The organism is Streptomyces sp. NPDC004658, from assembly GCF_040609555.1.
Taxonomy (GTDB): domain Bacteria; phylum Actinomycetota; class Actinomycetes; order Streptomycetales; family Streptomycetaceae; genus Streptomyces.
In genome coordinates this window covers 1-54,767 of sequence record NZ_JBEXKG010000041.1, presented here as the reverse complement: position 1 = coordinate 54,767, position 54,767 = coordinate 1, and the positions used below count along the sequence as shown (strand labels likewise).

Below are 54,767 nucleotides of genomic sequence, written 5' to 3'. Positions count from 1 at the left end.
ACAGCAGCAGACTCACGGCCGACGCCCCGTCACCGCATCAAAAATGGTGCACTTTCATCCGTACGAGGTGGTGCACGTTCGCTTGTACGCCGACAACCAGACCGCTGCCGTCTTCGAGGGTGACGAAGATGATCCTCTTGCCCGACGCGATGGGAGGGGTCTGCGTGGAAGCGCGCACCCCGGCGACGAGGACGCGCTGCCCGGGGCGCATCGTTTTGAGGTGCGCGGCGTCGGTTGCGCCGATCTCGCGCAGGAGGCGGTGGTGGTCCTGCATCAGGTGCCGGGAGACGTCGATCTTCAGAACGCCGAGCTCGGCCTCCAGCCGCTCGCGGGCGGACATCTCCCGCAGTCCGGAGGGGCCCGCGGTCACCAGGGTGGCATCGAGCGGGAGCTGTCCGGCGCCGGGGCGGGTGCGGGTGTGGCGGTGGAGCTCGGTCGCCTGCAGCAGCAGGTCCCGCCGCGTGGCTTTCCCCTTGATCTGATCGAGTGCGCCGATGCGGATCAGGCGTTCGACGGTGGGCAGCTTGGGGTGGGCCCGGGCGAAGAAGTCCTGCAGCGAGGTGTAGGGCTGGGCTGCGGCGATCCGTGCGACCTCGTCTTCGCTGATGCCCTTCACGGAGGAGAGCGAGATGCGCACGCCCCATCCGGCGTCGGTCTGCTCGACGGTGAACTGGGGGCGAGAGGTGTTGATGTCGACGGGGAGGACGGGCACGTTGTGGCGGCGGGCGTCGGCGACGATGACGCGCAGTGGCCACATGCCCGGGTCGTGCTCCAGCAGCCCGGCGTAGAGGGCGGCGGGGTGATGGGCCTTGAGCCAGGCGGACTGCAAGGCGGGGACGGCGAATGCCACTGCGTGCGCACGGCAGAAGCCGTAGGCGCCGAACGACGAAACAGTGTCCCAGACCTCGTCGAGCACGCTCGGGCTGTAGCCGCGGGTGCCGGCCAGCTTCCGGAACCAGGTCTCGATGCCTGGCAGGCGATCGGCGTCGCCGAGGGCGCGGCGGGCGACCTCCGCCAGTGCGCGGTCGCAGCCGGTCATGATGGCGAGGATGTCGATGATCTGCTCGTGCCAGATGGTCACGCCGTAGGTGTCGGCGAGGACGGGTTCGAGGTCAGGGTGGGGGTAGGTGGGAGCGGCGCCGTGGCGGGCGGCGATGTAGAGGGCGGGCATGCCGCCCTGCACCGGCCCGGGCCGGAACAGGGAGATGTCGGCGATGACGTCCTGGGGGTCGCGAGGCTGGAGCCGGCCGACCAGGTCCTGCTGACCGGGTGATTCCAGCTGGAACATGCCGACCGTGTCGGCGTTCTGGATCAGGGCGAAGGCAAAGCGGTCGTCGAGCGGGACGTGGTCAGGGTTGTCGAGGTCGATGTGGCGGCCGGTGGTACGACGGATCTCATTCACGGCGTGCGCCATGGCGGACTGCATCCGCACGCCGAGGACGTCGAGCTTGAGCAGGCCAAGGTCCTCGACGTCGTCCTTGTCGGCCTGGACCATCGGGTACTGGCCGCCCGGCGTGGGCTGAACCGGCAGCCGGTCCAGCAGTGTGGAGTTGGACAGGATCACTCCGCAGGGGTGCATGGCGATCCCGCGCGGCAGCCGGTCGAGCCCTTCGGCGAGCTCCCACAGCGGCCCGAACGACTCGGCCTGTGCCGCAAGCTGGCGAAGTTCGGGGAGTTCGGCGAGCGCGGGCCGAATGTCACAGGCGGGCAGGTGCGGGAACGACTTCGCGATCCGGTCCACGACGTGAGGGGCGAGCCCGAGGGCGAGCCCGGTGTCGCGCAGGGCGTGGCGGGCGCGGTAGGTCTCAGGCATGCCGGTAACCGCGACCCGCTCTCGGCCGAAGCGTTCGATGATCCGGTCGTAGACCTCCAGGCGGCGCGCGGACTCGACGTCGATGTCGATGTCGGGCAGTGACGTCCGCCGCTCGGACAGGAACCGCTCGAAGAGCAGATGGTGCTCCAAAGGGTTCGCGGTGGCGATGAAGAGGGCGTGGTTGACCATGGAGCCGGCGCCGGAGCCGCGGGCCGCGACCCGGATGCCCATGTCGCGGATGTCGGCAACGACCTGGGCGACCGCGAGGAAGTAGGGCTCGAAGCCGAGCCGGCCGATGATGCCGAGCTCGTATTCGAGCTGGTCCATCGCGCGCTGGTCGAGGTCCAGGCCCCTGGCCACCATGCCAGCCTCGCACCGCTGCCGCAGCAGCCGCATCGCCCCACCGGGCTCCGGAGCGGCGCCGACCACCGTCGGCTCGGGGAAATGCGGCACCCCAAGACCCAGGTCGCGTACGGGGTCCACGGTGCAGGCGTCCGCCGCGGCGATGGTGTCGGCGATCAGCCGCTTGGCGCGGCGCCGGTCTGCCCCGGCTGCCGCTGCGACCCTTTCGGCGATCGCGATCATGTCGGCAGGAGGCTTCAGCCAGCGCTCGCCGCAGTCCAGCCGCCGACGGTCGATAGGCCGCAGCAGCCGGGCCGCGTCCAGCACGTCTGCGATCCGGTGCTGGGCGGCATCGGCATACCTGACCGCGTTCGTCAGCACCGCGGGGATGGACAGGTGGTCCGCGAGCGCGAGGGTGTGCGCCGCCAGACGCACCGACCCCGGGCCGGTGCCAGGCAGGCCCCAGCACACGATCTCCAGCCGCAGCCCGCGGCCAGCGACCTGCCGCCACGGCGCGAGAAGGCGTTGTGCGATGTCCGCTCGGCCGCCGGCAAGGGCGCGCAGCGGCTCGGAGGCAGGCCCGAGCAGTACCAGCAGGCCGTCCGACGCGTACTTTGCGAGCGCTTCCCAGGACGCCGTCGCAGGTGCGCCGGTCGGGAATGCGTCGGAGTGAGCGGTGGACACCATCCGGCACAGCCGCCCCCATCCGGCGGCGTCTTGAGCGAGGAACGTGGCCCTGAACGGTGCCTCGACCACGTGCGCGCCGCCGCGCGCGGGCGCGCGACGGCGAACCGGAGTCTGAGAGATGTGGCTGGCAACGCCGAGATCGACGCCGAACACCGGTCGGATGCCGGCGTTGGCAGCGGCCTTGGCGAAACGAACGGTGCCGGTCACCATGTCGCGGTCGGTCAGCGCCACCACACCTGTCCCGCGCTCGGCAGCCCGGGCGACCAGGTCACGAGGGTGGGAGGCGCCATAGCGGGCCGAAAATCCACTCGCCACATGCAGGTGAGGCACTCCTCCATGCATGACACCCTCCGCTCAAACCCCCCTAAACCACCATAGATCTCTTCATCCGCTCCTCGACTATATCGAACCTGTATTCGAGTGCGCGCACCTCGGCCAGCAAGATTCGGCCTGCGCAGGCTCTGCTGGGGCTGGCCACCGGAATCGCCGGGCACACCCTGGTACGGCTCCGCCCTCGCAGAACCTGGCGCTGCCGGATCAGCAGCCCGAGGACCGGACCGTGCACCAGGCGGCCGATCAGCACAGACTGCGACGCATTCGTCGCCCGCGCTTAGATGGTCGGTTCGACTAGGGGCGGCGTGGAGTTGCCCCCGCTGATCCCGGGACCGTCAACCTCGAGCGCGACATGGTGCTGGCCCCAGCGCGGGCGTGATGGGCCGCGTGGACGACCAGTCCGGAACGAAGCGGCTGGCCGACGCCACTGCCTGACCGTGACACTTCAGGGGGTTCATGCGCAGCTTGCCCCGGGGCGCGAGCACGGCGGGGACGGCGTAGGAATGGAAAGGTGCACCTTTCACCCCCCGTCGAGCCGATGCTAGCCCGCTCCGTCATCGCGATACCCGCCTCTGTAAGGCGGCCGACGGTCTACGAGCAGAAGGCCGACGGATTCCGTTGCCTGGTCTTTGCCCGGCCGGAACCATTTCTCCAGTCCAGACGTGGTGCGAATCTGACCCAGTCGTTTCCGGAGCTCGCCCGCGTCGCCTCTGCCCTCGGTGTCGAAGCGGTCCTCGACTCGGAGCTGGTCGTGTGGGGTACGCAGGGACTCGACTTCCTCGCGCTGCAGAACCGGGCCCGCCGCCGGGGAGCCGGTGCTGAGCGTGCGGCTCGCGAGCGGCCAGCCCACCTGATCGTCTTCGATGTGCTCGAGCTGGCCGGCGACGTCCTCATGGACGAACCGCTGCGCCACCGCAGGGCCGCGCTCGAGAGGCTCTTCGCCGCGCGGCGCCTGGCCGCACCGTGGGCCCTGTGCCCGCAGACCACCGATCTCGCAACTGCCCAAGCGTGGATGGACCCGGTCTGGGGCGCGGCCGGGATCGAAGGCGTGATGATCAAGGATGCGGATTCCCGGTACCGGCCGGGCGAGCGCGGGTGGCTGAAGCTGAGGACGCGTACGACGGACGAAGGGATCATCGGAGCGGTCACCGGTACCGCGCACGCGCCGACGAGTCTCCTGCTCGGCCGGCTCGACGTGGCGGATCGGCTGAAGTTGGTCGCCCGCACCACGCCCCTGCCCCGCAAGGCGGCTGCCGAACTCGGCGCCGTCTTGCATGCGGCAGGCCCGGAGCACCCCTGGTGGGGGTGGCGTATTTCGGCTGGGTGGGGGTCGAAGGAACCGCTGGTTTTTCAGCCCGTCATTCCCGAACTTGTCGCTGAGGTTGACACCGATACCGCGGTCGATCTGGGGCGGCACCGTCACCCCGTGCGCTATCTGCGCCTCCGGGCCGACCTTACGCCCGCTGAGATCCCGCTGTTCGGCGAGCACGCTTAGGGGAGCGCCCGCGCACCGCTACGTGGTGCCGTCCCCGCCCGAGAGAAACCACCGCCGCCGGCGGCGGCCCTGCGGCTCGCTCCCGCCCGTGGAAGGACTGCCCGGCTCTCCAGACTGGGAGCGGCCGAGCACGGCGGCCCGTACGGCCGGCCAGTCCTGCGCACACCACCAGGCGAACAGGGTCGTGGTGGCGAGCACCGGGAAGGGGATCGCGTCGACGAACCCCTTGCGCTGGTACACCTCGGCCGGGCGCTCGGCAGGATAGAGCCGATGCTGATGGTTGACGATCAAGGCGGCGCAGGTGACCGGCTGGCCGGGTCGCAGCTGCGGCCAGGTCTCCAGATGGCGTTGAAGGTAAGAGACCAGTTTCTCCCCCGCCGCGCCGGAGGCGGCCTTCACCTCGACCAGGCAGGCGGACCCGTCCAGCTCGGCGAGGAGGTCAGCCGACTGGGTGCCCAGTTCCGCGTCAAGGTCGGTGACGGTGAATCCAGCGGCGCGCAGAACGACGGCCACCGCGTCGACCAGCTCGGCGCCGCTGCCGTACAGCAGACCGGACCGCACGGGTTCGGCCTCCTGCCGAGCCTGCTCCAGATCGGCCTGAAGGCGGGTCTCTTCTTCCCGGTAGCGGCGCTCCATCTCCTCCAGGGCGCCGCGCGCTTGCTTCTCTGCGGGCGTCTCGAGGTCGGGGTCGACGCTGTGTCGGGAGCGGACGCGGCGCAGCGCGGCCGGGACGTTCTCGGGAAGGGCCCGCTGGACGAGCCAGTCGACCACCGTGTTCCAGTCGACCCCATCAGGGATCACGTACCAGATCTGCTGACCGTCGCCGGACGTCCAGCGGGCGACGACGGGCTCGCCCAGGCTGTCCACGAGGATCGGCACCAGCTCGCCTTCCGGCGTGTGCACGGTGGTGCCGCGGGGGCCCTCCATGGCGGTCGGCTGCACAGCCATCGCCCACCAGGGGGCGTTGGCCGGGCGGTTGCGCAGCCTCAGGCCCAGGTCGCGGTCGGCCGCGTCCAGATCAGGAGCCAACGACACCTCTGCCCCTGCGAGCAGGCGCTTGCCGGCGATCGAGCCGGTGAAGTGACGGAAGTCCACGCGGCCGCCAGGGCGGCCGAAGACCGACCGCACGCCGTCATTGTCATCGTCCACGTTGCCCATCGTGGCGATGATCAGCGCGGGCTCGCGGCGCGATGCCGCCCCGGACAGGAACCGGTCGAATTCGTCAGCGCCCCGACCGGAGAAGTGGCTCGGGTTGATCGCGGCGGCGCAGGTACTGGTGTCCTGGTCGAGCCAGCGCGGCTCAACACCGTGCTCGCTCCACCTGATGCCCGCGTACCTGGCCGAGGCCGCGAAGCGCTGGCGCGCGTAGTCGGCGGCCTGCGGATCGGGCTCCTCCATCTCGGAGGGGTCGTGGACAGCAATGTGAACGGGGACGAGTCCGTTCGGACCCGAGAGGTGCCCGGCCATGTCCGAACCGTAGCGGCCCCCTGTGACACCACCGCCCCCGGGCGTCGCGGCCGCCACCCGTCCAGGGCCTCGCCCTCACATAAGCATTCGCATCCGCTGGACTGACAGGGAGCAAAACCGCGCAGCATGGAGCCATGGAGAACGAAGTGCCGTTGTCCGGTGGACGCATCACCCGCGGCGTGGTCAGGGTCGGTGACACCGTTCGGCGGCCAGTTACGCCATCGTCCCGGTTTGTGGCAGAGCTGCTCGATCACCTTCAGCAGCAGGGTTATACCGGCGCGCCACGCCACCTTGGGTACGACCCGGCGGGTCGCGACATGCTCAGCTACCTGCCCGGCTGGGTGCCCGCGCGCTTCCAGCGCTGGACCGATCCTCAAGTCGCCGCCGCTGGAACCTTGCTCCGCGGCTTGCACGATGCCACCCGTGGCAGCCGCCTCGCTGGTCGGTGTCCCGTGGTCTGCCATCACGACCCGGGGCCGAACAACACAGTCTTCTCAGACGATGTGCCGGTCGCCTTCATCGACTTCGACACTGCCGCACCAGGCGACCCGCTCGAAGACCTCGGCTACATGGCGTGGACCTGGTGCGTCTCCTCCAAACCCGTGGCACCGCCCGCCGCCGCCCAGGCAGCGCAGGTGCGCATCCTTGCGGATGCCTACGGACTCCCCGCCGCCGCCCGGCCCTGCCTTGTCGAAGCCATACTCGATCGCCAGACGCGTAACGCCCAGTGGTGGCGAAGCCACCTCACCCGACCGCGTCCTCGCGTCGCTGACGACCAGCAGATCACCGAGCGCATCCGCTGGTCCGAGCGGGAACACGCCTATACCGCGGCCAACCGCGAGGCCTTCGAGGCAGCCCTGCGCTGAGGACAGCCCCGCGCACGGCTCGAACGCCAAGACGACCTGCCTAGCCAGAGCCAGAGGCCTCGCTCAAGCGACACCTCCCGCCCCTCCACAGCCCTGCAGGCGTCCTGGGCGACGCGACGGGTATGTCAGTGCTGCCTGCCAAGATCACGGTATGGCTGAATGCGTGGATGACCTGCTGGAGCACGGCAACGGCTGGGCGGAGCGGATCCGGGAAAGGCTGACCCACCTGCCGCCGGAGCTGACCGCGTTGGTGCTGCACCTCGGACAGGCCGGGACCTTCTGGGACTGGCACTACAAGGTCGACGCCGCCTGGAAGCGGCAGACAAAGGCCTTGCTGAAGGCCGACGGCGCCTGGGAGCTGGTGGCGGAGGCCATACGGGCCCTGTCGGCCGGCGGATCCCTGCACGACTGCACCGACCCCAACGTCACCTGGCAGGAACTGTGGGCCAAGTCGGACCGCACCCCCACCCGCGGCCTGGCCTGCGGCTTCGCCTTGGCCGCCGGCTACCTTGCCCTCGGCGCCTCGCCGACCGAGCTCGAGGACCTGGTCGCAGACCTGCTGACGGTGGCACGCAAGAACGCCTTCGTCCTGGACGGCTACTACAAGCGCGACGACGACCTGTCCGGCGCCGTCTTCACCGCCCTCGCCGACCTGTCGGCCATGGAAGCCCTCTGGACCCTGCACCGCGAGGTACAGCCGGGCGCCCACTCCCACCGGCACCTGGCCAAGATGGTCAAGAAGACCGCCACTCGCCTCGGCGTCCCGCCCCACCAGCTCCAGGAACGGACCGTGCCCACCCACGGCGTCGGTCCGGACGGCACCCTGCAGCTGGGCTGGATCGGCCGCGGCGCGGTCTGGCTCAACATCCCCTACGAAGCCGTCATCACCGTCTCCGACACGGGCCGGGTCACCGTGGACTGGATCGACGTCGACGAAGGCGGCGCCACCACCCGTACCTCCTCGCCGTTCCGCTCGCCCACCGGCTTCAAGACCAAGTACCTGCCCCACAACGTCGACGCGACCCGGCTTCTGGCCCGCAAGATCGAGGAGACCCTGAGCGCCGAGCGCCGCCGCCTGAACGCGCTGCTGTACGAAAACCGCGTGTGGCCGCATGCCGAATGGGCCCGCTACTACCGCGATCACCCCCTCACCGGCATCTTCGCCCGCTCCCTGATCTGGGAGTACGAGAGCGAAGAGGGCATCTGGACTGCGGGCCTTCCCCACCTGGCCGGCTGCCTCACGCTGGACGGCCGCACCCTCGACGTCGCTGGCACCGCCCGCATACGGCCTTGGCACCCCAAACAGGCAACACCCGCTCAAGTCGAAGCCGTGCGCACCTTCCTGACCGAACGCGACGTCCACCAGCCCTACGACCAGATCAAGGACGCCACCTGACACCCAACCCCTACTCGTCGCGAAATCCCAACCCCCGGGCTCCCGCCAGGCGAACGCCTGTGACCTGCATTTTTCGGAAACGCTCAGAAGCTGCCGAGAAAAATGGCTACGCTGGCCGCTCCACGCGGGCTGTGCTCCGACTGAAGGAGCCACCCGCCGTCCGCCGCTACTGAGCCCAGCGGACCGACACCACCCACCCTCACTGGTTTTCTCTCTACGACCCCTACACAGGGCCCCGTTGCCGATGGCACGGGGCCCTTTTGCATGCCCGAAACCGCTGCAACCTGGAGGCACACCGTGGCCGAGCCGCACTTCACCGACCCCGAACTGACCGCTATCTGGGCATACCTGCGCCCATCGTCGGCCGAAGGCCCGTCGCCCGCGCACCTGGCCCGTGCCACGCGCCACCGGACGCCCAACGCCCAGGCCATCGCCGCCCGAGAAGGCCTCGATCTCGGGCCCGAACTGCAGCGCGTCATCCAGCGAAGCCGCACGGCCGCCCCGCGCACCAGGTCACCCCGCCGCGATGCCGGCCCCCGGCCCGCGGAGCGCTCCCGGGTGAAACAGCTGATCGCCACGCTCGCGCCCCGGATGCGACAGCATCTCCTGCGGGAGCGAACCGCCGCCTGGGCCGCGCTCGGGCTGACGCTCCCGGAACTGGAGACCTGGATGCGGGCCCTGGGCGTGGACGGCGCCGCGACCGTACAGGCCTGTAAGGCCTGGGGCGTGGGTCTCGCTGCGCTGGACGTCGTCCTGGACGGACGGCAGGTCCGTCGCCGCCTTCGTGAGGGCACCACCGTCACATCGCTGCTGGCCCTGGCGAGCGAGCGCGGAATCGACCTTCGCCGGCGATGACCCGTGGTGAAGCGACCCGTACTCGCGTGCCGGCCAACCAGCAGGCGAATACGGGTGCTTCCCGTCCGTCCGGCACCAGATCCCGCCTGCGGTCGGGGCACGAAGGAGGGAGGTGCTGTCCGCACGGCGAACGCGCGGACAGCACCTGAAGCCACGACCAGCGGCGGTGACGACATCAGCGCGATCCGGAACCCGCGAGTCGTACGGAACGGCGTGCTGCGGCTGTCGGCACACGACCCGAAGCGCCAGCGGGACCGCGCGACGTGATCACGATCTGCTGATGGACGACATCCTCGAGGGGGGCCTGCTCGGCCGGCCCGGACTGCTCCAGCAGCTCAGCGACCGTCTCCGGCATCGTGAACCGCACCGTCGACACGTCTTCAGCCTCCGGCTGCTCAACGACGGACAGATCGGTGTACAGCATCTGCTGGAGCTCGGCGTCGATCTCTTCCGCGGTCACGGCCCACGGGTCGATGCCGCCCGCGTGCTGCCACACCTCGTACGCCACGCCTTCGGCCTCCTCCCACAGCGGCCGGGACGGATCACGGCGGGGGAGCTGCTGCGGGCCGCGCGCGAGGTAGCCGACCAGCGTCCCCAGGACCTCGGCACGAAAGCCGGCCGCGCGAGCACGCAGCGTGGAGGGAGTCTCGTCATCCAGCTGTCCGGACAGCACCGTGAGCAGGGAGCGGCGCCAGCTGCCGAAGGCCCGGGCGGCCCGGGTGGCCAGCCGCTCGACGGAGGTCAGGACGCGCCGCAGTGCGGCGAGGTAGCGGGCGAGCGAGCGCGGCTTGCCCTGCACCTTCAGACGGCGGTAATCCAGGCGGCTGGCGATGGATCCATCTGGACCGTCCAGGGCCGGGATGGTGGCGTTGACGCCGTAGATCCGGGCGAGCTCCGTGGCGACGGCGTGCTGCTGCCGGGCCCGCTTCGGGGCGCTGGCCGGGAAGTACAGGTCGGCCTGGACGCGGCCCGGGCTCAGCTGGTAGGGCCGCGGAATGTCGACGTAGCGCCGCGAGGTCATGCGGGGGATCCCTTCATCGGGGGTGGGCAGATCGGTGCGTCGGCGGGATGTGGCTTCTTCCCTCGGGTCCGTGACGGACTTCGGGGATCCTCGCGGGCGGTGGGCCCCGTGCCGCGTGGGCTGCGGTCTTGTGCTCAGGTGGCACGAGCCGCTCCGCAGGAGCGGGCCTCACCCGCGCCCTGCTCGGAGGGGGCCGGCGAGAGCAGGGCGGTGAACTGGCGGTGACGGCCGGTGCGGTGACGCAGCTTCCCCGCGACCCGGGTCTCCTCGCGGCGCCGCCGGGCCAGCTGGGTGCGGGCGGCCTTCAGGTTCTCCTCGGCGCGCAGCTTCCCGGCGGCGATCCGCAGCCCGGCCACGTCCGGCCGATCCAGGTAGTGCAGGGCCAGGGCGCGCAGGACGGCGCCGGCCCGGGTGCTTGTGGCGTCCGGCGCGCAGTGGGAGCGGGTGTCGTCGATCCGCACGCTGGCTGGCAGCCGGCTTGGCGCGGTGGGAGTGATGTCGCCGCTGCGGGGGTGGCTCCATCCGCCGGACAGCTGGACGCCGTTGACCGTGGGCTCGTCGCGGCAGGCGCGGTCGTGCCAGCCGGTGCCGGTGGGGCGGCCGTAGAAGACGTAGATGCCGCCGGGGACGGGGTCGCTGCTGTAGCGGTCGGGGCCGACGGTGAACAGGCCGTGGATCCGGGCGCCGTGGACTTCGTACACCACCCGCCCCAGGGAGGCGATCACCTCCCGCTCCAGGACCGTCACCACCCCCAGCGCGGTGCCCGCGCCGTCGACGAGCGTGAGTCGAGCTGGCGTCGTGGCCGGCGGGAGGATGGCCGGCTGGCGGCGCCTGACCAGGCCGGTGATCTGGTTGATGCGGTGGCGTGCGTGTGCCCGCTGGGCACGCACAGTGGCCAACTCGTGTACCAGGGCGCGGATATGGCGCTCCTCCCAAGCGGCCCGGTCGCCAGCTCGGTGCTGGGCGGCGGCCAGGATGAGGGCGTCGCGGTCGTGGCGCTGGTGCCAGTGCCGCACCACGGCGACGACCACGGCCTCGAGGACGGTGCGCGCGCCGTCGGGGATGCGGCGGGTCCGCCCGTCCTCGCGCACGGCCACCGCGTCACCGCACAGGAACGGCGTGTTGGCGGTGACGGTGCGAGGGTCGAGCGCGGTGGTGTGGCCGGGGACGCGGACGCCGCGTACGACCGGCTCGTCCAGGCGGGGCTGCCCGTGGGGCGCGCGGTCGTGGCCGTCGCCGAACTGGACGCGGACCTGCTCGGCCAGCACCGGGCCGTCGTAGGTGGTGTGGGGGATGACGACCAGCGTGCCGCGCACGTGGCGGCCGTGCAGGAGGTAGCGGGCGCGGCCGTGCGGTGCGGGCAGCGTGCGCACGCTCAGCCGGCCCTCGCCGGGCAGGGGAAGCTCGGCGGTATCGGCAGCCGTGAGCGAGTCGACCATGAGGGGGTTGCTCCTGGAGGGGGCCCGGCAGTCGACGCGGGTAGGAAGGGAGTTCACAGGGTGATGCGCAGGTCCTCGCCGTAGTTCGGCTCGGCCTCGTCGGCGATGGCCGTGAGGGTCTCGTCGATCTCGGTGTTGTCGAAGTCGGCGTCGAGGGTCTCGGTGCGGCCGCCGTAGTGGGCGGTCACCTCGTGCAGGAACCACGGGGTGTTCTGCGACCGGTAGGTGAAGGTCACCGCGTCCGGCGTGGGCTCGGGCCGCTGCGCGAACCAGGTGCGCAGGTGATGCCGCAGCTCCTCCCACAGCTCGGGCGGGATGGGGTAGAGGCCGGGCTCGACGTCGGAGATGGGCTTGCCTGTGCGGTCGTAGCCGCAGCCGGAGCACAACTGCGCCTCGCCCGGATTGCTCTGGGTGGAGCAGGCGGAGTTGAGGCAAGGCCACAGCAGGCCGGTCGCGTACGCGGTCTCGGTGATGACCGTCTTGCGGGAGTCGTCGAAGGCGTTGAGCAGGGCGGTGAGGACGGGGCCGACGGCGGGGGCGGTCAAGGAGGAGTCCCTTCTGCAGCGGGCGGCGGGGCGGTCAGTCGTCTTCGGCGTCGAAGTGGGCCGAGGCCAGGCGGAGTTGCTCAACCTGGGTTGTGGAGAGCACGTCGTCGGGGTCGCCGTAGGTGCCGTACAGCTCGACGGCGGTGCGGACGGCGCCGCGCAGGCCCCAGGGGCCGAGTATGTCCAGCAGGTCCTGGACGGGGTCCGGGGCGCAGGCGACACCGCACGCGTCGTGATCCTGGTCGTTGAGGAGGCCGGCGGTGCGCAGGCTCTCGTGGACGGTGGTGCAGCAGCCGCTGCCAGCGGCGGCCGAGGCGCGGATGGCCTGTACGGCGGCGACCGGGTTGGGGAGGCGGGAGTGGCTGGCCACGGTGTCCGCCAGGCCGAGGAGGAAGTGGGCCGCGCCGTCGACGGCGGCGCGGCCCAAAGCCGTCAGCGTCTGCCGCATCACGCGGCGTCCTCCGTCGCTGTCAGCGGCCGCAGCGCCGGGGGGAGCGACTTCAGCAGCGGGCCGACGAAGGTGCGGGCCACGTCGAGCGCGGGCCTGCGCCAGTACGGCGAGCGCAGCAGATGCGACCACAACCGCTCGTCGACCGCGATGGCCTCCTGGTCCTCGTATTCGGGAACGGATCCCGGCAGGTGGGCGCCGGTGATGTCGATGTGCACGCCGTTGGGATGCACGACCACGAGGTGCGCCAGCTGGCAGGCGCAGACCCCGTCGCTCAGCTCCTCGGCGCTGCACATGTCAGGGTCAGTGCCGCAGTAGTCGCTGATGAGAACGGCCATGGGCCAGCCGGTGGCGTCGGACAGGGCGCGGGCTAGGGCGTGGCACTGGCCATTGCGGAAGGCGGCGCGGGCATTGCCGTCGAGCGTGCCGGTGATGAGAGGGAAGCGCTGGCCGTCCTGGCCGAGCACGGTCACCTTCTGGTTGCTGGGCAGCCGGACCAGCTCGGTCAGCGTGCTCATGGCCTGCTCCAGCCACTGCTGCGTCTCCCGCGCGATGGCCAGCTCCTGCTCGTCGTACTCCGCCTCCCGGTCCACCGCGACGTCGCCGTCGGCGTCGAGATACGGGTCGAGGGCGGCCTTGTGCCGGTCGGCCAGGGCCCGGTAGCTGTCGAGCAGGGTGTAGATCGGTCCAGGATCGATCAGCGTGTGAGGCATGCACATCCTTGAGACGGAGGGGAGTTGCCTCGCCCGCAGGCGCGGCCGCGATGGGCCGCGCCAGGGCAGCACGGGGCGAACGGTGCTGTCGGGCGGGCGAGTGCAAGGAATCGGGGGCCGGGCTCCGCCAGGGGGCTAGCGATCGGCGGCGCGCAGCTCGTTGCCGCGCTGGGTGATGTACGCGCCGAGCGTGGTGCCGGTGCTGTCCGGCAGCAGCAGGGGGTAGCCCTCGGCCTGCCGCAGCCGGACACGGTTCATCAGGTCGCCCAGCTCCTCGAAGGTCAGGCCGGGCAGTCGCGCCTCGGTGACGAGGTCGTCGACCGGCTCGATCGGCGCTCCCTGGTCGAGGTATGCCTTAATGCGGGCCGCGAAGGCGGCGCCGGGCTCCGGCTCGACCGCACCCGCGAGATCAGCCGTGGGTGCCCTGGTCACGACCAGCGTGTGGGGGTGGTGCATCGTGGCGACGATGTCGAACTCGTACTCCAGGCCGTCGCGCCAGCTCGGTCCCAGCGGGATCACTCGCCTGCGCTGGTTGCCGTACTCGTCCGGCTCGCTGACGTAGTCGAGCCTGTCGCGGACCGTGACGAACACGTGGCCGGGGTAGCCCATGAGGGCGTCGAGCATCCTCCACTCCAGCGGCCGCACCTCGTTCCAGCCGCTGGTTGCGCCGCGCTTGCCCGCGCGGACGGCCTTCTCCCGGACACCGCCGGGGCCGTTCCAGAACTGGCTGAGGGTCGAGATGACCACGGTGTCGTAGCCCTGGTCCGCGCAGTGCGCGAGTGCGGTGATCAGCGTCTCGGGCGAGAAGTACGAAAGCGGGGGGCACATGTCGAAGGGGAAGGTGTCGGCGTAGACACTGGCCTTGCCGCGCTGGGTGTCGATCGCGGCGACCTTCTTGCCGATGGCGGTGGCCAGGGCGAGCGCGGTGTACAGGGTGCCCGAGCCGGGCGGCCCGTCCAGCGCCACACGAGCGTGGCGCTGCCTGCGCACGGCCTTGTCGAACTGGTACCTCTCGGGCCGGGTAGCCTGTGCTGCGGCAGCACCGGGGCCGGGATGCGTCGTGGTATCCGTCAAGGTTCCTCCGGGAACCACTCGGTGTTCCAGCGTGATCCCGGTACCGGCCCAGAGATGTCCAGTCGCCTGGCCGGTACCGGGACCAACGCCCGTTGACGCTTAAGAGTATACCGTAGTTTTGGTGTTTCCGCAGCTCAGAACCGCTCAGAGCAGTTCCTTTTTTTGAGTTCTTTGTTGGCGGTGGGCACCCACCAGAAGATGCGGCTCATCTCGTCCGTACCGTCAGGCTGGGGGAAGCTGCCGCGGTGCAGTGCGGTGGGGATCGCGCTGTCACTCACGCCCAGCGCCTTGGTGAGGTGGTTGATGTACACCCTCCTACGCCCGGTTGCGGGATCGATGGTCGGGTGCTTCGGCAGCCACCGCCGGCTGGTGCCTTCCTGTTCCTCCACGTACTTGCCCTTGGAGTCCAGATAGCCGAGGGCCTTGCCGAGAGCCAGGACCACCTCGACCGGGTAACGAGGCCGGCTGCCGCCGACCATCTCCGGATCGAGTTCGACGCCGATCTTCTCGGCGATCTCGTGGAGGAGCGGCACTTCCCGCAGGGGCTTCCCGCCGGCGAGCTTCTGCTTCTGCGGAAGATGCCACCGCTGGGCCGCGGTGCGGCCGAGCCGGAACGCTCTCGAGATCTCGCTCAAGCCCAGCGGCTCGGTGCGTTTCGTGAGGTCGATAGGGGTTTCCGAATCGGTCATAGCTCTGCCTTTGACTCCTAAGACTTACAGTTTCGGTGAGAATACGGCACCTGCTCGCAGGCGCCGCGATACGTGCGGGCCGGCTCATGCGGCACACCCGGGGGCGTCAGCAGCGGTCGCGGACTGCACCAAGCGGGCCACGATGGCCAGCAGCTCGCGCGCGAACGCAAGGTGCTCCGGCCGGCCGCGGGCCGCGGCGGCCGCGTACAGGTCGTGCGCGCCGGCGTCGTCGCCGTTGGCGTACGCCTCCAGGAAGCAGGCGGCCAACGCCCGCCCCGGCACCGCGTCCAGGCTCCCGGGCACGTACTCGACGAGGGTGAACTGCGCTGCGGCCGGCAACAGCCCGTGTATTCGGCACAGGGCCCGGGCGCCGGCCTCGGCGACGTCGCAGCACAGCACGAACGACGCCAGGCTCTCCGGCGCATTGCCGACCAGCTGCTCCAGCGCGCCGTCGACGTTGCCGGCGACGGCTTGGACAAGAGCGTCCCAGGCGCGGCGGGCGACCTGTAGGTGCTTCACGGATCTCCATTCCTGGATAGCGGTGTACGCCTGCCCGCGACGGCGGCCGTGCGAGCAGGCGGATCAAAGCGGATGGGACGGGGTCGAAGGATCAGCCGCCGACCGCCAGGACCAAGTCGCGGCAGCCGCAGCCGCCCGCCGGGCAGGGCAGCTGGCCGGACTCCATGCGGAGCGCATGCGCCGTGCTGTTATGCCCGCAGACGGCGCACCGCGCGTCCGGCCCCACCCCGGCCGCGCGGCGTCGCCGCTCGAGCTCGGCCAAGGCGGCTGTGCGGTCCAGGTCGGCCCGCGCCTCGCCCAGGGCGAGTTCGATCGCGGGGCCGTCCAATGGCCCCGACAGGTCGGTGGTGTCGATCGTCGCAAGAGCGCCGGCGAGGGCCGGCTCCCGCGCGACGAACATCCGCAGCAGGCTCCAGGCCTCCACCAGCTCTCCAGCGCGCTGGGCTTCCTCCTCGTGCCGCAGCGGCAGCGGGTCGGTCATGTCGGTGATCTCCGGGATTCGAGGCGAGCGGGCAGGGCGGGTGCGCAGCGGCCGCCCCGCCAGTGCCAATTGGCGCGGCCCCGCCCCCGGTTCGTTCCTCCCGGGCGTGGCGGTGCAGCTCCGCTCCGCGTCGGCGGCCGCGCGGATGTCGAGTCTGGGTGATGGCAGGTGTGGATGGGTGACGGGCACCCGGCCAGTTCCGAGTGCGCCGCCCAGAACCGTGGCGCGAAAGCGGATCGCCGAGTGAGCTTCGGGACGCGTGCCCGAGGTCTGCGGCCAGTCAGCCCCAGGCCGTACCGCAGAATGGGCAGGCTCTGAAGCGAACTTGCGGAGCAGCCGTTGCTGCCGCATGGCCAGGCGGCGCCGGTGGCGCCCGCGTGCTGGGGCCTGGTCGAACGTACGCATGCGTCCCTCCTTTCCGTCCTTGGGGACGGCACAGCCTCCCCACGGTCATGACGCTTAAGACTGTACGGGTGGTGCATGTGACTCCGCAAGTCTTAAGCGTCTCTCGGTAGGGGCTCGCCAGTCAGCAGGCGGGCCGTGGCCGCCCGTGGATTCGTCTCGATGGAAGCCGGCGCCGGCGTTACGCGCTGACCTCAAGGATGGTGACGCTTAAGGAAATACTCTCCGAGGCCTTGTGTGCAATACTTAAGCGTCATGCTGTCTCGTGGGTGCGCGGGAACGGGGCTGGCGTACACCGCAGAAGAACACGGCCCCTCTGGGTTGATCACCACCCCCACACGAGCGGCCGGCACACGACCCAGGAGGAGCGCTTGGTGACCATCACGCTGCACTTCGAGCCTCAGGACCGAGTCCAGCGGCCGACGATCCACGGAAAGCAGCACGGCACGGTCCGCACCACCTCGTGGGAGTCGACCAGCGGCATGGGCTGCTACTACATCCAGTGGGACGGGTCCTCGGTTGCCCGCCCCTACAGCGACACCGACGTAGCCGACCAGCAGATCACGTTGACCGAGACCACGGGCGACGTGTAACACCTCGAACGCAGGCCGCCGGGCGCCGCACCCGTCTTGTTTGCTGGGCATCCTCGCGCATGCGGCAGCCACGGTGACCGGAGCGCGGTACGGGCCGGGGTGTCGCCAGGCCGCGGGGGGACCGGCCGGCAACACCCCGGCGGGCCGAGGGCCCTGCGCCAAGCAGTGACGGCCTGACCAGGGCCTATGCCGGACGCGGGGTGGTCCCCTCGGCCGGACCCGGCCGGGCACGGGGGGTCGGTGCCCGGCAGGGAACTGCGGGGACACCGAAACGCTACGAGCCGTGCCCTGTGGATAAGTTCTGCCGCTGAGCCGGTCCCGGTGGAACACGAAGGTGTTGTGACCGAGACTTGTAGGTGGCACGTGGAGCGCGGTCGGTGGCGAATCTTGCTGCCTCGCCGACGGCCAACGCGCCTACCTGCGGAGACGGCGTCGAGCTGCGGGCCGGAGGAGGCATGATCTGCCAACTACTGCCCTCAAGATCTGCCAACCATCGTTCTCTGCACGCCCCTGACCTGCGCAGATACATGCGCGTATTGCCAACTACCGCCCTCGGTCACAGGTGTGCGGGAGAGTCGGTAGGAGACACGGTTGCTTGCCGCGGGAGCGCGTCGGTTGAGGTGGGCACCGGAGGCTTGGTGGCCGGCCTTCAGCGCCAGTTCGGCCCCGCGGGGTTCCTTATGGTGGCGTGCCCGGCGGCTGATTTGACGGCGTCATTGTGAGGCGGGCAGCGGACGGAGAGGATCGGGAGCGAGGGTGATGGTGATCCACGGCACGGCCTCGTCGCGGTAGGAGTGGCCGACGGGATCGGTGCCACTCGGGTCGTCGAGGCTGAAGCCGGTGACCATGATCATGTCTGAGTCGTCAGCGACAGAGACGAGGTGTGTCCCGCAGGTCGGGCAGAAGCCCCGGCGAAGGGTGGGCCAGGTGGTGTACCACGTCGGTTCGCCGCCGGGACCGGTCCACGTCAGCCCCTTCTTATCGAAGCCGACCCACAGGACTGCAGGGGCGCCAGAAATACGCGTTTCATGTGGGCAAGAGCAGAGGTGCGGGTCGATCGGTTCACCGAGGACCTGGTAGGCGATGCGGCGGCACTGGCAGTGCCCGGTCCGAGCGATCTCGGGTCGGGCGGCCTCACGATGCCGCCCAGTCTGAGGCTGGGCGGGGGGCTGCTCGGGTGTGAGGGCGGCGTTCATCAGCTTCTCGATTCGGTGGAGGCGGGGGGGGGAGTTACCAGGAGATCGGGTCGGTGAGTTCGGTGACGGGCTGGTGAGTGGCTTTGGGGATGCCGAGGAGGACGCGGGCCTGGTGCGCAGCCGTGAGCTGCTGCTCTGCCGCGGATGGTCCCCAGTCGAAGAACTCCAGGGCCTGCTCGGGGGTGGCCAGGATGCGGACGTAGGTTCGGCCGGTAGCCGGATCCACTTGGGCCGCGTCCAGGCTCATGAGGATGGCGGCGTAGCGGACCCGCGCACAGGGGCCGTCGGGGTCCGACAGGTACCCGAAGTAGCGAGCGCCGGCGAGCTCCGCTGCAGCCTCCTCGCGGGCTTCACGGACGGCGGTGGCCACGGGGTCACCGCCGTCTTCAAGTTCTGGGGTGCCACCGGGCAGGACGGCTGCACCGGTGTCGGGTTCGAGGAGGACGAGGACTCGCCCGTCCGGCGCGAAGGCCCAGACCCAGGACTGGCGGACCGGGAGGCCGGCGGGGACGGGCATGGGGTGGAAGGACAGGTGGTGGCGAGCCCGGGCAGTGCGCAGGACGCCGACTCGGTCGAGGACGGTGGGGGCGAGCGGGAGCCCGTCCTCCAGGAAGACGGGCCCGGCGCCGTTGATGCGGGCACGGAGTGCGGACAGGGCGCGGCGGGCGTCGTCGGGCGCCATCAGAGCAGGAAGGTCAGCGGGTTCGACGAACTCGATGCCGTCGATCTCGCCCGGACAGGGCCGGATCGCCGCGATCTGGTCGTCGTCCCAGACGCCGCCGTCGAAGACGTGCAGGAGTTCGCCCGGGAAGTTCATGGCCGGGGGCGTTGCCCGGCCGGTGGGAGAGACCCAGTCGACGGCCAGCCCACGGGTGACCGTCGCCGTGACGCCGAGCTCCTCTTCCAGCTCGCGGGCTGCGCCCTGGGCGGGGGACTCGCCCTTGTCGAGGGCACCGCCGGGCAGCAGCCGAGTGGGGCGGTAGGTCACACGCTGGAGCAGTACCTGCCCTCGCCGATTGGTGATCAGCACGGAGGTTCCGGCCCACAGGGAGTGCGAGGCGCGCAGTGCCCCGTAAGCCTCGTCCGTCATCGCGACGCTGGGGCGTTCGTCGGGCGCGGAAGTCGTCGTCATCTCTGCTCTCTCCTGTCACGTTGTGGGGCACGGGCTGCTGCAGGAGGACGGTCGGGGCCGTCGTTTAGCGGCCGGCCTTCGCCCCGGGCCGGCGAATCTGGCGGTTGGGCGGTCTTAGAACGCGGTGCCAACATCGCTGCGGGGGTCACCCACGGGCGTCCGTTCGTCGTAGAGTCCGGCTCGGGCCGAGCGCCGCCAGGGGCGGGCGCGGCGAACGGCCATGGCGATGTCTTCGTCCTGCGAGTCGAGGTCGATGTCCGCGATCGCCAGGGCGGGATGTCCGTTCGCGGGGCAGCGCGCCAGCCAGCGGCCGCCGGGCGCCACGATCCCGGACGGCGCCGTTGCGCTGAACTGGGCCGGGATGGCGTAGCCGATCCAGTAGTTGTAGAGCGTTCCGTACGCCTGGGCGACACGAGCCCGGGGGGCGTCGTCGACCATCACCGACAGCAGGACGCAGTCGGCGTCCATGCGTTCGTACTCGGCGAAGATCTCCGGGAAGTTGGCCTCGATGCACAGTGCGAAGCCGAACCGGATGCCGTCCACCTCGATGACGAGCGGCTGATGCCCCGGGGAGTACAGGAAGGACACCTCGGTGTGTGACAGGAAGCGCTTGTCGTGTCGGGCTACCAGCTGGCCGTGGTCGGAGACGATGTAGAGGCTGTTGTGCGGCCGGTTCGGCGGTGTGAGGGGGTGGATCGATCCGAACACCGTCCACAGGCCGAGCTTTCCCGCCAGCGCGGCGATCGACTCCGCTTCCTCACGCAGTACATCCCACGCGGCACGGCTCCAGTCAGCCGGCACCAGCTCACTGGCCGGACCGGCCGCCATCACGTGCTTGCTCGGGTAGGTGACCGATCCCTCGCAAAACTGCATCAACCGCGCACCCGCCTCGGCGGCTTCGGCCATCAGCGCGCGGATCTCCTGCCCGGCCGCCCGCAGCGCGCCTCGATCAGTGGGGTCTTCCGGCACCGTGCTCTGCGCGACCGCCAGCCGCAAGGTCTTCCTGGCCACACGGGGACGTTCATCGGGTGCAGAAGTCGTAGGCATCTCTCTCCGATCAGTGAGTTCTTACTCGTGCGCGGTGAAGCGGTGAATGCTCGGCACGCGGCCGGCGCGTCAGACGGTCAGCCGGTTCGGGGCGCCCTTCTCGGGACCGGGGGAGAGCCGGGTGAAGTGTTCGGTGTTGATCATCTGAGCGCGGTCGAATTCGGGAAGGCGGGCGAGGATGCCGGGCAGGGGCCGCTCGCGCGCGACCTCGCCGCGGTGCGCGAGGATCGCCCGCCACTTCACGTCGGCCCAGGGGGTGACGTCGACGCTGGTGGTCACGTACGAGTCCGGGACCGCGAGGACCTTCTTTCCCACCCCTTCGAGCAGCGGTCGCAGCAGGCCGACGCCGGACTCGGGGTGCGTGGCGGCGTACAGCGCGGCTGGCTGCCACGGAGGGCCCGCTTCGGGATGCAGGTGGGCAAGGCCGGCGGCTTCGACGGCCAGCAGGGCGATCTGATGGGTGCGTACATGGTCGGGGTGGCCGGTCAGCTGGCCGAGGGCGTCGTGGGTGACGACGATGTCGGGGCGGAAGTCGCGGATGTGGGCAACGAGCCGGCCGATGACCTCGTCCAAGGGGGCGTCGACGAGCCGGGGCCGGCTGGGCGCGGCCTCGGCATTGCGGGCGTCGCCGTAGCCGAGCAGGCGAGGGGCGCCGGCGCCCAGGACGGCCAGGGCGTCGGCGAGTTCGGGCGCCCGGCGGCTCTCGGGGGCCCAGGTGGCGGTGACGACCGCTGTGCGGGCGCCGGCGGCGTGGTGCTGCGCGAGCACACCACCAGCTAGAAGACTCTCATCATCAGGGTGCGCGAACACCCCCAGCAGCGAGGGCAGGGACGGGTGGTTCATGGCGGAGAGGCCTCCTCGAGGCGGTGGATGGGAGGGAGGTCAGATGATCGGCGGCCGCCCGGCCGCCGTAAGCCGGTAGACGGTGCGCCAGCTCATCGGGCGCCGCGGCTGCGTGCGCCGCGTGGTCCAGCCTTCGCGCATGCCGCGCAGAGTCTCGCCCAGCCCGCCGCCGCGCATGGCCCGGACCAGGGTGATCGCCGTCCACACGCTCAGGTAGAGGGGGAGGAGCGGGGCGGGGAGGTTGCGGTGGGCGATCCAGATGCGGTTGCGGGCGGCGAGCCGGTGGTACAGCGCGTGGCGGGCCGGGATGGTGAGCGGGTGGTGCATGCGGATCGACGCCGCGTACCAGCCGCTCCAGCCCGCCTCGTACAGCCGCCAGGCCAAATCGAACCCCTCGTGATACAGGAACATCCGGCTTTCCCACCCGCCCACCGCGTCGAAGGCGTCGCGGCGGATCAGGACGACGCCCTCGGTCATCGAGGTGACCCTCCCCGGCCGCCCCGGGGCCGAGGCGCTTAGCCGGGGGACCCAACGGCGTGGCGTGGTCGTATCGTCCGGGCCGGTCAGCCGGGGCTGCACCCAGGCGGCTTCGGGGTGCTGCTCGGCCTCGGCGACGAGCCGGGCGAGGACATCGGGGCGGGGGAAGGCCGCGTCGTTGTCGAGGAAGTACAGCCAGTCGGCCGGATCGTCCGCGTTGCGCAGCGCGTGGGAGCCGGCGTTGCGGCCGCCGGGGATGCCGATGTTCTTGGGCAGGCACACGGTGAGCGCGCCGGCCGGGACGACCTCGGGTTTGCAGCCGTTGCCGACTACCACCACCCGGATGTCGACACCTTTCTGCGCCAGGAGCGTTGCCTGCGCGGCGGCTTCTTCGTCCGGCCGGTCGTTCAAGGTCAACACGACTACGTCCACGCGTGGGTGGGGCACAGGTTCCTCCAGGCCGTCGAGAGCCGTGCGGTGGTCAGGGCGTGGGGACGGGGACGCCGGTGAGGTGCTCGACCCGGTGGGCGATGAGGGGGGCGAGACGGGGGTGGACGCCCCGGGAGCAGGCCTGGAGGAGCTGTCCGAGGGCGACGAGTTCCCCGGCCCGGCCGGCTGGTGTGTCGAGGACGTCGGCGAATTCGTGCCGCACACGCGCGGCGACCGCCGGCACGGTCAGTGAGTAGGCGTGGAGCAGGCCGGGGTCGTAGCCGACCGGCATGCGGCCCCAACCCTCCCAATCGAAGATGATCAAGGTCGGGGCGGTGAGGTTGGCCCAGTGCAGGTCCGCGTGCCCGGTGGTGCACTCGCTGATCCGTGGCGGGTCGATGCCCACGAAGCGGCGGAAGTTGCGGTCGATCCAGGATTGCCTCACGGCCTCACGGTCGGTTGGCACCGCGGCGAGCGCGCGCGATGCGGCGCGCAGGTCTCGCCACCAGGCATCCGGCAGCCCAGGATCACGGTCGAGCACTGGGCTGCCTGCGACAACTGCCGGGGTGGTGACGAGTTCGGTGAGTTCGGCCCGGTACGCGTACGAGCCGCACGTCCAGTCCGTGAGGTTGCGCAGCCGGGGGCGCGGAACCGATCGCGGCACGGCCGTGTCCGCGAGGGCGGTGCCCTCCCACAGTCGCCCACCGGCCCTCTCCGACGGAGCGGAGACGAGGCGCAGCCAGCTCGTGCCGGCGCGCCGTCCGAGCGTGCGGCCTTGCCACCCCCATACCTCCCGGGCCGACGGCGAGACCTGGAAGTCGTGGGCCGCTGTCGCGAACGCGCGGCGCATCCGCGCGACGTCCTCGGCGGCGTCCGGGGCGGTGAACACCAGCGTGGTCATGGACAGTTACCTCATCTCGCGTCAGTCTGATCAACGGCCTGGGGCAGGGGACTGTCACGGACGGCTCTACGGGCACCAGCCCTGAAGCGGTTGACCGCATCGCGTCCTTTCTGCCAGGACGCTGCTTCAGAACAGGGCACATTGCTCCACTTCCGGGGCTGCGTGCGGCCGCTGGTTGGGCTGCAATCCGGCGACCGCATCCAGTTCGAGGAGGGTGCTCCAGCGTCCGTCGGCGCATCCGTCGTCCAGCAGCCGGGCCAGCACCTGGACGGTGACCTCGGCATCCGGCATCGCGCGATGCCGTCCGGCCGGCTTGGGGATGCCGTAATAGCCGAGCAGCCCATCCAGCCCGTACGAGCCGAGCCCGGGCACCACGGCCTTGGCCAGCCGCAGGGTGTCCAGCAGCGGCGTCGCCGCGAGCACAGGACAGTGCTCGGCCTGCCGGCCGATGATCCCGGCCTCCGTGGAGGCGTGGTGGGCCACCAGCCGGTACGGCGGCGCGGTCAGACGTGCGTCGAGCCGCGCCAGCACTTCGGCGGCCGGACGCGCCGTGCAGAGCATCTGCTGGGTGATGCCCTTGAGCTGGACGTCCCGCGCGGTCACGGGCACGTCGGCGGGCGGCCGCATCAGCTCCTCGAAGCGGCCGACCTCCACCAACCTGTCTCCCACAGGGCGCAGTGCCAGCGCCGCGACCTCGATCGGCTCGGCAGGCCGTCCCGCCGGGGTGAGGCCTTCGAAATCGACCACCAAGAACGTCGTGGCGGCGAAGCGGGGATCCTTCACCAGCGCGTCCACGGTGACACCTCCTGCCGGAACGCCCCCGGCTCCGAGCAGGCGCGGCGATAGGAGACACAGATCTCTCGGGTGCGGTATTCGATGTCTGGCACCGGGTGCTTCCTTCTGGTCACGGGGGTCAGGGCCGCAGGGCGTAGCAGCGCAGGACGTCGAGGTCGGCCGTCCGTACGCGGGACCAGCCGGTCGTCAGCAGTTCGGCGTCCAGGGGTGAGACCCCGAGCTTCTGGAGGGCCGGGTTGGTGGTCGTGCGGCGGCCGGCGATCTCGGTGACGACCCAGAAGACTCCGCCGGGCGCGAGGATGCGCCGGATCCGGTCGAGGAAGGCCGGCTTGTCGTCGATCCACCGGTAGACCAGGCGGCAGGTGATGAGGGCGTAGGCGGGGTGCGCCAGGGTAGTGCGGTCGTCGGTGGTGATGTCCAGGCACTGCCAGGCCGGCCCCGAGCCGGTGCCGGGCCCGGCGTTGGTGTCGTGGGCGGCGGCGAGTGCGACCGCGCTCGGGGAGCAGTCGATGCCGGTCGTCCGGTAGCCGAGCTCGTGGTGGAGGTGGCGGGCCAGGGCGCCGTCGCCGCTGCCGATGTCGAGAGCGAGGCGGCCCCTGCCGAGGCCGAGGTGCTTGCCCATCAACTGTTTCTCGCCGGTGCACACCTCCCGGTAGCGGCGGCCGCCTGCCCAGAGCGGCTCACAGTACGCGGCGGGCAGGGAGCGGTTGTCCCGGCCCGGTGCTGCCGTGCTCACTGTGCCGCCTCCGTGGCATGCGTGACAGGACCGTCCGGCCCGGTGTCCCAGTCCCAGGCGCCGACGTAGGCCGCCACCCCGCTTCGACGGGCCTCCATGACGGCCGTCAGCCGGTCGAAGTCCCCTACCGGCATCAGCGCCCGCCACTGCTCCAGCGGCAGCGCCCGTACCTCGTCATGCTCTTCGGGAGCGAGGACGAGGTTTGCGAGCTGCTCGCCGGTGAGCCGCCCGCCGTCGAACACGAAGGTCACGGTCGACGAAGGGAACCCGGGCCCGGGCAGGCCGAACACCGCCGCCAGCAGCCGCGGCGGCCCGGACACCAGCAGCCCGGTCTCCTCGGCGGTCTCGCGGACCGCGGTCTCCCACGGCCGCTCGCCCTCCTCCGCCGTTCCACCGGGCCACTGCCAGGGGTGTTCGGGGCTGTAGACGCTGTGGAGCTGCACGGGCCGGTCGTGCTCGTCGGTGAAGAACACGCTGGCGGACACGACGGCCTTCGGCAGCGTCGCCGCGTACTCCTCGGGATCGAGCCTCTTTTCGGTCATCGCGCGCCCCCCGTCGCGGGCCTGCGGGAGCTTCGTCATCCGCATGAGGGCCGGATCGCGCGCGAAGCCGAACTCCTCGTACAGCGGCGCGGCCTCCTTGCTCGCGTGCAGTTCGTAGAGCGTGACCCCCTCGCGCTCCAACGCTTCCAGCAGCGCGGACACCGCCGCCCTGGCGAGGCCGCGCCGCCGGTGGGCGGGTTCGGTGGCCACGACGTGGATCCGGGCGGCCAGCCCCTTGGGGTACTTCGGGGCCGACAGGACGGGGTGGACCAGTGCCAGCGCGCACGCGGCCAGCCCGCCACCCGGCGCGTCGACGACGCAGGCGCGGGCATCGCCCCCGGGCTGCAGCCGGTGTGCGAGCTGGTCGCGGCAGATGACGAGCCACTCCTCGTCGAGCGGTTCGGACAGGACGAGCTGCGAGCGCAGCCGGGTGATCTCGGCCGCGTCGTCCGCAGTGGCCACTCGCGGAACGGGCCCTGTTCCCGTGCCCGGTACGTCCGAGCTGTGCGTCATCGCGGGTCACCTCCGTCGATCGTGCGGGAAGCGTGCGCAGCGGCGCCGGCGCGGCAGCGCAACAAGGTGCGGCGCCCCCGCTCGACCAGCTCCGGGTCGCCGGTCTTGCTCCCGAAGGCGATGCCGGACACCGCGTCCAGGACCGCTTCCACCAGCAGGCGCGCCCTCTCGTCCTCTGTGAGACGCCGGCCGTACCCGGCGAAGAACGCCTCGTAGAGGTCTTCCCGACCGTCGAAACAGTCGAGGAGACGGACCAGGTCCCGCACCGCGGACTGTGGTTCGCTGCGTTCGAAGTCGATGACCCGCAGGGTGCCGTCACCGGCCCGGAGCAGGTTGCGGAGCTGTAGATCGCCGTGGGTCACCACCGCTTCGACTAGCGGCAGCCGGACAGCACTGTCCACGACCCACCGCACGTACTTCTCGTCACCGGGCCTCAGATGCGGTCGCGCCCCGTCCAGGTGCCGCTCCAGCTTCGCGTGCGGGACGACCGGCGCCGTCCCGGGCGACGCCGGCGGCAGGGGGCTCGCGTGGATGCGGGCCGTGAGCTTTCCGATCGCCCGGAACACCTGCCGCTCTTCGTCCGGTGGCAGCACCATGCCGTGCAGCGGGCGGCCCTCGACGGCCGTCAGGACGACCGCCCGCAGTCCCGCGTCGGCAGCCACCAGCTGGGGACCGGCGCCCCCGAGCCCCGGCACCCATTCGCGCAGGGCCGTGACCTCCCGGCCGTGGAAGCGGTCGTTCTGGTGGATCTTGACGAACCACGTCCCGCCCGAGGCGCCCTGCGCGCGCCACACTCGGCTGGCGGTCCGGGCCCAGGACACGTCCGTCCAGGTGGTGATCCGGCCGACCGCCTGCTCGGTGAACTCCCGCACCTCCCGCCCGGGCCGCGGCTCACCCGAGCCGGGAGCGGGCATCAGGCGGAGCCGGTCGACGGCCGGGTCGTGCCCGATGATGTCGCCCGGCTCCTGGAAGTGCACCGCCATGGGAACACCGGCCCGGTAGGCGTCCAGCCCTGCGCGGCAGTAGGCGACCATCGGCTCCGGCAGGGCGTCGAACGGGAACCAGTCCATGGCGTCGCACACCTTGGGCTCCCTGACGTCCGGCGTCCCGGACCAGCGGCGGACTTCGAAGAAGAACCCGACCCGCGCGCCTCCGGCTGGTGCCCGGTGGTGGACGGTGACCGCGGCCCGCACGTCGTCCGGATCCACCACCAGGCCTGTCTCCTCGTACGCCTCGCGCACGAGCGCGGTGACGACGTCCTCGAAGGGACCGTCGACGTGGCCCGAGGGGAAGTGCCAGTGGCCCGCGGCATAGACGGTGCCGGCCCGCCGCGACAGCAGCACCTCCGGACCCTGCTCGCCCCCGCGGACAGCGATCAGATGCACGTCCACCGGCACCGTGTGCCGCTCGCTCCCACTCACCGGATGCCTCCCGGGCGACGGGCGAGCAGGACATCGAACACCGCGTTCTCGACGAGCCCGTCCTCCTTCGCCGCGTGCTCTTCCAGCAGGTCCTGAGCCTCGGCCTCGAACTGGGGATGCCGGTCACCGAAGAGGGCGGGTCGGGCGAAGCTGGTACTGCGCAGGTAGCCGATCACCTTGTCCGGGGTCCACACGCGGCGGAGCGGGAAATGGTGCTCCTCGACTTCGCTGAACGGGGACTCGGCCAAGTCGTCCTCGTACCGGCGGCCCGGCTCCGCATAGGCCCTTGTTCCGGCGCGGCGTTCGGCGCCGAGGTAGGACTGGATCAGCTCGCGCAGCGCGACGGTCCACGGCGCCGGGTGGGTCCAGAGGCTGCCGTCGCCCATGATCGCCAGGGTGGCGCCGGGAGAGGTGACACGGTCGACCACGGCCAGGACGGCCGGACGGTCCATCCAGTGGAAAGCCCGGGCGCAGGTGACCAGATCGGCCCGGTATCCCGCCTCGGGCGCGGTGAACTCCTCGGCCCGAACGGGATGGAAGGCGGCGGCCCGGCCCGTGAGAAGAGGGTGGAGGACGACACCGGCCTGGTGGAGCATGTCCCGGTCGGCATCGACCAGGTCAAGGTGGGCGAGCTGCGGCAGGACAGGCAGCAGGGCGGCCGCCACCTGGCCGGTCCCGCTGCCCAGATCGAGTAGAGCCGGGCCGCGGATGCCGCGCAGGGTGCCGGCGAGCAGGTGGACGACTTCGTCCGGGAGGCCGGGGCGGTGCCGACTGTAGGCGTCCGCCGCGGCGTGGAACAGGGTCACAGGATCTTCTCCGTGTGGTGCTCGGTCGGGCAGGGGGCGGCGGGTTGGTGGGGCACCGGCGCGAGCGGAGGCAGGACCCACTTCAGGGCGCGCAGGCCGGTGCCGGAGGCGACGTGCTGTGGCCCGCCGCCTTCCGGCACGGTCACCCGGTAGCTGTCGGGCCGTCCGGCCAGGACCCAGCGGGCGTGCACGTCCTCGAGCTCGGCCCACACATCCCTGGGCCCGTGGACGCGGACGGTGTCCTCGCCGGGGCCGGCGACGGCCCAGGAGTCCTCGTCGGGGGCGGCGATCGTCATCGTCTCGGCCTGGAAGTCGCGGACGAGCCCGGGGGCCAGATACGCGGCCGCGAGCCAGAAGCCGTACGCGTCGTCCGGCGGCGGCGCGAGCCGGGTCGGGCGCGGTACGCCGGGTTCGGCCTTGATCCGGGGCCGTATCTTCACGGCGTCGAGCCACCGGTAGCCAAGCATGGGCCGGTACCCGCGCGGCCGCCCTCGCAGCACCGCCTCGATCTGGCCTGCCCCGGTGCGGGTGGCCAGTAGCTGTCCGGGCCAGCTCGGGGTGCGGGTGGTGAGCGTCGTCAGCAGCCGCCCACCGGGCGCGAGCTGCTTCACCCACGCCGGCGGGACGCAGGGCACGCCGATGCCCGAATGGATCCGGTCGAACGTCCCTCCCGCCGGGTGCCCGTCAAGGGCATCGCCCTCCACGACCATCGCGCCCAGACCGAGCCGGTCGAGGTTGTGCTGGGCGAAGGCGGCCATGGGGCCGTCGCGTTCGACGCCGACGGCGAGGCGGGGGCCGGTGACGGCGGCGGCGAGCGCGAGGGAGACCCCCGGGCCCGGGCCGAGCTCCAGATACCGCTGCCCAGGGCCCAGTTGCAGCGTCTGCAGAGCTTCGACGGTGGCCTGGCCGTAGGTCGACATCGACGTCATGTGCCCGCCGGTCACCGGCCCGCGTACGAGCCCGTCGAGCTGCTCCCCGTCGCGCTGCAGCAGGACCGACTCACCGCTGTGGACCAGGTCGAGCCATTCCTCCCGGTCGTCCGGGTGCGCGCCGTCGAGCAGGCGCCACTCGATCGGCTCGACGCCCGGATCACTGACCCGTACGTACGCGTGGGGAAGCAGCACCTCCCGCGGCACCGACAGCAGCGCCTCGCGCAGCCGGACATCGGTCAGCACGCCGTCGGCCTCGAGGCGCTCCACCATCGCGGCGCGACGGGCACCTGCCGTGGTGGACGGGTCAGCAGACATGACGGTCCTCTTCCTGACGCGGTGGATAGCAGGGCGCTGGCGCAGCGGGCATGACGGTCAGGCGGCCGGCCAGAGACGCTTGCAGCAGGCGTCCCCGCGTGCCGCGCGAATGGGCGGCGTAGGCGGCACCGATCGCCGCGGAGCCGCTCAACGTTCCCACCCCAGCTCGCTGTAGGAGCGGCCGGCCCGGATGCCCTCGATCGCGACACGGGTGTAGGGGACGATCGGCTCCGGCAGGTCCTTCGCGTCCCACCACTGCCAGGCGAGGCACCGGTCGGGTTCGCGTACCTCGGGGGTGCCCTCCCAGTGGCGGGGGCGGAAGAAGAGCTGGATTCTCGGCCGGGCTCCGGGCCGGTCCATGGTGTGCACCGTGTGGACGAGCTCGAGGTCGGCCGGATCGATGACCAGCCCGGCCTCCTCGAACGCCTCGCGGGCAAGACCGGCGGTCGCCGCCTCCGCCTCCAGGTGTCCGGCGAGGGCGTGCCACGATCTGCCCGCGTATGCGGAGTCCGGATGCCGCAGCCCCAGGAGGACCTTGCCGTCGCGCTCCAGGTGGAGGTGGACGCCGACGACGTGCAGCGCGGTCCCGGCCGGGGCCTCGCCAGGCACTGGACGGGCAGCCTCCGGAACTTCCACGGCGGGGTGTTCGGCCGCGTGGCGGCGGATCAGGTCGGCGAGTCCGGGGCTGAGCCGGAGCCGGTCGAGCATGTCGACGGTGAACCACTTCAGCAGGACACCTTCGCGGAGCTCCACCGTGTCTGCATCACCGTTCCAGCAGCCCGCGTAGACCACGATGGGCACCGCCAGGCCGTCGACACCGGTGGCCTCCTCCACGGCGTACGGCGTCAGGCCGGCCGGTTCCAGGCCGGGCACCTCTTCGGCGAGCTCCCGGCGCAGGGTCGCTTCCAGACAGGAGTCCCCTGGTTCACGTCCACCACCGAGGAGGGCGAACGTCCACGGCTCCCAGATGCCGTCCCGGTCATCGCGCAGATGGAGCAGGTATCGGCCGGCCTTGTCGTGGATCAAGGCGCTGGCGTTGACGGGCTCCGGCTGTCCGTCGAGGCCTTCCGCCTCGGCGTCCAGGAGCTTGGCCCGCAGCGTAGGGGAGCGCACATCGGCGAACGGGAGCCACTGCGCGTCGGCGACTTCCTCATCCTGCAGGGCCAGCGCCGGGGGCTGCGCGGCCGCGAGGTAGAAGACGAAGCGGAAGTCGAAGTGCAGGTGGGCGGGCTCGTCCTTGGCCGGACTGGCGTCGATGTCGTGGACGTCCACGTCGATCGGCGCATCGAGGAACTGCGGGGTCAGGTAGAGGTCGCCGGGATGGATCCCGGCCTCTTCGCACACTTCCCGCAGGGCCGCGGCGAGGAGCGTACGGTCGCCCGCCTCCACATGGCCGCCGGGGGCGAGGAGCAGCCCGCTCGCCCGGTGGCGGATGTGCAGCACGCGACGGTCGCGGTCGATGACTACCGCGCTGCAGGTGATGTGCGCGGGCAGCGTGGCGCGGCTGGACGGCTCACCGGCGCCGTCGAGGACAGCCAGCAGCCCGTCCAGTGCCTCACGTTCCTCGGCATGACGGGCGAGATAGGTCTCGATGGTCGCGCGGATATGGGAGCGGGAAGGCGGCACGTGATCACCTCGGGAAGTGCGGGGCAGGGCGTGGGCGTGGTGTGAGGGGAGCGGCATGCGTCGAGGCGCACGGGATGGGGTCGGGGCCGTGCTCACGGACCTCCTCCCGGCGAGCGGTCGTGCCGCACATCCCCCGGCGCTGCAGGTTGGGGCACAGCCGGTTCACGCGGTGATGGCGCTGGTTGCGCGAGGGCGGCCCCGGAAGGAGGGGGCGCGGCGGGCGAGCCGGGCATCTCCCGCAGGCTGCGCAGCGGGGAGCGGTAGAGAACCACGAGGGGAGCGACGAGGAGGCAGGTACCGGCGGCCAGGGTGGGGCGCACGCCGATCCACGTGCCGAGCCCGCCTGCGAGGAGCGCGGCCACCGGTCGTGCACCGGAGGTGAGCCAGGTACTGACGGCCTGCATGCGGGCCTGCATGCCGTCGGCGGTGACGACCTGGCGAATGGTGCGCTGGGTCGTCCCCGCGGCCCCGGCACAAGCTAGCTGAAGAAAGAGGGCGGCACCGATGGCGACCTGCCAGACCAGGCCCGAGGAGGCGAGGAGCAGAGGGATCTGGGCGAGCGGGGTGATCGCGAGCGCGGCGAGCATCATCGGCCCGGGCCCGTACCGCGCCGCGAGCGAGGGGGCGGTCAGCGCCCCGGCCGCCGCGCCCAGCGCCCCGAGTCCCAGGATCACACCGAAGGCGGTCGCGCCCATGGCGAGGGACCGGAGCAGGTACAGCGCCCACAAGGTATTGAGGAGCGCCAGGGCGAACGACGTCGTCGCGTTGACGAGGGTGAGTGTGCGCAGCCGGTGGTCGCCGTTCACGTAGCGCAGGCCCTCACCGATCTCGGTGTGCAGCCGGCGGTCTTGTGCTGCCGGCCGGGAGCTTTCGGGGGACTGGATGCGGGCGGTGCACCAGGCGCTGACGAGGTAGGACAGGACGTCCCCGAGAAGGGCGCGGGCCGGGCCGAGGAGCGCGGTCAGGGCGGCGCCGAGATTGCTGCCTGCGGTGGCGGCGACGGCGAAGAGAGCGCCGATGCGGCTGTTGCTCCGCTGGAGCAGGGACCGGTCGACCAGGCTAGGCAGGAGACTGATCGCGGCGGCGTCGTGAAGCACCCCCGCCGCGCCCTGCACCGCTGCGACCACCATCAGCTGGGTCAGGGACAGCCGGTCCAGCGCGGCCGCCACGGGCACGCTGGCCAGCGCGGCGGCGCTGACCAGGTCGCCGGTGATCATCTGCTTCCGTTTGGAGTGGCGGTCGGCCAGGGCCCCGGCGTGCAACGCCAGCAGCGCGGGAGGCAGTTGGCCCAGGAACGTCAGCCAGGCGACCTCGGCGGTGGTCGCATCGAGTTCGAGCACCGCAAGTACGGGGATCACCATGCTGCTGATCGAGCTGCCGGTCACGCTGGCTGCCTGCCCGGTCAGGTAGCGGCGGAAGTCGCGGTGCCGCCACAGCGACGGCCGGGCGCCGGAAGACGCGGAGGGGTCAGTGGAGGAGGTCATGGAGCACCTCCTCGGCTTCCGACAGGCGCTCGCACAGCTCGGACATGGCCGCATGCCGGTTGCGGCCGTATGCCTCGAGTTCGGGGGTGACGGCGGCCGGGTCGTCGACGACCTCGGCCAGGGGATACACCGAGCACGCCAGGTACCCGGCGGCGATCCGAGGTACCGCGAGGAGTTCTTCGGCCGGCAGCGCCGGGTTGGCCGCCCGGTAGGCAGCAACAGCTTCGGTGAGGCCGGTGGGCCACTGCGGCTGTGCCAGAACGGTGCGCGGGTCCAGGACGATCCGCCCGAGCTCCCAGGCGGGGCTGCGGTGACCGGGCGGCCGGAAGTCGATCAATGCCGCGACCTGCTGTCCGCGCAGAAGCAGGTTGGGCGAGGCCAGGTCGCCGTGGACGACCTGCACGGTCAAGGACGCCGGCAGCTCTTTGACCATGGCGGCTACAGCGGGCAGTGCGTCGAGCCGCCGGGCGGCGGTCTCGCGTGCCCAGGCGGAAAACCCCGTAGCGGGCGGCCTCTTGGCCAAGAGGGCGAGCAGCCGGCCAAGGCGCTGCCGGGCCCGTTTCACATCGCAGACCTCCCGGGCGGGCACGCGGCGCGGAGGCCCGGCCGGGTGCCGGGCCAGGGTCCGGTGCAGGCGGCCGACCGTCTCGCCCACCGCGGCCCACCGGTCGCCGGACAGGCCGCCCTCCGCTGTCTTCGCGTTCTCGACGAACGCCGCGACCGACACCGCCATCCCGCCGGCGGCCGCGATGAGGTCACCGTCCAGGGTCTGCCGCACCACCGGCACCGGGATCCGGCCGAGCCTCGCGAACTGGCTGAGCTCCAGCGCCTGGCGCTCCGCCTCCAGATCGGTGCCCGCCGGGTAGGCCTTCACGAACCACCGTCCGCCTTCGTTGTCCCGGGCCACGTAATTGCGGGTCGCGGTCCCCGCAGGACCCTCGCCGACCGCGGTCGGGATGATCCGGTAGAACAGCGGCAGGATCCCCGCCACGACCATCACGTCCGACTCGACGCCGCTCATCGCCCCACCCCCGGCCGGCCGTCCGCGTCGGCCAGCAGCTGACGCAGTGCCCGGGCATCCGCCTGCAGCTGCTCCTCGTCCTGGCGCCCGAGATCGAGCGCCTCGAAGGGCAGTGGCCCGCCCGGAGCCGGGTCCGCTCCGTTCTCGCGGCGTGGAACGCAGTGCCAGTGGGCGTGCGGGATGCGGTTCCCCAGCAGCAAGTAGTTCATCTTCAGCGGCTCGTAGAACGCCTCCACGCCGCGGCCCAGGGCGAGGACGTCGCGCCAGAACGCGGCCGCCCCCCCTCGTCCAGCTCGGTGGGCTCGGCGACATGACGGCCGGTGTAGATCACGACGGCGTACCCGCGGACCTGCCCGCTGCGCCAGAGGTAGGAGTTGCTGACCTCTCCGCGCCGGACAAGGAGGCCCCAGCCGATGTCGTCGGCGGCGAAGTCGTTCGCGCACATCGGGCAGTTGGTGCCCCGACGGTGCCTGGTGAAGTTCTCCGGCCAGGCCCCAGAGGGCGCCAGATGGGGGCGTGCGTGGTCGGGCATCACGCCGCCTCCCCGGCCTCGGCGGTGTAGCCGGCGGCCTGGAGGGTGAACATGCCGGCGTACTCGCCACCGAGGTCCATCAGCTCCTGGTGGGTGCCGCTCTCGATGACGCGGCCGCCGTCGAAGACGTAGATGCGGTCGCAGGCGACGACGCTCGCCAGACGGTGGGAGATCAGCACCGTGATCTGGTCGGGGCGCGGGTTGTCCCGCAGGACCGCCTCGTACACGGCGTGCTCGGCGCGGGGGTCCATGCTGGCGGTCGGCTCGTCCAGCAGCAGGACGGGAGCGTTCTTGTACAGGCCGCGGGCGACGGCGACCTTCGCCCACTGGCCGGCGGACAGTTCTTGACCGCCGCGGAACCGCTTGGACAGCAGCGCCTCCCACCGGCCGGGCAGTGCGGCGATGACCTGCTCGGCGCCGGAGGCCCGTGCGGCGTCCAGGGCCCGCTGCGGGTCGGCCTCGGTGAGGGTGCCCCGGGAGACAGTCAGGTTGGCCAGCGCGCTGAACGGGAAACGGACCGGGTCCTGGAGCACGCAGCCCACCCGAGCCTGCAAGGACTCGGTGTCCATGTCGAGTACGTTCACGCCGTCCCAGCGGACCGTGCCTCCGTCCTGGGGCTCGTACAGCCCGGCGAGGAGCCGTGCGCAGGTGGACTTGCCGGAGCCGTTGACGCCGACGAACGCGACCGTCTGACCGGCGTGCAGCGTCATGGAGATGCCGTTGAGCGCCGGGGTGTCCTTACCCGGGTAGGTGAAGGACACGTCGTCCATGGTGATGGTCTTCACCGTCTCGGGGGCGGGTAGCCCGCTGCGGCGCGGCTGGAGGGTGCGGCAGCGTTCCTGGAACGCCAGGAGGTCGTTCACCCACATGGCGTGCTCGTAGACCAGGTGGGAGACGTCGACGAGCCGGGTCAGCGAGGACTGGGCGGCCTGGATGGCGAGGACCGCGCCCGCGCCGGCGGCCAGGGGCAGCCAACCAGCGATCAGCATGGCGCCGAGCGCCGTGTAGGTGATGCCGGTGCCGATCCCGCCGACGGCCCGGCCTGCCAGGGTCAGCCCGGCCGAGCTCACGCCCAGGCGGGTGTCCTCCTCGGCGATCCGTGTGGTCAGCCGTCGGTGCTCCTCCAGCAGCGCGCCCTGGGCGGTATCGGAGCGGAGCTCGGCGGCGGCGTCCCGCTCCAGCAGCAGCCAGGAGAAGACCCGCACTCTGCGCTGCAGGGTGTTCCACCGCTTGAAGCTGTGGAAGCGGGCGCGGGCGGTGCGTACGGCGGCCGCGCCGACGGGCAGCACGGACAGCAGGAGCAGGGGCAGCAGGGCGGGGTGGAGGACGCCCAAGACGCTGGCGGTGCCGACGAGCCCGAGCAGTGCGGCGGCGAGGGAGACGACCTGGCCGACGATCTGCCTCGCGTAGAACAGGCCGCGGTCGTTGGCCCGGTAGGCCTCGTCGTGCCAGTCCGCGTCGTCGACGACCTCGAGCCGCACATGGGCGGTCAGGGTGAGGAACTCCGTCTCCAGCGCGGTGCGGATCTTCGGTGTCACCCGGGCCTGGGCGACGGCGACGCCCGCCTCCAGGAGCGCCCGTGCGGCCAGGAGGCCGACCACGACGGCGAGTTGGGGGATGGCCGCGCGCACCCGGCCCGGCGTGGGCCCCTCGGCGAACAGCTCCCGCAGTACCGCCACCGAGGCCATGAGCCCGAATGCAGTCATCGCGGCCGACGCCAGCTGCAGGACCACGACCGCGAGGGTCGCGGTCCGGTCCGCGGCCCAGGCAAGCCGGCCGATCTGGCGCACGATTCGCGGAAGACGCGCGAGAATCTGCCCCACCGTGGCCTTGGACGCGGCGCCGTCGTACACGGACCAGTACGTCTCCTCCAGGCCGTCGGCGATGTCCCCGTCGTGCGGTCCGGCCGGCACGGCGGCGGGCGGCAGCGGAAGTTCGGCGCCGCGCGGGGCGGGGACCGCGCTCTGTCGGATGCCGTCTGCATCACTGATGTCGTTCATGCCCCCCACCTCGTATCCGGTCGTGCTGCGCTGCGAAGGGCGTCAACCCGGCGTCGGGTCCGCACCAGGTGCGGGACGGCAAGCTGGAGATGTTCGAATGCGGCGGGAGGATTCACGAGGACGGGCACGGGATTCACGGGGTCCTCCAGATGGGTGCGCGAGGGGTACTGGTGCTCTAACAACGGCCCCCGGATGGACCCGTAACGGGCAGGCCCGGGGCAGATCGTGGACAAAGGTTCTATTGAGGGGTAGGTGGCGCTTCAGTGCGGCTCGGCGGGTGCCGGGGGACACTCGAACGCTTCGTGTCACCCGTTCGTGGACTTGCCCTGCGGTCGTGAGGGCATGGCTGGGGAGGCAGCGGCGCCGGGCGCGGCTGCCCTTGACCGGGGCCGGGGAGTCAGCGCGCGGGGTTCTCCAGGGTCTCGTTCCAGGCGTCGATGCCGTCCGGGTCGAGGAGTGGAGCGACGGGGGCGTTGAGGTACTCGTGCTCGACGAAGTACAGGCCTGCGGTTCCGGCGCGGCCGGGGAAGAGCTGGTTCAGGCGCCGGGTGACGGCTTCCGGTGCCGCGTCGTCGGCGTCGAGGAGCCGGCGGGCGAGGATCTTGCGGTTCCACACGTCGATGCCGAAGGCGGCCGGGTCCCGGGAGGCGTGCGAGGCGATCACGGCGGCGGTGTAGGGGCCCACGCCCTTGATCTGCTGCACGGCCTCGCCAAGGTCGTCGGCCGCTTGGAGGTCTTCGGTGGTGTGCTCACGGAAGAACGCGGCGTAGTGGGGCAGGCTCTTGGCGCGGAAGCCGAGCCGGTCCTGCTCCTTGAGCGTCTCGGGGGTGACTTGGGCGATCTCGGTGGGGGTGAACCAGGCGCGCAGGGTGATTCCGTCGAAGTGGACCAGGCGGCCGTGGTGGACGAGGAGGTTGCGGGTCATCTGGGTGGTGCGGTGGATGGTGACGTTCTGCAGCAGCAGCGCGATCACGGCGATCTCGAAGTGGTCCTCGGGGCAGGACTGCCGCATGCCGGACAGATCGCGCAGGACGTCGCGCATCTGCGGTACCCCGGCGGCGAGTTCGGTGAACTCGGCGAGGTTCTCGTCCAGGCCGTAGGAGGTGATGAGCCGGCGGGTGAGGTGTTCGCGGTGGGCGGGCTTGTAGTCGCCGTCGGTGTAGACGTCGGCGATCACGGTGCGGTCCTCGGCGCGCAGCCGTACGCCGGCTACGAGGTCGTCGACGCGGAAGGTGCGCCAGCTGCGGGTTTCGGTGTGGGCTTCCAGGCCGGTGAGGTAGTGGGACGGTTTCCAGAAGGTGTGCAGGGCGTTGAACGGGCCGTCGCCGGTGACGGGCAGTTCGAGGGTGTCGGTGTGGTCGAGGGGGGTGGGGCGCACGTCATGCTCCTGGGTGGCGGCCGTGGGTGGTTCGGAGTCGGGAGTCGTCGTGGGGGAGGCCGTCCGGCGGGGCGGGGCCGGTAGGGACGGCACGGTCGTAGACGGCGAGGGTGCTGCGTAACTGGGCGATGACTGCGGTGCGCAGTTCGGCCGGTTCGATGATCTCGACGTCGGGACCGTAGCTGGTGACCAGGGGGATGAGCCATGCCCAGCGGTCGACGAACAGGACGATCGTCAGCGAGCCGTCGTCGTGTTCGTTCACTCGGGAGGTGGATTTCAGGCTCAGGCGCAGCAGTTCGTCCCGGGCCGCGGGGGCCACGCGCAGGGAGACGCGGACGTCGCCTTTGCCGTACTCCTCCATGGTCTGCTGCCACCACTCGCGGACGGAGAAGTCCTCGGGGTAGGCGAAGGTGAGGTCGGTGGGCTGGAGCCGGTCGACCAGGTTGAGCCGGAAGCGGGCCGGGGCGCCGGTGGGGTGGGCGGCGACCATGTGCCACTCGCCGGCCTTCCACACCGCTCCGTAGGGTTTGAGTAGACCGGTCTTGTGCCGGCCGTCCTTGGTGCGCCAGGTGGCCTCGAGCGCGGTCGCGGTGAGCATGGCGGTGCGCAGGACGGGCAGGTGGCCGGAGCCTTCGTCGCGCCAGTACCAGTCGGCGGTGTCGAAGTGGATGCGCTGGGCGAGCCGGCGGATGACGTCCTGGACGCTGTCGCTGACGCCTGCGGTGCGGGCGCGTTCTTCCGCGCTCGCGCTCTGGTCGGCAGTGTCGAGGAAGCCGAGGACGTACAGCCGCAGGGCGTGGTCGGAGTCGATGGTGAGGGGGTCGAGGGCGCTCTCGGGTGCGAGGCGGTAGCCGCCGACCTTGCCGGGCGTGGCCTGGATCGGGATGCCGTGAGCGGTGAGGGCGGTGATGTCGCGGTAGATGGTGCGTTCGGAGACGCCGAAGCGGCTGGCGAGGTCCCGTGCGGGCACGGTGGTGCGGCTGCGGAGCACGTGGACGATACCCAGTTGGCGGGCCCGGGCCGGGTCGACCATCAGCGCAGTGCTCCGAGCGGGTAGACCTGACCGGTGACGTAGGACCAGTGCGCGGCGGTGGCGAACTCGATGCAGGCCGCGGCGACTTCGTCCAGGGCCAGGGGCCGGCCCCAGGGCAGTTGTGCGAAGTACTCGTCGGGGTCGGTGACACCCTTGAGGGCCATGACGTGCGCGGCGAGGGGGGAGTCGATGAGCGAGGGGGCGATCAGATTGACTCGGACGCCGTGCGGGTGCTCTTCCTTGGCCAGGGTGGTGACGAGGGCTTCGAGGGCCGCCTTCGCCGCGCTGTAAGGGCCGTTGTTCGCGCGGGCGGCCTGTCCGGCGTCGGAGCCGACTGCCAAGACAGCGGTGCTGTCGCGGCGGGCGCGGTCGGCCACCGCGTGCCACGTGCTCACCAGGCTGAGGACGTTGGCCTCGTGGACCGCTGCGAACTCGCTGAGGGACGTCTCGCCGACCGGGCGCTTGCTGGAGGGCGCTCCGACGCAGGCGAACACCGCGTGCAGCCGGCCCGGCTGGGCGGCGACTGCCTCGCGCAGCGCCCCGGTGGAGGTGTCGTCGGCGGTGTCGAACCGCACCCAGGTGGTGTGCCCCGCGGGAGGGGCGGGCTCGGACGCGCGGGTGCGGTAAGTGGAGATGACGCGCCAGCCGTCACTTGTCAGGCGGCTGCGGATCGCGGTGCCTAGCGCCCCGCTGCCGCCGGTGACAACGGCCAGCGGGGCACTGGAGGACGGGTGAGACGTCACTGGGCCGCGGCCTCCGGCTGTGCGGGGGCGTCGGGGTGGTCGGTGTCGAACATCTCGGCGAAGCGCATCTGCTCGTCGGGAATGCCGAAGAGGGATCCCACGGCCTGAGCGTGGGCGATGGCCGCCGCATCGCCGCGCCGGATGGCGACCACGGTGTGCGGGAACGCGACCAGCATGCGCTCGCCGTCCAGCAGGTGCGCGTAGAACAGCCGAGGCTTCAGGACGGCGGCCAGTTCCAGCGCCAGCTCTGGCGCTCGGTCGGCCGGCACGGTGAGCTCGATGATCTCGATCGGGGTCTGCTCGTCCAGCAGATGCGCGTAGCGGCGGTCCTCCAGGCCGGAGAACGCCGCGGGGAGCGCTCCGCCGGTGAGGCTTTCGGTGATCACCACCGCGCGCAAGGTGGGCTCGGACACGTCGGATCCTCTAGTGGTAGGGGAAGGTCAGGGTCTCGAACACGGTCCGGCCGGTGCACAGCGCCAGCAGCCGTTCGATGCCCAGGCCGAAGGTGAAGACGTCCGCCGGGTCATAGTCGATGTCGGCGAAGAAGTCGACCGGCCCTTCGTCGGCCGGCACGCCGTGGAGCTGGGTACGCAACGCGATGTTGGTCTTCACCATCGGCCGGTAGTCATCGGCGGTCCGCAGCTTCACCCCGCCGTCGCAGAGCTCCACGCCGGCCGCTATCAGGGAGAACCGCTGGGCCCGCCCGCGGTCGTCGACGCGGGAGTTGTGACGCAGCTCGTAGGGAAAGCCGTACAGCACGACGGGGGTGGTGACAGCAGCCTCCACGGCATGCTTGACGAACTCCTCCATCACCGCCCACGGCGAGCCACCGGCCGGCAGGCCATGGCCCTTGAGCCAGGCCTGCGCCGCCGCAACAAGCTCGGCCCCCTCAGGGGCGCGGCCGACGCCGAGCGCCTCGGCGATCGCGTCGTCGACCGCGCGGCGGGCGATGACGGAGAAGTCGACCCCGCCCGGAGTCTGCAACGACGCGAACGCGGCCGTCACGGTGTGCTGGACCAGCTCGGTCACCAGCCTGATGCCGTCGTCCAGGCAGATGTCCCGGGCGGCGGTCTGCAACATGGTGAACTCGATCGCGTGGGTCTCATCCGCCCGCTCGGCCCGGATGGCCTTACCCAGGTCGTACACGCGGTCCACGCTCATCACCAGGCGCCTCAGGTGCTCCTCCGCCGAATGCTTGAGGTGGTACGCCTCGCCGGTGAGCGGATGGCTGGTGGAGAACTGCGGGATCGGTGCGCTCTCCCGGGCCGCGCACAGGACGGGGGCGGCCACCTCCGTGTATCCGGTCTCGTACAGCCACGCGCGCATGGCCCGCATCAGGTCCGCCTTCGTCAGCAGCAGGTCTCTCTCGGCGGGGTGCTGCTTGAGCAGGGTCCCGTACAGGCGCCGTTGGTCCGGGGCGATCGTCACCCCTCCTCACCTCCCTGCGCGGTCCACGGTGAGGTGATGGTCAGGCCATGGGCGGCATCGGAGTCCAGGAGAGCTTCCGAGCCGATGGGCAGGGTGTGCTTGAGCGGGGTGTGGCCGAAGGGCAGTCCGAAGGCGACGGGGAAGTCGTACTCGGCGCACAGGTCCATGACCATCTCGTGCGCCGACACGCCGCCGGAGGGCTCGCAGCTCACCAGCTCGCCAACGACCATGCCGGCGATCTGGTCGAGGACACCGCGGTCGCGAAAGTGCGTCAGGGCCTGGTCCAGCTGCTCGACCGGTTTGAAGGCGTCCTCCCACGCCAGCACGGCGCCGTTCCAGTCCGGCTCCCACACCGTGCCCAGCAGGCAGCGCAGGGAGGACAGGCAGCCGACGACCAGATGCCCCCGGGCGGTGCCGGTGCGCGCCCAGGTCAGCGGGGCGTCGATGCGCGCGGCCGCGGCGTCGCCGGCCAGGACCGCGGCGAAGTGGTCTCCCGTCGCGGCGGGCGGTTCCTCGGCGCCGAAGTCCCACAGCACGGCGGGGCCGTGGAAGGTGATCAGGCCGGTGCGGGCGGTGATCGCGTTCAGCAGCAGACTCGGGTCGCTCACCCCCACGATCGGTTTGGGGTGCTCGGCGATCAGCTCGTAGTCCAGGCCGCGCAGCAGCCGGTTGGCGCTCTTGCCGCCACCGGCGCACACCACCGCGTCGATGTCGGGGTCGGCGATGAAGGCGTGGAAGTCGTCCACAAGCTGCGTCTCGCTGCCGGCGCGGTAGCCGTCGCGGTTCGCGGCGTGCGATGCGATGACGGGCTCGTAGCCGCGGCTGCGCAGACGGTCCAGGCCTCGCTCGAAGATGTCGGGATGTGCGGCCGGTTCGGGAGCGGACACGGTGACGACGCCGACGCGGCCGCCCTTGGTGAGGGGCGCGGGCAGGAGACGGGCGGACAAGGTGCTCTCCTAACAGAGACGGACCACCCCAGTACCTGGGGTAGCCAGGCGGGTGCTGGGGGTGACAGTAGGGGGTGTCAGCGGGCGGGGGCCAGCCGCATGCGGGTCGCCTCCCGGGCGCGGGCGGCGGTCTCCTCACTGGTCCAAGGGGTCAGGGAGGTGTAGTAGTCGAACCTCGACCAGTCCTCCAGGGAGTCGGGCGGTTCGAAGCCCATCGCGACCGCCTTGTCCCACAGCTCTCCCACGCCCGGGTAGGGGGCGAACAGGTGCACGCGGGTCTCCGGCACGGGGTCGAGCTGGCGCAGTTCCTCGATCAGGGTGTAGGTGTCCTCCACCTCCGCGTCGGTCTCTCCCGGGAAGCCGACGATGAAGGTGTAGGAGCCGAGGATCTTGTGGGCGGCGATGTCGGCGGCGACGTCGAGGATCTTCTCCCGGGTGATCTCCTTCTTGACCACCTCCTCCAGCACGCGGTCGTTGCCCGATTCCACGCCCATCAGCAGCCGCGAGCAGCCGCTCTCGGCGATCCGCTCCAGCAGCGGCAGGCCCTTCTTGCGGGCCTTGAGGATGTCGTTCGGGTTGATGCTGGCCGCCCACCGCAGGTCCAGCCCGCGTTCGACCAGTCCGTCGCAGAAGCCCATCGCACGCTGCAGGTTCACGAAGAAGTCGGCGTCGTAGAACTTGACTCCGTTGATCCCGAAGCGCTGCTTCAGGTCGGCGATGTCGTCGAGGAGGTCACCGGCGAGCATCGCCGAGTACTTGCGCTTGTAGATCTTCTCGTAGCAGAAGTCGCACTTGTAGACGCAGCCCTGGGAGCTCACGTAGTTCAGGGTGCGGGTGGCCACCGTCGGGTCGTCTCGGATGTAGTCGGCGACATTCAGCAGCGACCACGGGTAGGCGCCGAGGATCCCGGTCCGGGGCGGGTTCGGCTTGCCTGTAAGGACCTGCTCGCCGTCGTCGATCCGCAGGCCCGGGACCAGGCGGCGGGGCAGGCGGCCCAGGAGCGACTGCACGTACTGCAGGATGGAGTTCTGCCCGGGCCCGGTCAGGACCGCGTCCACGAGCGGGTGGACGGCGGTCTGCTCGGAGAGCACGTTGACGTGCGGGCCGCCGAAGACGACCGGCGGGCACGAGGCCCGCTTCTTGGCCGCGTGAACCATGTCCAGGGCGTGGCCGATCTGCCCGCCGCCGGTCATGATGCTCACCCCGATGCACACCGCGGCGTCCAGGTGCTCGTCCAGGAACGCCTCCCACGCCTGCTTGTCGCGCTGGTTGCCGTCGAAGAGGACGACGTTCACCAGACCGCTCTCGAGCAGCGGCTTGGCGAGTGTGAGCAGCGAGAACGGCATCCAGTGGTAGACGTAGTCCTTCTCGTGGTCGATCTTCGGGTACGCGAGGATCACGGTCGGCCGGCCCGCGATCGGATCGGTCGCGGCGCCCGGCTGGGCGCCGGCAGCGGGTTGGGGAGGGACGGACAGTGCGGGCAGGCCCAGGAATGTGGTCACCGGCTCGCCCCCGTCAGCTCTGTGGGCTTCGTGTCGTCCCTGCGGAAGGCGGCCGCGGCGTACATCTCGAAGGCCGCCTCGATGTGGTTGTGGATCCCGGCGGTGTCGCCGGCGTCCAGCAGCCCGGCGAGGTCGACGGTGACGTCCTCGCGTAGCAGGCAGAACTGCAGCCGGGCGTCCGCGGTGAGCCGCAGGGCCATCAGGGCGTCGTGGCAGGGGAAGAGGGGGCAGCCTCGACACACCGCCCCGTACCAGGCGCCGGCCGAGGAGTCCTTGATGACGACCTTCGTGCCCGACGGCAACGTGAACACGGTCATGGGGTGGCCCAGCCCGCCCTGTTGCACGACTTCCTCGTCGACCGCTCGGGTCCGCAGTTCGCCTGCCAGTTTCTCCAGCGGCACGTACAGGTCGGGCAGTTGCACCTTCCGCTTGATCTCCAGCCGCCGCGTGAAGCTCTCGCTGCTCTCACCGAGGTCCTTGATGACGTCCAGCAGCTTCACGCTGTGGACTCCGGCGTCTTCGCAGAACGCGATCAGCCGCTCGATCTCCGGTGTGTTGATCCCGGACATCACGACCACGTTCACCTTCACCTGCACGCCCGTGGCCACGCAGCGCCTGATCGCGGTGAGGACCTCGGCGTGGTCGTCGACACCGCAGATCTCCTTGTGCAGGCCGGCATCCAGGGTGTCCAGCGACACGTTGAATAGCGTCGCCCCGGCCTCGGCCAGGGCCGGGGCGAGCTCACCGATCCGCGGGTGCCGGGAGATCACCTCGACCTCGCGCATGCCCGCTTCCTGCCGCAAGCGGCGCACCACCTCGACGAGCGGCTCGTACAGGGCCGGATCGCCCCCGGTCAGCTTGATCCCGTCGACGCCCTGGGCCCGCACCACGGACGCCACGGTGATGAGACGGTCCGGATCCAGGTCAGTGCCCGCCTCGGTGGCCACCGCCTCCCCCGACGGCCGACAGTAGAAGCAGCTTCTCTTGCAGCGGGAGTTCACCGTCACCCGCACCTGCGGTAAGCGCATGTCATCCATCCCTCGGACTTCGCTGACATTCACTGTGCACAGCCTCCTGGTAGCCCTCTGTCATCAGCAACGACTTCGGCGAATCGTGATGTCAGGGTTTGTCGTTGAGAGGATCGAAACCCTGACACGAGCTTTGCCCTGCAGGCATGTGGGTTCTCATCACGTACTCACCACCGGCCTGGGCAGGGCTGTGTCGGGTGCGGAGATCACCGCGGGGAGCGCGCCGCGCAGCTCGGCCCGCAGTCGCAGACGCACCACATGCTCGCCTGCGGTGCTGCGGACGGCTGGCAGGCCGTCCCATCCAAGGTCCCGCAGGGCATTCAGCAGTGTTGTGCCCTTCGTGCTGGTAACGGTGGCTGGGATCTCCCACCAGACCCACTCCAGTCCGTTTCGTGCCGCGTGGTCCGCGAGCCACAGAGTCAGCAGCCGCCCCGACTGCTCGTTGCGCCCTGGGACAGGCGGAATGAGAGACACGCAAAGCCCGCGGCCGCGGCCGTGTGCGCCCCAGTGCCTCATGTCAGAGTTCGGGTGCGCGACGAGGCAGCCGGCAAGGACACCGTCTTCGTACAGGCCGAGCACCGTTGCCTGCGATCGGATCAGGTCAACCAGTTGGCCGGTGGGATGGTTGGCGCACTGCTCCGCGAGCTGGCGGGCGGTGTCTTCCGCGAGGGCTGCGGCCTCCGCCCTCGCGGCGCCGGTGACAACGGGCAGCAATTCGTACGCCGGCCTCACGGCGGTGCTGTCGGCCGTCGGCACGCGGCTGGTGCCCTTGACGCTCATCATGCCCGTCCTGCCATCGGCGTGGCAGCTTCCCGGGGACAGGGTGTCGCGGTGGCGCCGAGGATGCCCCAGATGTGGGCCAGGCCGACCAGGTGGGTCGCGTTGCGCGCATGTGCCTTGTCGACGACGGCGTCGATTTCGGTTCGCACGTCCCTGGCGCGCACGCCGATCGTGGTGCCGATGTCCTCGTTGCCGGTGTGCTCGGCGATCGCCCGGATGACCTTCCGTTCGTGCTCGGTGAAGGCCGGAGCGGGCCCGACGCTGGCGGGCGGCGGGACTTCCCGGGCTGTGAGCAGGGCATGCAAGAGGACGGCGGGCGAGGAGCCGGGGCACCCCATCTTCTTGCGTACCGCGCTGAGGTGGCTGGCCACCCCGTCCACGGAGAGGCATACCTGGCGGGCGATCGTCGCGTTGGAGGCGCCGTAGACGAGGCGCGCGGCAATGCGACGCTGCTGCTGGGTGAGGGTCGGTCTGTTCAGGGCGGTGGTCATCAACAGGTCCTGGGTCAACGACGGGCGGGAGGCGGGAGGGCACACCCGGGGGTCGGGGTGGCTCCGTGGCGACGTGAGCGCCAGCTTCTACGGCGTGGGCTGCAGTACGACGGGCAGCGCGGTGACGTCGGTGCCGATGAAGGAGCACTGCGGCTGGAGGTCCTCGACGGCGCAGGCCAGGGTGAGATGGGGGAAGCGCTGGAACAGGGCGGGCAGCGCGACTTCGGCTTCGAGCTTGGCCAGGCGGGCGCCCAGGCAGTAGTGGATGCCGTAGCCGAAGGCCAGATGCTGCTTGTCGGCGCGGTCGATGCGGAAGGCGTCGGGGTCCTGGTGGACGCCGGGGTCACGGCCGTGGGCGCCGAAGCCGATGATGATCGCTTCGCCTCCCCGGATGACGACGCCGTCGCCCAGGTCGATGTCCGCGGTGGCGTAGCGCAGGGGCAGAAACATGATCGGCGGGTGCAGGCGGAGCGCTTCTTCGATGACGTCGCTCCAGCGTTCCGGGTCGGCCAGCACGGTGGTCAGCTGGTCGGGGTGGGCGAGGAGTTCGCGGACGGCGGCGTTGATGAGGGCGACGGCCGTCTCGCTGCCGGCGCCGATCATCAGGATCAGGGTGGAGATAAGTTCGGTGTGGCTGAGCCGGTCGCCGTCCTCCTCGTGGGTGGCCAGCAGCAGGCTGGTCATGTCCTCGCCCGGATGGCTGCGCTTGGTGTCGATGAGGGCCTGCATGGCCGCGGCGAGGGCGGCGTTGATGTCTTCGGCCTCAGAGGCGGTGACGTCGGTGGTGAGGACGGAGTCGATGACGCGCAGCATCTGGGGGCGCTGGTCGGCGGGAACTCCGAAGAGGTCGCAGATCACCCGGGTGGGGATCGGGTAGGAGAAGTGGGCGCGCATGTCGAGTGGGGCGGTGGGGTTCTGCTTCTGCAGGTCATCGAGGAGGTCGGTGACGATGGCCTGGATGGCCGGGCGCATCGATTCGATCCGGGCGGGGGTGAACGCGCGGTCTACCAGGCGGCGCAGGCGCTGGTGGTCGGCGCCGTCGGAGGTGAACATGCTCACGACGTCCACCCACGGGTACAGCCACGGTATGGAGCCGGGGGTGTGGGACGGCCAGGACGCACGGGCGTCCTTGGAGACGTGGGGGTGGGTCAGGAGCTGTTTGGCGATGTCGCCGCGGGTGACGGCCCAGGCGGTGACGTCGTCCGGCATGCGCACGCGGACAGCCGGGCCAGCGGCGCGCAGAGCGTCCACTTGGGCGAACAGGCGGCGGCCGCCGCTGCTGTCGAGGGCCACGGCCGAGGCGGGGGCGGGGTTGGTGGTCATGAGATACCTCCTGTGAGGGCAGTGGCGGGAAGACGGCTCTCCGTTTTGGGGCGGAAGGTGACGGGCATCGACTGCGGGCACTGGTGGAAGGGGCCGTGCCGCAGGAGCGGGTCGGGGCTTTCGTCGGTCAGCGTCATGTCCCAGAGCTGGTCGAGGATCGTCTCGACGGCCGTCTGCACGATCGTGGTGGCCTGGGAGATCGCGGGACAGCGGTGCGGTCCGGCCGACCAGGCGAGGTGGGCGCGGTTGTCGTAGCCGAGGCCGTGCGGCAGTGCCGGGTCGGTGTTCGCGGCGGCGTGGGAGATCAGGACCGGCACCCCGCCCGGGATGTACGCCCCGTGCAGGGTGGTGTCGTGGCGGGCGAAGTGGACGGAGAAGTTCGCCATCGGGGAGCGCTGCCACAGCGCTTTTTCCAGGGCCCGGCGCACGGTGAGGGTGCCGGCGGCGAGGCTGCCGGCGTACTCGTCGTCGCGCAGGAGCAGGTGCAGGGTCCAGGCGGTGCAGGCGGCGACGGGGATGACGCCGGCGCCGACGGCGCAGAAGAGCTGGTGGAGCGCTTCGTCATCGCTCAGCTTCGCGGCGTGGTTGATCATCCAGGAGGTGAGGTCCTGTCCGGGCCGGGTGCGGCGCAGCTGGATGAGCTCGAACAGCAGCCCGGCGAAGTCCGCTGCGCCGCGAGCGGCTTGGGGGCCGGCGCTGATGAGGTCTTGGCAGGCGTGCACCATCCGGCCGGTCATCTCGGGCGGGCAGCCCAGGAGTTCGGCGAAGACGAGCATGGGCACGACGTCAGCGAAGTCGGCCATCAGGTCGGCGTGGCCCTGGCCGATGACGCGGCCGATCAGGGTCAGCGCGCTGCGCCGGGTGATGTCCCGGAGCCGGTGGGGGTCGATCCGGGCGATGCAGTCGTCCATCGCCCAGCGCAGGCGGGCGTGGTCGTCGCCGTCGGTGTAGAGGACGGAGGGCCGCCAGGCCATCATGCCGAGCACCGGACTGTCGTGGGGGACCTGGCCGCTGGCCAGCGCGGTCCACCGGCGGGAGTCTTTCGAGTAGGTGCGGGAGTCGTTGAGGAGGGTGATCGCGGCCCGGTGCTGGGTGACGACGAGGGCGTGCACGTTGGGGGCGATCTCGGCCCATGCGGCCGGGCCCTGGGTGCGCAGTTGGTCGTAGACGGCGGCCGGGCGGGCGGCGAACGTGGCGCCGTGCAGCATGGGGCAGCCGCTGGCGGACAGCGGGGGCGGCATGGTCATGGGGCGGGCTCCAGGCGGGGGCGGGAGAGCAGGTGGGAGACGAGCGCGATCAGCGGCTTCTTCGCCGACTCCCTGCGCCGCACGTCGCACTCCACCAAGGGGGTGGACGGGGCGAGGTCCAGGGCCTGGCGCAGCTCGTTCTCGCCGTAGCGGGGGGAGTCGGCAAAGGCGTTGACGGCGACGACGTAGGGCAGGCCGGCTTCCTCCAGGCGTCCCATGGCGTCCCAGGACTCGGTGAGGCGTGAGGTGTCGACCAGCACCACGCCGCCGAGCGCGCCCTGCATCAGCTCGTCGATCATGTAGCTGAAGCGGGGCTGGCCGGGGCCGCCGAACAGGTACAGCACGATGTCGTCGGTCAGGGTGAGGCGGCCGAAGTCGAGCGCGACCGTGGTGGTGGCCTTGTCCGACAGGCCCTGCAGGGTGTCGATGGCCTCGCCGGCTTTCGTCATGCGTTCCTCGGTCGAGGCCGGGCGGATCTCAGAGACGGCTGCGACGAGGGTGGTCTTGCCGACGGCGAACGGGCCCAGGATGACGACCTTCACGGACTGCTCGACCCCGGGCGCCAGGTAGTGGCCCTCAGAGTTTGTGGAGCGCATTGAGGATCCTCTCCAGCAGCTGTTGGTCGTGCTGCTGCGCGGCGGGGACGGGGTTGCGGCTGATCAGGTGGCCGCTGTCGACGAGGGATGCGACCAGGACCTTGGTCACGGCGGCCGGGAGCTGCAGGTCAGCGCTCACCTCGGCCAGCGACAGCACGCCGGGCAAGCAGTGCTGCATCAGCCGTTGGCAGTGGGCGTCCAGTCCGGCCAGGGGCTTGTCCGGATCGGCGATCAGGAGCGTGGCCAGGTCCAGGGTGCGGCGGGTGGGTGCGGCCCGGCCCCCGGTGGGTGTGTAGGGCCGCACCATCCCAGCACGCCGCCGGCCGCGGGGAGTCACGAGGTCCTGGACGCGGTCCGCGCTCGCGCGGACAGCGTTGCACTCAGGGCCCGGATGGCCTTGATGGTTGCCGCTGTGACAACCGCGACCTCGGGCTTGGTCATGTCCTCGCCGACCGCGACCGCGAGCACGGTGTTGTGTCCGGCGCTGAAGATGAGGACGCAGCGGTCGGGCAGGTCGAGGATCATCTTCCGGGGAGTCTCGTCTTGTGGTGCCTGGGCGAACTCGGTGAGGCTGCGGCCCAGAGAGAACAGGCTCGAGACGCTGGCGCTGGTGCGGTCGGCCACGTCGCGGTCGAGTCCTTCGGACGTGGCCAGCCTTAGACCGTCCGAGGACAGGAGCACCGCGTTCAATACGCCCTTCTCCTGCGCGAGCTTGTTGAGGACCCAGGACATGTCGTGCGTGTCGGCGGTGGGCTGCTGCTCAGGCATGGGGGTGGTCTCCTTCGATGGGCTGCGTCTCGGTGTCGTGGATGGTGCGCCCCAGGTGGGCGAGGCTGGCGGAGAACGTGTCGGGGTCGTCCGCCGGCGCCGGCGCGCTGTCACGGACGGGGGCTGCCGGACGGGGGGTGCGCCGGCGCCGCTGCGGCAGTCCCGCGCCGACCGCTCCTTCGCCGGCCGGGGCGTGGCTGTCCCCGGGGCGTGCGGGCAGGCCAGCGGTGGGGGCCGGCTCGGTGGGTGCGGTCATCGCCGCGCGGCGTTCGGCTTCGATGTCCTCATCGCTGGGGCCGATGCCGAACAGATCCCGCGGGATGCGCAGCACGGCCCGTACGCCGCCGTAGGGGGAGGTGCTGGTGACATCGGCGGCGAACCCGTACTCGCCGGCGAGGCGGCCGATGACGGCGAATCCGAGCCGGCCGGTGTCCGTGACGGTGGTGACGTCCAGCACGTCGTGCTGCGCCAGCTGCTGGGCGGCCTCCTCGCGCTGGAAGGCGTTCATGCCCAGGCCGCCGTCGTCGACGACGATGCAGTACCCGGTCTGGAACGGCTGCACCTGGACGAAGACTGTGCCGTCGGAGTAGGCGGCGGCGTTGGCCAGCAGCTCCGTGAGTGCGACGGTGACCGGCTCGACGATGCGCCCTTCCAACCAGGTCTCCCCGGTGCCCGGCTCGTAGGTGTAGGTCACCCGCCGGTAGTCGCTGATCCGTCCCCGGGCCGATTCGACGACCTCCCTCACGGTGCAGTCCGCGCGCTGCAGACCGGGCCACGATCCGGTCAGGATCCGCGTGCGCTGCAGGGTGTGCAGGGCCTGGGTGACCAGATGGTCGATGTTCATCAGGCTCTCGTGGTACGCGGTGCCGTCAGGGTGGCGGTCCATCTCCTGCAGGACCATCATCTGACAGCGGGTCAGCCGGGTCTGTGCCTCGTCGATGATGTCGCGCACCGAGGACCGTGCCGCCTGCCCGATCTGCTGCCGGGTGACGGCGACGGCTTCCTTCAGCGACCGCCCTACTGCTTGGAGTGCCTGCTCGACGGGCGTGCCGGCGAGCTGCTCCTGGCTCAGGCTCGGGACGGCCACGCCGCGGTGCCCGCGGGCGAGGACGTCCACCAGGGCGGGCATCGTCGCTTCGGCGAAGTGCCCCACCTCCGCTTGAACGGCGCTGGAGTGCGCGGCCGCAGCATCGCGCTGCTCTTTCAGCGATACGGCCTGGGCGGCCAGCAACCGTTTGCCGCGCGACTGGGCTATGAGTCCGGCCGACGTGGCGACGAGGCCGGCACCGAGCAGGGCGGTGACGGTCACCTGGGGATCGAGCATGGGGCTCCTCACACGTGGGGGTCGACGGTGGACAAGGGGCGGGGGCATCGGCGCGGTCGCGGGTCGTCCGGATCCGCCGAACGGCCACGGCCCGGCGGCACGCACGGCGTTCGCCCCATCCGGCTGCCGGCACCCCGGTGGGCTAACGCGCGCGGACCGCACAGGTGGCGAGGCGTGTTCAATCGGCTGCTCACGCGGCCACCACCGGCCGGGAAGCCGCCTTCCGCAACTCCTGCAACCTGGCGGCCGAGTTCACCAGGCCCAACATGGAGAAGGCCTGCGGAAAGTTGCCCACCTGCCCCTTGCCGTGCGGGTCGTACTCCTCCGCGAGGAGACCGGTGTCGCTGCGAAGCGTGAGCAGCTTCTCGAACAGCTGCTCGGCCTCGGTGAGTCGGCCGGTGAGCGCGAGGGCGTCGACCAGCCAGAAGGAGCACAGCAGGAACGCCCCTTCGCCGCCCGGCAGGCCGTCCATGCCCACGTCCCGCCCGGCCGTCGGGTACCGGTGGACCAGCACGCCGTCTGGGGCCAGTTCCCTGCGCACGGCGTCCACCGTGCCAACCACCCGCAGGTCGTCGGCCGGCAGGAATCCGGTGTGCGGCAGCAGCAGGAGCGCCGCGTCCAGCTCCGTCGAGCCGTAGGACTGGGTGAAGGTGTTGCGGACCGGGTCGTAGGCGCGCTCGCACACCTCGGCGTGGATCTCCTCACGCAGGCGCACCAGCTCGTGAAGGTCCGCGTCGAGGACTCCTTGGTCAGTGAGGTGGACCGCGCGGTCGACGGCCACCCAGCACATGATCTTGGAGTGGGTGAAGTGACGGCGGCCGCCGCGCACTTCCCAGATCCCGTCGTCGGGCTGACGCCAGTTGATGCGGACGTAGTCGACGAGTTTCAGGATCAGGCTCTCGGTGCTCTCGCAGCGTGCGACGCCGTACTCGTGGGCCAAAGCGAGCGTCTCGATGACCTCACCGGGCACATCCAGCTGGAGCTGGTCCACCGCACCGTTGCCGACACGGACCGGGCTGGAGCTCGCGTAGCCGGGCAGCCACGGAAGCTCCCGCTCCGGAATGTCCCGGCGCCCGTCGAGCCGGTACATGATCTGCAGGTTGTGCGGATCGCCGCCGAGCGTGCGCAGCAGCCACCGACGCCACGCCACGGCCTCGTCGCGGTAGCCGGTCCGCAGCAGCGCGGACAGGGTGACCGCGGCGTCCCGCAGCCAGACGTACCGGTAGTCCCAGTTGCGCACCCCGCCCAGCTCCTCGGGCAGGGAGGTGGTGGGTGCGGCGACGATCGCGCCGGTGGTGGCGTGGGTGAGGGCCTTCAGCGTGATCAGCGACCTGACGACGGCCTCGCGATACGGGCCGTCGTAGACCAGCTGGCCCACCCACTCCTGCCAGAACGCGCTCGTGTGCGCAAGGGCCGCGTCGGCGTCGGGAACCTCGGGGGCGGGGGCGTGGGAGGGCTGCCAGCTCAGCGCGAAGGCGACGCGGGCGCCGGCCGTGAGGGTGAAGCGGTGCTGGACGGCGCCGTCCTTGTCCGCGCCGGGGGCGGGCGCATCCAGCCAGAGCGCGTCCGGCCCGGACACCGCCGCAGTACGCCCGCTCTCGTCAAAAATCCACGGCAGGCGCTGGCCGTAGCCGAAACGCGGGGAGAGCGTCGACGTCATTTCCACCGTGCCGGTGACGCCCTCGACGATCCGGATCACCTGCGGGGCGTGCCCTTCCCGGGGAGGCATGAAGTCCATGAGACGGACCGTGCCGGAGGCGGTGTCCCACTCGGACTCGACGATGAGCGTCTCCCCCCGATACCGGCGGCGCGCCGCCCGCGCGGCGGGCGCGCCCGTGGGGGCGGCGGGCGCTATCCGCCAGAAGCCGTGCTCGTCGGTGCCGAGCAGGCTGGCGAACGCGGCGGCCGAGTCGAATCGGGGCAGGCACAGCCAGTCGATGCTGCCGTCGAGGCCGACCAGGGCGGCGGTCTGCATGTCGCCGATGAGCGCGTAGTCCTCGATGCGCGGGCGCCTGCTGGTGAGCGGGGTGGTCATGTGGTGGGGTCTCCGGTCGTGGCGAGTGCGGCGTAGCCGTGGGATTGGTCGAGCCCGGCGTGCTGGCTGAGCGGCCGGTTGAAGGCGGCGCCAGGAGGCTGCCAGGTGGCGGTGGTCACGAGCCCGCAACCGCTCAGCAGGGTCCACGGAGCGAGCAAGGCCTCGATGACCGTGCCGGGGCGGGGCCGGAAGAAGATCCCGGCGTCCTGGCAGACCTCGGTCAGCCGCACCATCTGGCCTGCGGGCGTGAAGTCGCCGGTGGCGTGGGTGAGGGAGAGCACGGACCCCGCGGGGAGAAGGGCACGCAGCGCTGCCAGGACAGTGCGGGCGGTGTCGTCATCGAGCCACGGCACGACGTCGTGCAGCAGCACCCCGATCGGACGGTCATGGTCGAACTGCTGGATCGGCGCGGCCGCCAGGAGGGCGGGCACGTCCGTCAGGTCCGCGAGCAGCGAGGCGGTACCGGCGCGCTCGGCCAGGATCATCCGCGCGTGCCCCTCAACGACGCAGTCGTTGTCGACGTAGACGATGCGGCGCACCGAGTCGGGCAGCTGGCGGTGGTCATCGTGCGGCAGGCCGCAGCCCAGGTCGATGACCTGATCGATACCGAGTCCTCGCGTAAGGTAGTGCAGGACCCGGAGCCAGTGGCCGCGGTTAATGCGCACGCTGGCCGGCAGCCACGGCGCGACCGTGAGGAGCGTTCGGGCGAAGGCCCGGTCGACGGCGTAGTTGTCCGTCCCGCCGTCGAGGTGGTCCTGCACCCGTGCCAGGACCGGCTGCTGGAAGTAGTGCGGAGGGATCACGGTCGCGCCTCCCCACGCTGCCCAAGGTGCGTGGCGCACCGGACGCCGGCGCCCGCTCCGTCGGCGTGGCGTGCCCGACGGACACGGCCGTCGAAGGCCTCCTGGTCGAGGATGAGGAGCCGGGCCATGGCAGGGGCAGGGGAAGGGGAGCCGAGCAGGAAGGCGAGTAGCTGGGCGGCGGTCATGAAGCGGCCCTCCGCTCCATCTCCTCGGCGGCGTTCACGAGCAGCTCGTACGTCTCCTCGCGGCTGCACGCGGCGCCGACGGCTTCGCGCAGGCCGGCGCTCACGGCTCTGGCGGCGCCGGAGCCGGTCTCGTAGCTGGGGAAAAGGCCGAGCGTGGTCACCAGCCGGTGTCCGTGGACGGTCACCTCGGCCGGCGAGGTGACTGTGTGGACGAACAGGACCGTGTTCATCGGCAGGATGCGGACGGCCAGTCCCTGACCGGCCGCATCCTCGCTGCTGACGAGGTGGGCCAAAGACCGCAGCTGCCTTGCCATCACCGCAGGGCCCCCGACCGCCTTGATGAGCACCGTCTCGTCCAGCAGAACTGTCCGCTGCTGGCCCGCGGCCCTCGAGATGCGGTGCACCCACCGCGGCAGCCCGAGTACCGGCTCATCCGGGGTGGTGCACACGGCGGGGTCGAGCAGCGCCTGCTGGTAGGCCTGCGTGCGCAGGCCGGCCGGGACCAGCATGCAGAACTCGACGATCGCGCTCGCCCTGTGCCGCACGGCGATGTAGCGGGCCGTCGCTTCTTCGCCGGCCACGTCTCCCCAGTAGTCGTGCGGGGCGCGCCTGGCCAGCCCCTGCTCCGCGCGCTGGCTGCGGGCGTAGTACTGCGGCGGCATGCTCACCAGCAGGTAGTCGGCGTGCTTCCCCCTCACCCCGTAGTGGCGCAACAGGTTCTGCAACGCATGCTGGGAGATGGAGGACTCAGCCCGCTCCCACCGGCTGACGGCCGAGATCGAGGCTCGGGCGGCGAGGGCCGCCTCCTCAAGGGTGATATCTCGCGCCTCGCGCAGGCTGCGCAGGTAGACGCCCACCACGATCCGGGCAGGCGCCTGTGGCACCTCGGTGGGTGGCGGCGCAACGACATCAAGCATGGCAGTCCTTGGGTGCGGTGGGTGGGGCGGATTAGGGCAGGTGACGCGGCGCGGACGACGGGGCATCGGTGGGCTCAGGCCCGGACCGGCGGTTCGTTCTCGGCCCTCGAAGGACAAGTACGGCCATCGCCCCCACGACCAGAACTGTGATGATCAGCCCGGTGGTGGTCACCGCCGTCTCGGCACGGATCCGGCGTAGATGACGGTGAGCATCGCGACGACGAACACGGCGATACGCCACTGGTTGCGGCTGGGCCGCCAGGCCCGCCCGCGCCTGCCCGCCGACTCACGCCTGCGCACGGCACACCTCCCG

53 protein-coding genes are annotated in these 54,767 nt (G+C 71.1%); 5 read left to right on the top strand and 48 right to left on the bottom strand.

The window, feature by feature from the left end; all coding sequences use genetic code 11:
* Positions 1-37: 37 nt before the first annotated feature.
* Positions 38-3,184: a DNA polymerase III subunit alpha gene (gene dnaE / locus ABZV94_RS17085; protein WP_356341134.1), complete on the bottom strand. Its 3,147-nt coding sequence runs from the start codon at positions 3,182-3,184 to the stop codon at positions 38-40.
* 502 nt (positions 3,185-3,686) lie between these two features.
* Here dnaE and ABZV94_RS17080 point away from each other — a divergent pair.
* The gene (locus ABZV94_RS17080; protein WP_356341133.1) at positions 3,687-4,670 is read left to right on the top strand and encodes an ATP-dependent DNA ligase; all 984 of its coding nucleotides are present in this window, start codon (positions 3,687-3,689) and stop codon (positions 4,668-4,670) included.
* An 18-nt stretch (positions 4,671-4,688) separates the two neighbouring features.
* On the opposite strand, the gene ABZV94_RS17075 is transcribed toward ABZV94_RS17080, so the two are convergent.
* A complete protein-coding gene (locus ABZV94_RS17075; protein WP_356341131.1) occupies positions 4,689-6,137 on the bottom strand; it encodes a hypothetical protein in 1,449 nt (482 codons plus the stop codon).
* 134 nt (positions 6,138-6,271) lie between these two features.
* Between ABZV94_RS17075 and ABZV94_RS17070 the strand changes: the two genes are divergently transcribed.
* The 3 genes from ABZV94_RS17070 to ABZV94_RS17060 all read left to right on the top strand — a co-directional run bounded on the left by ABZV94_RS17070 (position 6,272) and on the right by ABZV94_RS17060 (position 9,254).
* Positions 6,272-7,003 (top strand): aminoglycoside phosphotransferase family protein, encoded by a 732-nt coding sequence (locus tag ABZV94_RS17070; RefSeq protein ID WP_356341130.1) that lies wholly within the window; start codon positions 6,272-6,274, stop codon positions 7,001-7,003.
* A gap of 151 nt (positions 7,004-7,154) precedes the next feature.
* On the top strand, positions 7,155-8,399 hold the full coding sequence (locus ABZV94_RS17065) for a DUF4132 domain-containing protein (RefSeq protein WP_356341128.1): 1,245 nt from the start codon (positions 7,155-7,157) through the stop codon (positions 8,397-8,399).
* Between the two features lie 297 nt (positions 8,400-8,696).
* The gene (locus tag ABZV94_RS17060; protein WP_024127467.1) at positions 8,697-9,254 is read left to right on the top strand and encodes a hypothetical protein; all 558 of its coding nucleotides are present in this window, start codon (positions 8,697-8,699) and stop codon (positions 9,252-9,254) included.
* A gap of 175 nt (positions 9,255-9,429) precedes the next feature.
* On the opposite strand, the gene ABZV94_RS17055 is transcribed toward ABZV94_RS17060, so the two are convergent.
* The 9 genes from ABZV94_RS17055 to ABZV94_RS17015 all read right to left on the bottom strand — a co-directional run bounded on the left by ABZV94_RS17055 (position 9,430) and on the right by ABZV94_RS17015 (position 16,588).
* Positions 9,430-10,275, bottom strand: a complete 846-nt coding sequence (locus ABZV94_RS17055; RefSeq protein ID WP_356341126.1) for a hypothetical protein — start codon at positions 10,273-10,275, stop codon at positions 9,430-9,432.
* Positions 10,276-10,409: 134 nt separating this feature from the next.
* Positions 10,410-11,714, bottom strand: coding sequence for a hypothetical protein (locus tag ABZV94_RS17050; RefSeq protein WP_024127469.1), 1,305 nt, complete (start codon positions 11,712-11,714; stop codon positions 10,410-10,412).
* A 53-nt stretch (positions 11,715-11,767) separates the two neighbouring features.
* Positions 11,768-12,259 (bottom strand): hypothetical protein, encoded by a 492-nt coding sequence (locus tag ABZV94_RS17045; protein ID WP_356341124.1) that lies wholly within the window; start codon positions 12,257-12,259, stop codon positions 11,768-11,770.
* Positions 12,260-12,293: 34 nt separating this feature from the next.
* Complete coding sequence (locus ABZV94_RS17040; protein ID WP_356341123.1) at positions 12,294-12,707, bottom strand: hypothetical protein; 414 nt, start codon at positions 12,705-12,707, stop codon at positions 12,294-12,296.
* On the bottom strand, positions 12,707-13,420 hold the full coding sequence (locus tag ABZV94_RS17035; RefSeq protein WP_356341121.1) for a hypothetical protein: 714 nt from the start codon (positions 13,418-13,420) through the stop codon (positions 12,707-12,709). Before ABZV94_RS17035 ends, ABZV94_RS17040 begins: the two co-directional genes overlap by 1 nt.
* A 135-nt stretch (positions 13,421-13,555) precedes the next feature.
* Complete coding sequence (locus ABZV94_RS17030) at positions 13,556-14,494, bottom strand: AAA family ATPase (protein WP_181412018.1); 939 nt, start codon at positions 14,492-14,494, stop codon at positions 13,556-13,558.
* A gap of 134 nt (positions 14,495-14,628) precedes the next feature.
* On the bottom strand, positions 14,629-15,183 hold the full coding sequence (locus ABZV94_RS17025; RefSeq protein ID WP_356341119.1) for a hypothetical protein: 555 nt from the start codon (positions 15,181-15,183) through the stop codon (positions 14,629-14,631).
* Between the two features lie 84 nt (positions 15,184-15,267).
* Complete coding sequence (locus ABZV94_RS17020; protein WP_356341118.1) at positions 15,268-15,702, bottom strand: hypothetical protein; 435 nt, start codon at positions 15,700-15,702, stop codon at positions 15,268-15,270.
* Positions 15,703-15,793: 91 nt separating this feature from the next.
* Positions 15,794-16,588, bottom strand: coding sequence for a hypothetical protein (locus tag ABZV94_RS17015; protein WP_356341116.1), 795 nt, complete (start codon positions 16,586-16,588; stop codon positions 15,794-15,796).
* Positions 16,589-16,959: 371 nt separating this feature from the next.
* Between ABZV94_RS17015 and ABZV94_RS17010 the strand changes: the two genes are divergently transcribed.
* Positions 16,960-17,178, top strand: coding sequence for a hypothetical protein (locus tag ABZV94_RS17010; protein ID WP_356341115.1), 219 nt, complete (start codon positions 16,960-16,962; stop codon positions 17,176-17,178).
* Positions 17,179-17,891: 713 nt separating this feature from the next.
* Here the strand turns inward: ABZV94_RS17010 and ABZV94_RS17005 are convergent.
* The 37 genes from ABZV94_RS17005 to ABZV94_RS16825 all read right to left on the bottom strand — a co-directional run bounded on the left by ABZV94_RS17005 (position 17,892) and on the right by ABZV94_RS16825 (position 54,454).
* The gene (locus tag ABZV94_RS17005; RefSeq protein ID WP_356341113.1) at positions 17,892-18,374 is read right to left on the bottom strand and encodes a GFA family protein; all 483 of its coding nucleotides are present in this window, start codon (positions 18,372-18,374) and stop codon (positions 17,892-17,894) included.
* 34 nt (positions 18,375-18,408) lie between these two features.
* Positions 18,409-19,506 (bottom strand): NUDIX hydrolase, encoded by a 1,098-nt coding sequence (locus ABZV94_RS17000; protein WP_356341112.1) that lies wholly within the window; start codon positions 19,504-19,506, stop codon positions 18,409-18,411.
* Positions 19,507-19,620: 114 nt separating this feature from the next.
* Entirely contained in the window at positions 19,621-20,517 is an 897-nt protein-coding gene (locus ABZV94_RS16995) for a carbon-nitrogen hydrolase family protein (RefSeq protein WP_356341110.1), read from the bottom strand.
* A 105-nt stretch (positions 20,518-20,622) separates the two neighbouring features.
* Positions 20,623-21,396, bottom strand: a complete 774-nt coding sequence (locus ABZV94_RS16990) for a PIG-L family deacetylase (protein WP_356341109.1) — start codon at positions 21,394-21,396, stop codon at positions 20,623-20,625.
* Between the two features lie 39 nt (positions 21,397-21,435).
* On the bottom strand, positions 21,436-22,305 hold the full coding sequence (locus ABZV94_RS16985; RefSeq protein WP_356341107.1) for a glycosyltransferase family 2 protein: 870 nt from the start codon (positions 22,303-22,305) through the stop codon (positions 21,436-21,438).
* Positions 22,306-22,354: 49 nt separating this feature from the next.
* Positions 22,355-23,203, bottom strand: a complete 849-nt coding sequence (locus tag ABZV94_RS16980) for a hypothetical protein (protein ID WP_356341105.1) — start codon at positions 23,201-23,203, stop codon at positions 22,355-22,357.
* Between the two features lie 126 nt (positions 23,204-23,329).
* Positions 23,330-23,998, bottom strand: a complete 669-nt coding sequence (locus ABZV94_RS16975; protein WP_356341104.1) for a 3'-5' exonuclease — start codon at positions 23,996-23,998, stop codon at positions 23,330-23,332.
* Between the two features lie 118 nt (positions 23,999-24,116).
* Positions 24,117-24,734, bottom strand: a complete 618-nt coding sequence (locus ABZV94_RS16970; RefSeq protein ID WP_356341102.1) for a class I SAM-dependent methyltransferase — start codon at positions 24,732-24,734, stop codon at positions 24,117-24,119.
* Complete coding sequence (locus tag ABZV94_RS16965; RefSeq protein ID WP_356341101.1) at positions 24,731-25,789, bottom strand: GNAT family N-acetyltransferase; 1,059 nt, start codon at positions 25,787-25,789, stop codon at positions 24,731-24,733. The genes ABZV94_RS16970 and ABZV94_RS16965 overlap by 4 nt, the downstream gene beginning before the upstream one ends.
* Positions 25,786-27,210 (bottom strand): phosphotransferase, encoded by a 1,425-nt coding sequence (locus ABZV94_RS16960; RefSeq protein ID WP_356341099.1) that lies wholly within the window; start codon positions 27,208-27,210, stop codon positions 25,786-25,788. The genes ABZV94_RS16965 and ABZV94_RS16960 overlap by 4 nt, the downstream gene beginning before the upstream one ends.
* The gene (locus ABZV94_RS16955) at positions 27,207-28,016 is read right to left on the bottom strand and encodes a methyltransferase (protein ID WP_356341097.1); all 810 of its coding nucleotides are present in this window, start codon (positions 28,014-28,016) and stop codon (positions 27,207-27,209) included. The genes ABZV94_RS16960 and ABZV94_RS16955 overlap by 4 nt, the downstream gene beginning before the upstream one ends.
* The gene (locus tag ABZV94_RS16950) at positions 28,013-29,263 is read right to left on the bottom strand and encodes a methyltransferase (RefSeq protein ID WP_356341096.1); all 1,251 of its coding nucleotides are present in this window, start codon (positions 29,261-29,263) and stop codon (positions 28,013-28,015) included. Before ABZV94_RS16950 ends, ABZV94_RS16955 begins: the two co-directional genes overlap by 4 nt.
* Positions 29,264-29,410: 147 nt before the next feature.
* Positions 29,411-30,889 (bottom strand): NUDIX domain-containing protein, encoded by a 1,479-nt coding sequence (locus ABZV94_RS16945; protein WP_356341094.1) that lies wholly within the window; start codon positions 30,887-30,889, stop codon positions 29,411-29,413.
* 92 nt (positions 30,890-30,981) lie between these two features.
* Positions 30,982-32,373 (bottom strand): MFS transporter, encoded by a 1,392-nt coding sequence (locus ABZV94_RS16940; protein WP_356341093.1) that lies wholly within the window; start codon positions 32,371-32,373, stop codon positions 30,982-30,984.
* Entirely contained in the window at positions 32,357-33,394 is a 1,038-nt protein-coding gene (locus tag ABZV94_RS16935) for a phosphotransferase (RefSeq protein ID WP_356341092.1), read from the bottom strand. The genes ABZV94_RS16940 and ABZV94_RS16935 overlap by 17 nt, the downstream gene beginning before the upstream one ends.
* On the bottom strand, positions 33,391-33,603 hold the full coding sequence (locus ABZV94_RS16930) for a hypothetical protein (RefSeq protein ID WP_356341090.1): 213 nt from the start codon (positions 33,601-33,603) through the stop codon (positions 33,391-33,393). Before ABZV94_RS16930 ends, ABZV94_RS16935 begins: the two co-directional genes overlap by 4 nt.
* 2 nt (positions 33,604-33,605) lie before the next feature.
* Positions 33,606-33,926 (bottom strand): hypothetical protein, encoded by a 321-nt coding sequence (locus ABZV94_RS16925; protein WP_356341089.1) that lies wholly within the window; start codon positions 33,924-33,926, stop codon positions 33,606-33,608.
* Positions 33,926-35,926 carry an ATP-binding cassette domain-containing protein gene (locus ABZV94_RS16920; protein WP_356341087.1) on the bottom strand — a complete coding sequence of 667 codons (2,001 nt, stop codon included), beginning with the start codon at positions 35,924-35,926 and terminating at the stop codon, positions 33,926-33,928. The genes ABZV94_RS16925 and ABZV94_RS16920 overlap by 1 nt, the downstream gene beginning before the upstream one ends.
* 397 nt (positions 35,927-36,323) lie before the next feature.
* The gene (locus ABZV94_RS16915) at positions 36,324-37,304 is read right to left on the bottom strand and encodes an endonuclease III domain-containing protein (protein ID WP_356341085.1); all 981 of its coding nucleotides are present in this window, start codon (positions 37,302-37,304) and stop codon (positions 36,324-36,326) included.
* 1 nt (position 37,305) lies between these two features.
* Positions 37,306-38,337 (bottom strand): WYL domain-containing protein, encoded by a 1,032-nt coding sequence (locus tag ABZV94_RS16910; protein WP_356341084.1) that lies wholly within the window; start codon positions 38,335-38,337, stop codon positions 37,306-37,308.
* Positions 38,337-39,080 (bottom strand): SDR family oxidoreductase, encoded by a 744-nt coding sequence (locus ABZV94_RS16905; protein ID WP_356341083.1) that lies wholly within the window; start codon positions 39,078-39,080, stop codon positions 38,337-38,339. The genes ABZV94_RS16910 and ABZV94_RS16905 overlap by 1 nt, the downstream gene beginning before the upstream one ends.
* Entirely contained in the window at positions 39,077-39,493 is a 417-nt protein-coding gene (locus tag ABZV94_RS16900; protein ID WP_356341081.1) for a hypothetical protein, read from the bottom strand. Before ABZV94_RS16900 ends, ABZV94_RS16905 begins: the two co-directional genes overlap by 4 nt.
* 10 nt (positions 39,494-39,503) lie before the next feature.
* Positions 39,504-40,508 (bottom strand): amino acid--tRNA ligase-related protein, encoded by a 1,005-nt coding sequence (locus ABZV94_RS16895; protein ID WP_356341080.1) that lies wholly within the window; start codon positions 40,506-40,508, stop codon positions 39,504-39,506.
* Positions 40,505-41,455 carry an LD-carboxypeptidase gene (locus ABZV94_RS16890; RefSeq protein ID WP_356341078.1) on the bottom strand — a complete coding sequence of 317 codons (951 nt, stop codon included), beginning with the start codon at positions 41,453-41,455 and terminating at the stop codon, positions 40,505-40,507. The genes ABZV94_RS16895 and ABZV94_RS16890 overlap by 4 nt, the downstream gene beginning before the upstream one ends.
* 77 nt (positions 41,456-41,532) lie before the next feature.
* Positions 41,533-42,957 carry a radical SAM protein gene (locus tag ABZV94_RS16885; RefSeq protein ID WP_356341077.1) on the bottom strand — a complete coding sequence of 475 codons (1,425 nt, stop codon included), beginning with the start codon at positions 42,955-42,957 and terminating at the stop codon, positions 41,533-41,535.
* Positions 42,954-43,985 carry a radical SAM protein gene (locus tag ABZV94_RS16880; RefSeq protein ID WP_356341076.1) on the bottom strand — a complete coding sequence of 344 codons (1,032 nt, stop codon included), beginning with the start codon at positions 43,983-43,985 and terminating at the stop codon, positions 42,954-42,956. The genes ABZV94_RS16885 and ABZV94_RS16880 overlap by 4 nt, the downstream gene beginning before the upstream one ends.
* Before the next feature lie 159 nt (positions 43,986-44,144).
* Complete coding sequence (locus tag ABZV94_RS16875) at positions 44,145-44,768, bottom strand: hypothetical protein (RefSeq protein ID WP_356341074.1); 624 nt, start codon at positions 44,766-44,768, stop codon at positions 44,145-44,147.
* Positions 44,765-45,256, bottom strand: coding sequence for a LuxR C-terminal-related transcriptional regulator (locus ABZV94_RS16870; RefSeq protein ID WP_356341073.1), 492 nt, complete (start codon positions 45,254-45,256; stop codon positions 44,765-44,767). The genes ABZV94_RS16875 and ABZV94_RS16870 overlap by 4 nt, the downstream gene beginning before the upstream one ends.
* 87 nt (positions 45,257-45,343) lie before the next feature.
* Positions 45,344-46,579, bottom strand: coding sequence for a cytochrome P450 (locus tag ABZV94_RS16865; RefSeq protein WP_356341072.1), 1,236 nt, complete (start codon positions 46,577-46,579; stop codon positions 45,344-45,346).
* Positions 46,576-47,826, bottom strand: a complete 1,251-nt coding sequence (locus ABZV94_RS16860; RefSeq protein ID WP_356341070.1) for a cytochrome P450 — start codon at positions 47,824-47,826, stop codon at positions 46,576-46,578. Before ABZV94_RS16860 ends, ABZV94_RS16865 begins: the two co-directional genes overlap by 4 nt.
* Positions 47,823-48,422 (bottom strand): ATP/GTP-binding protein, encoded by a 600-nt coding sequence (locus ABZV94_RS16855; protein ID WP_356341069.1) that lies wholly within the window; start codon positions 48,420-48,422, stop codon positions 47,823-47,825. The genes ABZV94_RS16860 and ABZV94_RS16855 overlap by 4 nt, the downstream gene beginning before the upstream one ends.
* A complete protein-coding gene (locus ABZV94_RS16850) occupies positions 48,403-48,729 on the bottom strand; it encodes a DUF742 domain-containing protein (protein WP_356341067.1) in 327 nt (108 codons plus the stop codon). Before ABZV94_RS16850 ends, ABZV94_RS16855 begins: the two co-directional genes overlap by 20 nt.
* Positions 48,730-48,755: 26 nt before the next feature.
* The gene (locus tag ABZV94_RS16845) at positions 48,756-49,190 is read right to left on the bottom strand and encodes a roadblock/LC7 domain-containing protein (RefSeq protein WP_356341066.1); all 435 of its coding nucleotides are present in this window, start codon (positions 49,188-49,190) and stop codon (positions 48,756-48,758) included.
* Positions 49,183-50,514: a histidine kinase gene (locus ABZV94_RS16840; protein WP_356341064.1), complete on the bottom strand. Its 1,332-nt coding sequence runs from the start codon at positions 50,512-50,514 to the stop codon at positions 49,183-49,185. Before ABZV94_RS16840 ends, ABZV94_RS16845 begins: the two co-directional genes overlap by 8 nt.
* Positions 50,515-50,704: 190 nt before the next feature.
* The gene (locus ABZV94_RS16835) at positions 50,705-52,549 is read right to left on the bottom strand and encodes a glycoside hydrolase family 15 protein (RefSeq protein WP_356341063.1); all 1,845 of its coding nucleotides are present in this window, start codon (positions 52,547-52,549) and stop codon (positions 50,705-50,707) included.
* The gene (locus ABZV94_RS16830; RefSeq protein WP_356341061.1) at positions 52,546-53,352 is read right to left on the bottom strand and encodes an SAM-dependent methyltransferase; all 807 of its coding nucleotides are present in this window, start codon (positions 53,350-53,352) and stop codon (positions 52,546-52,548) included. Before ABZV94_RS16830 ends, ABZV94_RS16835 begins: the two co-directional genes overlap by 4 nt.
* A 181-nt stretch (positions 53,353-53,533) precedes the next feature.
* Positions 53,534-54,454: a Scr1 family TA system antitoxin-like transcriptional regulator gene (locus tag ABZV94_RS16825; protein ID WP_356341059.1), complete on the bottom strand. Its 921-nt coding sequence runs from the start codon at positions 54,452-54,454 to the stop codon at positions 53,534-53,536.
* Positions 54,455-54,767: the final 313 nt, after the last annotated feature.

Bases quoted from the DNA above. Each gene is read 5' to 3' on its own strand.
- dnaE (WP_356341134.1), bottom strand. From the start codon at position 3,184: ATGCATGGAGGAGTGCCTCACCTGCATGTGGCGAGTGGATTTTCGGCC.
- ABZV94_RS17075 (WP_356341131.1), bottom strand. From the start codon at position 6,137: ATGGCCGGGCACCTCTCGGGTCCGAACGGACTCGTCCCCGTTCACATT.
- ABZV94_RS17070 (WP_356341130.1), top strand. From the start codon at position 6,272: ATGGAGAACGAAGTGCCGTTGTCCGGTGGACGCATCACCCGCGGCGTG.
- ABZV94_RS17065 (WP_356341128.1), top strand. From the start codon at position 7,155: ATGGCTGAATGCGTGGATGACCTGCTGGAGCACGGCAACGGCTGGGCG.
- ABZV94_RS17055 (WP_356341126.1), bottom strand. From the start codon at position 10,275: ATGACCTCGCGGCGCTACGTCGACATTCCGCGGCCCTACCAGCTGAGC.
- ABZV94_RS17050 (WP_024127469.1), bottom strand. From the start codon at position 11,714: ATGGTCGACTCGCTCACGGCTGCCGATACCGCCGAGCTTCCCCTGCCC.
- ABZV94_RS17040 (WP_356341123.1), bottom strand. From the start codon at position 12,707: ATGCGGCAGACGCTGACGGCTTTGGGCCGCGCCGCCGTCGACGGCGCG.
- ABZV94_RS17035 (WP_356341121.1), bottom strand. From the start codon at position 13,420: ATGCCTCACACGCTGATCGATCCTGGACCGATCTACACCCTGCTCGAC.
- ABZV94_RS17025 (WP_356341119.1), bottom strand. From the start codon at position 15,183: ATGACCGATTCGGAAACCCCTATCGACCTCACGAAACGCACCGAGCCG.
- ABZV94_RS17015 (WP_356341116.1), bottom strand. From the start codon at position 16,588: ATGCGTACGTTCGACCAGGCCCCAGCACGCGGGCGCCACCGGCGCCGC.
- ABZV94_RS17005 (WP_356341113.1), bottom strand. From the start codon at position 18,374: ATGAACGCCGCCCTCACACCCGAGCAGCCCCCCGCCCAGCCTCAGACT.
- ABZV94_RS17000 (WP_356341112.1), bottom strand. From the start codon at position 19,506: ATGACGACGACTTCCGCGCCCGACGAACGCCCCAGCGTCGCGATGACG.
- ABZV94_RS16990 (WP_356341109.1), bottom strand. From the start codon at position 21,396: ATGAACCACCCGTCCCTGCCCTCGCTGCTGGGGGTGTTCGCGCACCCT.
- ABZV94_RS16980 (WP_356341105.1), bottom strand. From the start codon at position 23,203: ATGACCACGCTGGTGTTCACCGCCCCGGACGCCGCCGAGGACGTCGCG.
- ABZV94_RS16965 (WP_356341101.1), bottom strand. From the start codon at position 25,789: ATGACGCACAGCTCGGACGTACCGGGCACGGGAACAGGGCCCGTTCCG.
- ABZV94_RS16950 (WP_356341096.1), bottom strand. From the start codon at position 29,263: ATGTCTGCTGACCCGTCCACCACGGCAGGTGCCCGTCGCGCCGCGATG.
- ABZV94_RS16940 (WP_356341093.1), bottom strand. From the start codon at position 32,373: ATGACCTCCTCCACTGACCCCTCCGCGTCTTCCGGCGCCCGGCCGTCG.
- ABZV94_RS16935 (WP_356341092.1), bottom strand. From the start codon at position 33,394: ATGAGCGGCGTCGAGTCGGACGTGATGGTCGTGGCGGGGATCCTGCCG.
- ABZV94_RS16930 (WP_356341090.1), bottom strand. From the start codon at position 33,603: ATGAACTACTTGCTGCTGGGGAACCGCATCCCGCACGCCCACTGGCAC.
- ABZV94_RS16925 (WP_356341089.1), bottom strand. From the start codon at position 33,926: ATGCCCGACCACGCACGCCCCCATCTGGCGCCCTCTGGGGCCTGGCCG.
- ABZV94_RS16920 (WP_356341087.1), bottom strand. From the start codon at position 35,926: ATGAACGACATCAGTGATGCAGACGGCATCCGACAGAGCGCGGTCCCC.
- ABZV94_RS16910 (WP_356341084.1), bottom strand. From the start codon at position 38,337: ATGGTCGACCCGGCCCGGGCCCGCCAACTGGGTATCGTCCACGTGCTC.
- ABZV94_RS16880 (WP_356341076.1), bottom strand. From the start codon at position 43,985: ATGCGCTTACCGCAGGTGCGGGTGACGGTGAACTCCCGCTGCAAGAGA.
- ABZV94_RS16875 (WP_356341074.1), bottom strand. From the start codon at position 44,768: ATGATGAGCGTCAAGGGCACCAGCCGCGTGCCGACGGCCGACAGCACC.
- ABZV94_RS16870 (WP_356341073.1), bottom strand. From the start codon at position 45,256: ATGACCACCGCCCTGAACAGACCGACCCTCACCCAGCAGCAGCGTCGC.
- ABZV94_RS16865 (WP_356341072.1), bottom strand. From the start codon at position 46,579: ATGACCACCAACCCCGCCCCCGCCTCGGCCGTGGCCCTCGACAGCAGC.
- ABZV94_RS16860 (WP_356341070.1), bottom strand. From the start codon at position 47,826: ATGACCATGCCGCCCCCGCTGTCCGCCAGCGGCTGCCCCATGCTGCAC.
- ABZV94_RS16855 (WP_356341069.1), bottom strand. From the start codon at position 48,422: ATGCGCTCCACAAACTCTGAGGGCCACTACCTGGCGCCCGGGGTCGAG.
- ABZV94_RS16850 (WP_356341067.1), bottom strand. From the start codon at position 48,729: ATGGTGCGGCCCTACACACCCACCGGGGGCCGGGCCGCACCCACCCGC.
- ABZV94_RS16845 (WP_356341066.1), bottom strand. From the start codon at position 49,190: ATGCCTGAGCAGCAGCCCACCGCCGACACGCACGACATGTCCTGGGTC.
- ABZV94_RS16840 (WP_356341064.1), bottom strand. From the start codon at position 50,514: ATGCTCGATCCCCAGGTGACCGTCACCGCCCTGCTCGGTGCCGGCCTC.
- ABZV94_RS16835 (WP_356341063.1), bottom strand. From the start codon at position 52,549: ATGACCACCCCGCTCACCAGCAGGCGCCCGCGCATCGAGGACTACGCG.
- ABZV94_RS16825 (WP_356341059.1), bottom strand. From the start codon at position 54,454: ATGCTTGATGTCGTTGCGCCGCCACCCACCGAGGTGCCACAGGCGCCT.